We start from the raw sequence: 48,363 nt of genomic DNA, 5'->3' as shown, positions 1-48,363 counted from the left end.
TTTCTCCAACCAAGCGTAGTAGCCACTTCGACTGACGCCCGCTGTCTGGCATAGGGCCTCCACCAAATTCTTCAGTTGGCATTTCCGGACCACCGCATTGATCGCTTCGAACTTTTCCGCTGGGGTCAGCTGCGTTTCTTCGCCTGCCTCTCGAGTGCCTCGAGCTTTTTTAGCAACTCGTTTTCGGCTTCCAGGTATTTAATGCGCGCTTCCGCCTTCTCCAACTTTTTCTCGGCAGAGAGCTCTTGAGTAGAAGGGCGGCCGGTACTGCCTTTTCCACGACGTTCTTCCCAAAACCCTTCTTCGCCGTAAAGTCGGAACGTTTTCCGCCAACGTTTTAATGTCTCTTTCGGTTTGTCCGATCCAATTACCGTCAGGTCAAAACCGTTTTCGGCAAAAATTTGCGCCGGTCCTTTGCCTTGCAAGTTTTCGTTAACGGCTTTCACCTTAAATTCAGGTGTGTATTGAATCGTTCGATCCGAAACCGTTTTGACATTCGGATTCGCTTCCAATGTGCGCCGTTGATATTCGTTAAAGATGATTTTACTCATAATAACCTCTCCCGTTCCAATAGATATGTTCAGTATACCGGGGTCTGAAAACAGAAAAAACCCCAAATGGGGGGCACTTTTAAAGTGTCTACCATTTGGGGTTCAGTTCAAAATAGGTTTCCGGTGGGTTTTTTCGTGAAATTATGCGATGCTTCGGCAAGCTTCTGCGCATTTGCGACAAGCTTCCGCACAGCGTTTGCAGTGTTCATGGTGTTCAGCATGCTTCGCGCATTCATCTCCGCATGCTTCACAAATTTTTGCACAAACCGCAGCCAGCTCAGCAATAAAAGGAGAATTCCGTGTAATCGCATGTTCTAAAAATGCGCAAATCTCCGCGCATTCACGGTCTAGTCGGATGCAATCGACCATCATTTTTACGTCTTCTTCTTGAAGACAAGCGTCAAAACAATGATTACATTCTGCTGCGCAATCATGTAAAGCCTGAATTAACTCTGGGTACTGATTATGTGCCATGTGTAAAACCTCCATTTTTTAATGTAGTGGTTCAGTTCTTCTTCTTCCCGTTTGTTTTGTAATTAAACTTAATCTCCGAAACTCCACGAAAAATGCACAATTTAGTTTATTTGTATGTAAACAGATGGGTTTCCGATTTTCTAATGTATTTTTTTCGAAAGGAAATATAAAAAGGTTGACAAATAACGTTTACGTTTGTAATCTATTGTTATCTACAGTTGTAGACGATAATTTCAGGAGGTGACAAAGTATGATAAATAATTTTCAAATAGCTCAATTAGAAGAAATTAAAAATGAAGAGAAACCAGTGATATTGAAGTTCACGGCTGACTGGTGTCCAGGGTGCAAACAGCTTGCTCCAGTCATCGAACATTTGGCTGACGAAAATCGAGAGGTTATTTTTTACGATGTTGATGTAGATAGAAACCTGGATTTTGCTCAACAAACTTATGGAGTTATGAGTATACCCACTTTGATTTTATTAAAAAAAGGAAAAGAAGTGGATAGAGTGACAGCGCCGGAACCTTCTGAGAAGGCAATTTTGGAGTTCATCCATAAAAATCTGTAAGTAACGACAGCGAAAACATAATGGTTGACAAAATGTGTTTACAAATGTAAACTAAATTTAAGATTACATTTGTAAACATAATATATATGGCGGTATAGCCAAGGGGTAAGGCAGAGGTCTGCAACACCTCGATCATCGGTTCAAATCCGGTTACCGCCTTTCATCACAACTTTATGGTTTTGCAAATTAGAACTTAAGGAGGCGTATTGGAATGAACGAACAAATAGAAACAAATATCACAGATGCCGAGTGGGAAGTAATGCGGGTAGTCTGGGCACAGGACAATGCGACTAGTAAATATATTATTGACGTCCTTGAAAAGAAAAAAAGTTGGAAGCCCGCTACGACCAAGACCTTCATCGGAAGACTAGTAAAGAAAGGAATGCTAACTACTGAAGCCGAAGGTAAAAAATTTATCTATTCCGCTGCCGTCGAAGAAGGGGACATGATTAGAGAAACTTTTTACAATTTACTTGATCATATCTGCAATAGAGATGTTGGAAATACAATTGGTAATATGATTGCGCAGGCCACATTGAGTGTCCGCGACATTGAAAATCTTAAGGAAATCTTACTCCAGAAAGAATCTGAAGCAGTGGAAGATATTCCATGCAACTGTGTACCTGGACAATGTAAGTGTCAAGATCATTATTGTTCATCGCAACATTGTTCATAAATAAACTGGAAACGGGAGGTGTAAGTAATGAAAAAAACCATTTTAACTATTAAAGGGATGACCTGCGCTCACTGTGTTAATAAGATTGAGGGGGCACTTCAAAATCTTGAAGGGGTCAAGAGTGCAAAGGTCAATTTGCAAAAAGGTACTGCTAAAGTGAAATATGATGAAGCGATACGAAATTATGATGATTTTTCAAAAGCTGTGGAGGATGCTGGCTATGAGCTTGAATCAGCCAAATAGGATGGAGGTTTGTGGAAATGGAAAGTAAGACGTTTGCAGTGGAAGGCATGACTTGTGCATCGTGTGTACAGACGATCGAAAAGGCGACTAAGAAGTTGCCAGGAATTGTCGAGTCAACAGTTAATCTTGCAACCAACAAGTTGACAATCAGCTACGATGAAAACATGGTTTCGCCCCAAGATATTCAGAACACAGTTGAAAAAGTAGGTTACAAAGCTTCTACAGACACGGAACAGAAAACATTTGCAGTCACTGGTATGACTTGTGCATCGTGTGTACAGACGATAGAGAAAGCTACAAGGAAGCTAGCAGGTGTACTGGAGTCGAATGTGAATTTAGCGACAGAAAAGCTGGTGGTCAAATATGACCCCGTTCTTGTAACTGTCTCTGATATTACACAGGCAGTAGCCAACGCTGGGTATGAAGCAAAAGAAGACAGTGGACCGGCCGACAGCCAAGAATCCGAAAAAGAGAAGAAGTTAAAAAAAGTCCGATCGATGTGGAACCGTTTCATTGGATCGGCAATCTTCACAGTACCGTTGTTGTACATTTCAATGGGGCATATGATAAACCTGCCCTTGCCAATGTTTATAGACCCGATGATGAATCCGCTGACGTTTTCTCTGTTGCAATTGATTCTAACCATTCCAGTCATACTATTCGGATGGAAGTTCTACTCTGTCGGATTTAAAACATTATTTAGAGGACATCCGAACATGGATTCCTTAGTGGCTTTGGGAACTAGTGCTGCGTTCCTTTATAGTTTAGGTGCTACAGCCGCTATCTCGATGGGCTCTAGCGGATATGTGAATAATCTTTATTATGAGTCAGCTGCGGTCATATTGACGCTAATCACATTAGGTAAATATCTGGAAGTTAGCTCAATGGGGAAAACTTCAGAAGCTATTGAAAAGCTTATGGGCTTAGCCCCAAAAACGGCAAGAGTCATTCGAAGCGGACAAGAAGTTGAAATCTCTATAGATGAAGTAGTCGTTGGTGATACGATTATTGTAAAACCAGGAGAAAAGATTCCTGTAGATGGAGTTGTCGTTCAAGGTCTCACTTCTGTTGATGAATCGATGTTGACCGGGGAAAGTATTCCGGTTGAAAAAAATGTAGGGTCAAATATCATCGGAGCAAGTTTCAATAAGAATGGAACTATTCAATACCGCGCGACAAAAGTAGGGAAGGACACTGCATTATCCCAAATCATTAAATTAGTCGAGGATGCACAAGGTTCAAGGGCTCCTATTGCCAAATTAGCGGATATTATTTCCGGCTATTTCGTACCCATCGTCATCGTCATTGCCATACTTTCTGGATTGGCTTGGTACTTCGGTGGACAAACAGGACTATTCGCATTGACAATTACCATCTCGGTCCTTGTGATTGCGTGCCCATGTGCATTGGGGCTTGCTACGCCTACTGCAATCATGGTAGGAACAGGAAAAGGGGCTGAGAACGGTGTACTGATCAAGAGTGGAGGAGCACTGGAAACCACTCATAAAATTCAAACCATCGTTTTTGACAAGACAGGCACGATTACCGAAGGAAAGCCAAAAGTCACAGACATTATCACTGTCAATGGCAACAACGAAGAAACCCTTCTTCAGTTAACAGCATCTGCTGAAAAAGGTTCTGAGCATCCACTAGGCGAAGCGATTGTAAGGGCTGCGGAAGAGAAGAAAATGAAGATGATGAGCCTCGGTAATTTCGAAGCCATTCCTGGACACGGAATTGAAGTCATGGTTGATGGAAAGAGATTGCTTGCGGGGAACCGGAAACTGATGGTGAAACAGAACATCTCTCTAACTGCGCTGGAAGAAGTATCTGATAAACTGGCGCAACAAGGTAAGACACCTATGTATGTAGCAATCGATAATCAGATTGCTGGGATTATCGCTGTGGCAGATACAGTGAAAGAAAACAGCAGGAAAGCAATTGAAAAGCTTCAGAAAATGGGCATTGAGGTAGCTATGATAACGGGGGACAACAAAGGAACAGCCATGGCAATTGCAAAACAGGTTGGAATTGACCGTGTCCTCAGTGAAGTGTTGCCGGAAGATAAAGCGAATGAAGTGAAAAAACTACAAGCAGAAGGCAAGAAAGTGGCGATGGTTGGAGACGGAATCAACGATGCCCCTGCCTTAGCACAAGCGGATATTGGAATTGCAATCGGATCGGGAACAGACGTCGCTATCGAGTCAGCAGACATTGTTCTGATGAGAAGTGATTTGATGGATGTACCGACCGCAGTAGAATTGAGTAAATCGACAATCCGAAACATTAAACAAAATCTTTTCTGGGCTTTCGCTTATAACGTAATGGGGATTCCATTCGCAATGGGTGTTATCTACTTGGTGGGAGGACCGTTATTAAATCCAATGCTTGCGGGGGCTGCAATGAGTCTAAGCTCTGTTTCTGTCTTAGTAAATGCGCTGCGATTGAAACGTTTTAAACCTTCGTTAGCATAGTAAAGGAGAGCTTGACATGACAAACAATTTGGAACTTGTATTATATACACGTCCCACGTGTTCAGATTGCCAAGATGCTAAAACCTATTTAGCGTCCCACGCAATTTCCTATCACGGAAAAGATGTTGCAAAGGATTTGAGTCTTGAACAGGAGATGATTGAAATCTCCGGGAATAGAATTGTCCCTTTGTTCGCATTTTATAAAAAAGGGATATTAGGCAAAAAGAAACTAGTCGAATCTTTCATTGGATTTGAGGCCAATAAAAAAGTTATTCTTAAACTCTTGAATTCGATTGATAAAGCCTAGTACTGCCTAGTTAAAGAATTTTGTCCGTTAACAATTACCTCTGATTGCAGATCGATTAGTTAAGGAGGTGAAGATTTTAATTTTTGCACGAAATATACAATACTCGGGTATAGTAATGAAAATTAGGAGGAATAAGCGATGAAAGAAACAACATTAAATGTAGTCGGTATGTCATGTAGTTCATGTATAAATAAGATTGAAGGTCAAGTAGGAAAACTCACTGGTGTAGATACTGTAAAAGTTAAACTTTCTGACGGCCAAGTGGATGTATCTTTTCAAGAAGAACAAGTTACTTTGGACGAAATTAAAGCGGCTATTCAAGAAACTGGATATAAAGTTGCTGATACAAAGAACGAAATAGGTTGTTCCTGCTGCAAATAAGCAGGTTTAGCGTTTTTAGATCGAGACAAAATTTAATCGAGAATAAGATGAAAACACATTGAATGATAAGTCTAATTAACAAAAATCTAAAAAAAGGAATGTTGGAATTGAAAAATCATGAACACCATCACAACCATTCAAAATCGACCGAAAACGAAGTGTTTGTAAATGCTGCATATGAGAATGGAAAACTCTTTATAGAGTTACAAGATAAAAATCAAAAAGCACCCGAATTAGAAGTCAGTCATGAAAAAGACTTGCATCTGATTGTGGTAAGTGAGGACTTGAGTGAATACAAACACCTCCATCCTGTTCAAACAGACAAAGGTAAATTTGAATATGATATTCAATTAGCATCAGGCATGTATAAGCTTTTTGTGGACATCCAACCAAAAGGATTGGCATATCAAGCCACTCCTGTTCATCTTCATGTAGGTCATCATCAAGTCACATCTGAGCTGCCAGCCCTTGAAGTAGACACAGAATTCAGAAAAACCATTGATGGTCATACAGTAGAGCTATCTGTCGACTCACTGAAAGCTCACCATCCTACAGTATTCACGTACGATACGAAGGATAGTACACCTGAACCTTACTTAGGGCCCCTGGGACATGTTGTAATTTTAGATGAAAAAGGAGAGCAGTTTATACACGTTCACCCGTCATTCGATGACAATACTGTGTTTGAAACCATTTTTCACCAGCCTGGTCACTACAAAGTATGGAGTGAATTTAAGTTTGAAGGAAATGTATATGTCTATCCGTTTGTGATAAATGTAACAGAGTAAAAACAGCGGCCCATATATCATATATGGGCCGTTTTTAAATAATTGGATTCACTGAAAGGAGGGACCCCAAATGAACAAGGGGGAGGTGTTATTAAATACGGATGATAAACGAACTAAAATAAAACTAATTTTCATCCTGGCTTTACCAGCAGTTGCCGAGAACTTCTTTCAAACACTGCTTGGTTTTGTTGATACGCTATTTGTCTCAAGAATCGGCCTTGCTGAAGTTTCAGCTGTAGGGGTCACTAACGCGATTTTAGCTATTTACTTTGCAGTATTTATGGCAATCGGTGTGGCGGTAAACGTATACGTGGCAAATAATTTAGGGGCTGGAAAAATCGAAAGAGCAAGACATATTGCACAACAAGCAATTATCTTGTCTGTACTGATAGGCGTGCTCTTTGGTATAGTAACTTTGTTTTTTGCTAAGCCTCTTCTCTTATTGATGGGCATTGATAATGAAGTACTACAGGCAGGCAGTATCTATTTCAAAATAGTAGGTATCCCTTCGGTAGTTATGGCCCTTATGTTTACATTGAGCAGTATCTTACGCGGTACTGGCGATACCAAGTCTCCAATGAAAGTCAGTATTGTTGTCAATATTGTCAACATTGTGCTTGATTATCTAATGATTTTTGGTTTCTGGATGATCCCGGAGCTTGGAATCGTCGGAGCTGCACTTGCTACCGTTATTGCGCGCGTTGTTGGGACTATTTTATTGATGAATTACATCCGCAAAACGGATGTCATCGCGTTTAGAAAAGATTTTTGGAAACCTGATTTGGAACATCAAATAGAATTGATGAACTTAGGTAGCCCAGCGGCTATTGAAAGACTGGTAATGAGAGCTGGACAGATCGTTTATTTTGGGTTCATTGTCGTCCTCGGAACTAATACATTTGCCGCACACCAAATAGCAGGAAATCTTGAAATATTCTCATACATGCTTGCTTATGGGTTTGCAACTGCTGCCACGATTCTCGTTGGGCGAAACATGGGCGCTGGTGATTATGAAAGTGCAAAAGAATATGCAAAATTAAGTACTTACTTGGCAATGGGTTTCATGTCACTCTTCGGTATTTTGCTTTTCTTCTTCGGAGGATGGGCAGGGTCGCTCTTTACTGATGATCAACAGGTGATCAACGATATTGATATTGCACTAAAAATTGCGGCCATCTTCCAACCGTTTTTAGCTGTCGTCCTTGTCCTTACAGGAGGATTTCAAGGAGCGAACAATACGAAATTCCCAATGTATCTGACAACGGTGGGAATGTGGGTTATCCGAACAGGAGCCGTCTACTTGCTGGCTATCCAGCTTGAGATGGGCATAGCAGGTGTATGGATTGCAATCGGACTCGATATTGTTTTTAAGGCAATCGTTCTCTGGTTCCAGTTTAGTAAAGACCGTTGGATTGTTCTAAAATCAGAACCCCAAAGTCCCTGTCACCCACAGACCAAACATGAAAAATCCAGATGCGTAAATGACTATTAAAACAGGAGGTCAACAGAATATGAAGAAATATTTAGTTGTATTATTATTACTTCTCATGGTAATTGGAACGCTTATCGCTTGCTCCGACTCAAATACCATGAATCATTCAGATATGAACATGGAAGACCATAGCAATATGGACGAGATGGACAATGAAATAGATATGAATATGGAAGACCATAGCAATATGGATGAGATGGATAATGAAATGAAACATGGCGAATTAAAAAAATTGAAAGATTCAAAGGGAGAGAATGAAATTTCCATTCCAGTCGCCTTAAAGAGTGAAAGTGATAAAGAGACGGCTTATACAATTCGTGCCCAAAAGGGTAAAACGGAATTTTATAAAGGCATCAGCTCTGATACCTTAGGATACAATGGCTCATTATTGGGTCCTATGCTCAAGTTCAAATCCGGTGAAAAGGTAACAATCCGATTGATCAATGAACTCGGTGAAGACACGACTTTTCATTGGCATGGTCTTGAAATACCCGGGGATGTAGATGGAGGTCCCCATAATAAATTAAAACCCGGGGAAGAACGCATTATTTCCTTTGAAGTTAAGCAGGATGCAGCTACTTTATGGTTTCATCCGCATCCTGAAGGAAAGACGGCCGAGCAAGTCTATAACGGACTAGCAGGCTTGATTTATATTGAAGATGATAAATTGGGCGAAAGGCAGCTACCTGATCAATATGGCATTAATGATATTCCTTTAGTTATTCAAGATAGAATGTTTGAAGATAAGCGCCTAGATTACCAAGCTGCAAAAAATTCAGACGGTACAGTGGGCGATACAGTACTTATAAACGGCACTGTAGATCCGAAACTGACAGTAGCAAAAGAGAAAGTAAGGCTGCGACTGTTGAACGGATCAAACGCCCGCAATTTCACATTCAAACTGAGCAACGGAGATTCTTTCGTTCAGATTGGAACGGATGGTGGTTTATTAAATGCGCCTGTGAAAACGAATGAGCTGACTTTGACTCCTTCAGAAAGGGCGGAGATTATTGTTGATTTTTCGAAGATAGAGGAAAATGAAATCGCGCTGATTAATGAAGAAGGTATCAATATTCTCGATTTCCAAGTGTCAGAACCAACAACATCTTCGAGAGAAATTCCTGAAAAAATGAATGACTTTGAAATCACTGATGAAGAAATGGCACTACCCGTGACTAAAAAAATCGAGTTGTTCGGTATGATGGAGAATGTCACAATCAATGGAAAGAAATTTGATGCCGAGCGAATCGATTTAAAGCAAGAAAAGGGAGTGACAGAGGTTTGGGAGATTTACAACAAACCAGATGAAATGGGAGGTATGATTCATCCATTCCATGTTCACGGAACCCAATTTAAAATCATTTCAAGAGACGGGGAAAGTCCGTCCGAAAACGAACAAGGCTGGAAAGATACGCTTTCAATCGCGCCTGGTGAAAAGGTGGAAATTGCAATCAAGTTTAAATATGAAGGAGTTTATATGTTTCATTGTCATATTCTTGAACACGAAGACAATGGAATGATGGGACAAATTAAAGTCTATTGACCATGTAATTAAATATTATATAAACGCTTCTTTGCCAATCGAAGAGTTTAGGACACGATTGCGCGGCTTCAATTCCTGCCGACTTAGTAATCTTCTATATAAAATGCATGGATTTATTTAGCAAGAGTGCAGGAGTTCATAAAGTCGTAAGAATTCAGCACTTGATAGAAGAATCGACTTTGCTATAGTAGGGGGAAGAGGAGGGATAATATGAAAATTCCATTTTTAGTACTCATGTTAGCTTTACTTGGCTTACTAGGGGGCTGCAATGACGAACCTTCATCGGCCCAAATAGAAGTAAAGGAGTTGGTGGCTGACTTGAGTGGAAGTGACGAAGTTAGTGCAGCTTCAATTGATGACCAACAAGTAACAGTTGAAGAAAAGGGAGATAAATCGGTCTATCCGTTGCCGGAAGAAGAGTTCTTTGTCTCAATTGCCCCATATGAGACGTATACGCACCCTTGTGAAATCCATAGCTTAACAGGATGCCAAGGTGAATTAGCAGAAAAGGAAATGAAGGTAACCATTACCGACAACGAAGGGAAAGTTTATGTAGATAAGATGATGAAGACTCCAGCGAATGGGTTCATCGACCTGTGGCTGCCTCGGAATCGAACTTACGTGGTTGAAATTGAAGCAAAAGGAAAGACTGGAGAAATTAATTTTTCAACATTTGCCGGAGATCCAACCTGTTTAACCGACTTATTGCTGAGTTAAGTCGAATATTCCCTTTCAGATTGCCCATCTTAAAGATGAAGTGAATTGTTTATGGCTAACATTAGCATGCATTCAGGATACAATGAAGAAGAGGCAGAGATTAATCGATCTAGGTTAGTAAGACATAATAAAGCAAAAGCAGTCTATAACGAAGAAGAAAACAGTGCTTTATGCTAAAGGATGAAGAGGAAACATTGTAAGGGGGTATTGGGACATTCAGAACGATGATGTTTTTTCATCGATATAGTATGGAGTAGATTACTCCTTACTAAGAAGTTAAAAGCTTGATTGAGCCAAAAGAAGAGGAACTGTCAGATTAAATAGGACAGTTCCTCTTCCAATTATTTTTAGGAGCTTTCTTTTCCAAGATGATTTGTTTCAAAATTATCGGCATTTTTTCACTCTTAGAGATTAATGGTGATGATGATCATGGGACGGTTCGCTTTTCACTGTGCAGAGAATGGAATCATTGTGCTTGTGAGCATCTGTTTCCATCTGAATCGTCACGTGGTTGATGCCTTGATGCTCCAGGTCATGTTCGATGCTGTGCAACATGCTTTCACTATCGGCAAGCGTGAGATGGTTGCCGACTACTACGTGGCAGGACAAGGCATTCAGCCCGCTGGTAATGGACCAGACGTGTAAATCGTGGACGCCGTGAACGCCTTTGCTCTCTTTGATGGTTTGAATGATATCTTCAATCTTTACATTCTGTGGCGTGCCTTCCATCAGCACATGCAGAGAAGATTTAGTGACGAAATATCCGCTTCGCAGGACAAGGGCTGCGACGATGACGCTGGCCGCGGGGTCAGCCCAGCCCCAGCCGAAGAACATTATGAGCAGGGCCGCCGCAATGGCGCCGACAGAACCCAGCATGTCACTTAATACGTGCAGGTACGCCCCCCGCATATTCAAGTTATCATGTGTATCTCCGCCGCGCACCATGATCCAAGCGACCAGAATATTGACCAATAAGCCGAATACACTGATGATGAGCATACCGGTCGTGGCGACTTCCGGCGGGTTAGCGAACCGACCGATGGCTTCGTAAAAAATGTAGAGCGCTACACCAATCAGCGTCGCGCCATTGATGGTTGCGGCGAGGATTTCAAAACGTTTGTATCCAAAGGTTTTGCTGTGATTTGCAGCTTTTTCAGCCAGCTTGAACGCGATCAGGGCAATCGCGAGCGAAATGGAGTCACTCAGCATATGTCCGGCATCAGCCAGAAGTGCCAGGCTGTTCGTTAAGAAGCCCCCGGCGGCCTCGACAATCATGTAACTGGTGATGATAATAAATGAAATGAGCAGCACTTTTTTATTTGCTCCGTGTGTATGGTCATGGCTGTGATCATGTGACATTCCGATTCCTCCTTCAATTTCTCTTTATAAATCAGTGCATGCTTTAGCGTGGAAAAGCGTTTTTTAATGATGCGTTGCATGCTCAATCGCCTGTTTCAACAGGTTCATGATATGATCGTCGTCTTTCGAATAATACAAAGTCGTGCCGGCTCTTCTGTATTTCACCAGGCGCAGTTGCTTCAAGAAGCGCAATTGATGCGACACAGTGGATTGGCCCAAGTCCAATTGCTCTGCCAAGTCATTGACAGAATGTTCAGCTGAACAGAGTAGATTTAAGATGCGAATACGGGTCGGATCGCTCAATGCCTTGAATGTTTGGGACACAACAAAGAGTGTTTCCTCATCTAGCGGATGTTCACCCTCAGCGAAATCCTCTTCCTTTTCTACATCATGTTTCATTATTGCATGACACCTCCAAATTGGTTTAAAATATATTTATATATGATAATATATTAATATATAAATATATAGGTTGAGTTTAAGAAATGCAACCTTTTTCACACATAATCTTAAGCTTAATTATGTTTCATACTAATCCCAAATCTACTGAAATCTATTGAGAAAAAGAGTGAACGAAATTTAAAATTTCTGATTGAGGGATTCAAAAAAGAGACTGCTTTGTTTGTTTACATATGATACTTTATCGGAAGCACATTAGTTCAAGTAATGAAGACGAGTGAGACAAGAATTGGATAAATGAATTCTATTGTATTGATCGAGATAGAACCTGATTCGAGAAAAATTATCTCGGTTCAAAGGATAAACGAATGTATATCTTTAAAGGGACGATAAATTAGTGGGTTATTAGTCTTCGACATTCACATGAATCATATTACCAAAAGCTATCTTTACTTAGAAAAGAAGGATGAGAAGTACTGCACTATTAGCAGTACCTTTTCATTCTTTTTTTAATTTGCATCCTTACACCTTTTATTCTTTAAGAGCATACCCTATTTTCTTCATACGCATATTTCAGGGGGATTAGATTCTATAGTAGTGGTTACAAGGGCCTTCAATAAGGCATATTTTTCTAAAAATAAAGATAAAAGACTTATTAAAAATGATTTTTAAGTTTTAAAATTCAGATATAAGGTATATATTACTATTGTTCAAAATAATTAGCAGAATTTACTACGAAAAATTTTAGAAGTGATTTCTATTAAAATTCATATTTTCTGGCTTATGTGAGGTGAACTATGAAATATCAGCAGTACAAGAGAGTTATTGAAAGAGAACATAGAATGGGATTAAAAAAAGTGATGCACCACATTTGCGTAGAAGAAGGCTTAAATGCGATTGAAGGAGAAAAAAAACTTGGAATTGCAAAAGAAGTGTTTGTTTATTGGCAACATCATTATCGCTTCAGCAAAAGACAACTGCTTTTTGATGAAATTATAAATAATTTAAAACTCCCTGGAGATCTGAAGTAACCACCCACAAACTTTCTAGTAATGAGAAGCAAAGTACGGAGAGGAGCAGTAAATGAAACAGATAAAGGATAATGAGCCGCCAGTTATTACCTACTTTTTTACTCAGTCAAAAGATATCCATGAGGAAAATGGTAAACTTTTCATTACGCTGTTTATCCGATTGACTCGAGAATTTACTCAAACTGTCGGTTCGGAATTATACAAGAAAACCGAAACCGTTTGGGTTAATATCGAAGAACTAAAACTGGAAAAGGCGACAAAGAAGATGCGAGCCTTGCCAAACCGTATTAATGTCTATAAAACTTCAAAGGAAGTTTTTCTGACACTCTATAAACTAGCTGCAACCTGTCCAGAAGAACTTTATTATGTAACACCTTTTTCATCTTGTAAGAGGACCTGATTAAAAAGCGAGTTTGTGGCCCTCAATAGTTGGTTGAGGAGTTAGTAATGAAAGGATCCGAGGAGGAAAAGAAATGATGATTAACGCAAAGGAACTGGCAAAGATGGGAAACGTGTCTAAACGCCGTCTGCAAACTTATGAAGACTTTATCAAAAGTTATAAGCAATACAAGGCCGAGAAAGAGAAATTGCCTATCGAAGTTAAATAAATACAGTGATAGGTAGGCGACAGCTTCATAGAAGAAAAACTCTTATTCTATCTTTTTTTAAAGTTGATGAATATTTATATCGCGCAAATAAATTATTAACTGTTGTGACGAAATTGAATGATAAGCGAGGAAGATAAAAAACGAAGACGCATAAAGCAGGCAAAGTGGCGAAGTTTGTTTAAGGAAGAAGGGAGCTGCAAATCATCGTAAATAACAGCGATATAAAGAAATTAACAAACGAGGAAATCTACTTTATTCTCTACTTGAAAAGAATTGAAGAGGTGTCCCTGCATCAATTAGAAGAACAATTTTCTCTCTGCAGAGATTCTGTTGAAAAAATAGTGAAGGGCAAATCTCGAAAGAAATGCTACATGGGTTATATGGAAATAGAAAAATACCTTAGAAAAACAGCATGATGCGTAAACATCTGCTTAAAAGTTAGAGAAGAGAAGCAAGCATATTGCTTTTCAGGAAGATAAGAAATTTAATCTTCTTGGACTTAGTATTTGAGGCGTCTGTCTAGTCTATACCAACTCATTAAAAACCTCCTATCCATTAAAAACCCCATAGCAGCTAATTTTCAGTAGTTGAAAGAAGGACCGCTCTTAAAAAGAATTTTGCTTAATGACATGGAAGTCTATTCGTTAAAAGCTTGGCAAATTTGATTGAAGGAGCAAGGCTGGCATACTGTAAGCTAGGGGAATTATATTACTGTACATGAACTCCTAATTCCTTTAGTATGTAAATTGGTTGAAAACTCCTTAACTTAATATTTACTACCTATTTTGGTAAAATGCTGGAGACTTTAGTGCTCCTCGCAAAGCCGCAAAGAATCTACAGATTCTTTGCGGCTTTTTTTATAGCAAGCGATAACAGATATAGAAGCATTCCAAGAGAAATGGAGAAGTGAACAAAGTGAAACCAATCGAAACCGCAGCTCGGCAAGTAGGTCATCTTTTGGACATGGAACAGGAGTCGGGCGTGGAGAAATACAGGTTTAGCAAACAAAGAACTATTGAGATCGGAGAGGAAGATGTAGCATACCCTCGTCTTTTTGATCTGTCGGTTTCATTTGAACGGTATCAGAATAATGGGCTTGCGAGAAACCGGGCAGAACTTTATCTCCGGAAAGAAGAGTATGAGAAATTCCTGTTCTTGCTAATCCGGCATAAGCATTCGTTGCCGACCGATTATCGGCAGTGGCAGGAAGAGAAAGCAAGTGTTGTCTGTATGCACCTGGAAGCAATTGAACCGCCGGAATTTTTTGCGGCCCGGCTTGCAGAAACGTTCCAAGGTTTTACTGACTGACAATTAATTAACCGTATAAAGAGAGGGAAAGCTGCATGCAGAGAAAGTCGTCACCTCCACTACCTTTCTACTATTACTTTTCACGTGTCAAAAAGACCCACATTGAAAACGGGAAAGCCTTCATCACTTTTTTTGCCCGTTTGACCATCAAGACTCCCCGATATACCGAATACGTCTGGGCGGAGATCGAGGAAATAGTCTGGAACCAGGCTGGTCAACGGCTGCAAAAGGTGCCGAATGGCATGTACACCTATCAGATTCCCGAAAATGTGTTCCGCGAATTGGAACGGCTGTCCCAAAAGCAACAGAAATCACTCTATTCTTTGACTCCGCTGTATCAAACGGCTACGTTCAAACGCCTGGAATAATGGCGGTAATATCGGTCTGGCACTTGGATTTTGCCTATTCTTTCTTTACAGACAGGAGAATCGCATTGAAATTAGAAAGCATAAAAGATCTTCTCAAAACTATTTGCGAATACAATACCGTCAACATCAAACAAACCTTCACCAAAACAGAAACGGATTGGATTGAAGTCAGATGCCAACCCAATACCCGATTCCTGGAATTAACGTATGTTCAGACAAAGACAATTAAATGCTATGAATCAATCGACGAGGCAGCTACTATCATAGACGAATATATAAATGGTCACGCTGATGATAGGTAGAGGTCATCGCTAAATTTCAATACATCACCGCAAGAAACGACAAGAAGAAAGCAGGGAACTCGTTAGCGTACGAAAAGACTTTCCTGTGTTTCCTATCTATTCATCTCTCATTCCCGTATACTGAACCAAATTCAGGAAAACGAATTCGTTTAAAGGAGCTCATGATATGACAAACGATCAAACGATCCAACAGGAAGTGGAAAATTACATCTCTTCTTTTCTGGCCCAGCAATTTGGCGAAAGTCCCCATTCTGTGAATGTTGCCATGCGCGCTCCTTTTATCGCAATCCATCTTCTCGGGTTATCAATTCCGAGTGAAAAGCTCCTTTTAAAAAGAAACAAAGCAAAGCGAGTGACTGAAACAAGAGATATCATGATAAATGGTATCAAGTCTAAATTGATGGAAGCGCTGACAAACATAACGGGATTTGACGTTCTGGAAATTTATGCAGACTGGAATCTGGAAAAACAAAGTGGCATGCTGATCGCCGTACTGGACGCAGAAGTGGATCAAGTCTCACTGGAAAGTCCGACAGATGTGAACGTGGAGGCTTTGCAAGAGAAAATCATCGTTATGAGTAAAAAAACGCAGAAAGAACCCGACTTTATCGCCGTTTATTGGCTGAATGACGACACGATTCTGGTTGAACGAAGAGGCACCATGGTAGATATTGAAAAAGAATTGATCAAAAATGGCGTTACAGAAGAACTGCGGTTAGCCAAGCGGCCGCTTGAACACCGCGTAATGGAGTTCATGCAGCTGGAACCGATATTTAATCGGGACATCAACGGATTGTTCGTTGATTGGAATTTTGAAGAAGACAAGGCTTATATGGTTTTCATTTTAAATCCGCAGGTTGAATAAAAGAGAAGCGGTTTTTGAAGCAGAAGGGGGCGTAGAAATGGCCAAGGGGAAAACATACGAATCCGAAATCAGCGGCTATATCTCAACCACACTGCGAAAGCATTTTGGAAAAGGACCGACGTCGGTCTATGTTACCATCAAGCATCCATTTATCACCATCCATTTCCGGGGCTTCTTAGCGCCTATGGAGAAGTTGCAGATCAAGCAGGAAGAAAGTAAACGGGTACTGGCGACAAGGGACATAGTCATGCTTGATCTGAAACCAGAAATCCTTCAGGGGCTTCGAGAAGTGGCTGAGATTGAGTTGAAAGAGCTTTACGCCGATTGGAATCTCACCAAAGAAACCGGAATGATCATCGGCGTGATGAACGAAGAAACGACAGAAGACACGGAAAACTGGCCGGACAATGTCAACCCAGAAGTCGTTCGGAAGAAGATCGATGAAGCAAGCAGACATGCGGAGAAAACACCCGATCGAACGGACATCTACTGGTTGAATGAACGAACAATATTGGTTCGTCGTTCCGGCATCTTGGTACGGATTGAAAAAGAACTGATAAAGAACGGATTTATCGAAGCATTGAAGCTGTCCAAGCGGCCGTTGGAACACGAGCTGTTGGAAGAAGTCGGATTAGAGCAGGCTTTGAACCGGACCACCAGCGAAATTTTTCTGGATTGGGATTTTGAAAAAGATGTAAGTTATATTGTCTTGTTGTTGGAGCCGAAAGAGCGATAAACGAAAGAATGGTTATTTCGGTTAACATGCGATCCATTATCAGAAGTGAATTAAATATAAAAGGAGGGAGGACGGGCTTCGACCAGCGGCTGCTCTCCCTTTTCTCTTTAAACCGTCCTTCTCAAGGATACATTAAAAAGGATACACTGCTGTAGTTTTACTACATCTATACATAGAATAATTTAAGAATTTAAGTAGAGAAAAGAACGCGGTACTAAAGCTAAGAGAAGAATAATGCATGAACTTAATCTGTTAAATGAAAAGAGGGAGATGAATGAAGCTAAAATAAAAAGACATGCCATCTTTTGTGTCTCAAGACAGGTTAATTGTCAGCATGTTAGCTCTAGAACCAAAAGACCGTGTTTGTCAAAAGCCAGCAGGGAGGAAAACGATGGAGAAAACACCAAAGGAGAAAAGGGGATTTTATGCAGGGGTGAAAAACTCTTTTATTCTCGTGCTGCCTGTATCTGCAGTACTTTACGTATTTGTAAATTCGGAAAGCGATAGAATGCGCACGACCTTGATTATTCTTTCTCTATTTATTGCCATCGAACTCTTCTCAAATACGAACCAAAAGAGGGGCAAAGAATAAGCAATTCTTTTTCTGTCGGGACTTCTTGGCGGGGGTATCTTTCTCGCTTTCACGCTTTGGCTGGTGATTTCTTCTTCCTGAAGAAATAGAGACAATTGCTTTATTTAAGACCTAAAAAGATAAAATGTTTAGAAAGTTATGTCTTTCGAAGTGTTTTAGAAATAATTAGGCTATAATGAGTATATAATTCGCTTTCATTAATAGGAATATTTGGTGTGAAAAGCTTAAATTTTCATTTGATCTTCTATTCGAATATATACACAAGCAAAAAACAACGTTATTTTTACAAACGAAGATAAAGTGAATAAAGAAGGGAGAAATGAAAATGAGACACACCCATCTAACAATTCCTCTAAAGTCAACTAGCTATTTTTTTCTTAAATCCAAAGATGTACATATTGAAAACGGATTAGCCTTTATTACTTTATTTGCTCGTTTGACTCGGGAAAACACTTTAATTCACGAAGGAAAAAAACGAATCCATATAGAGACGGCGTGGGCGGAGATAGAAGAATTTCAGTTGGAACATGCATCTGAAAAAGTGAAAAGCTTGCCCAATTGTATGCAGCGGTATGAACTAACTGAACATGTCTTTCGCGGTTTGTATCATTTATCTAAAGAATCTCCAAAAGATCTTTTTTTTATCACACCTTATCATCATAAGTCTAGCCGACAAAACTTCTTGTCTTATCAAGAATTGAATCGGGTATCCCCATTCCATTAATGGATTCTAAGAATATAGAAATGGATCGTTACGACATATTATAAGATAAAGATGAAGCACGACTTTAAGCTACGTCTTTTCCTTGTTCCATTGGATTGATGAATATAATGGTAACAGTCAGAATTACTTTCTCTAAATAGCGTGTACTCAAAAAAGGAAGACAACCAGCTAGGGACTAGCTGGTTGTCTTCCTTTTTCGTTCCATCTTTCATCAGGCATCAACACTTAGAAGGTTGAAGAAAAATAAAAGAGGCTGCATATGGCTTCTACAGTTTTAAATGATTCAAGACATGTAGCAGTTCTGATCAATTCTTAATGAATTCCAGGTTCTGCAGTTTCATTGCTTGCACCAAGGTGCTGTAGACTTCAATTTTTCCAAAGTTGATGCCTAATTGAATGGCTGTCTGTGCAATATCCGGACTGACGCCGGCCAAGGCTGTTTTGACACCGATTAGTCGTAGCCCATCAATAAGTTGGAAGATTTGGTGAGCCACCATCGTGTCGATGATGGGGACTCCCGATAAGTCAATGAACAATCGTTCGAGACGGTAGCCGGCACTTTGTTCCAATGCTTTTTCAAAAAGAATTTGCGCCCGATACGTATTAATTTCCCCGACCAATGGCAGCAGACCGGTATCTTTAGTGAGTAGGATAATCGGAGCGCTCATTTCGACAATCAATTCTTGTTGGGCGTTCAATCTTTTTTCAGCTGCGATGGCCGTCTGGGTTGTGAATTCCAGAAGAAGGTCATTGATGGTCGCCGTAATTCCCTGACTCCAGGCAATGAGCTGTTCCTTGGAGACCCGTTCTCCTTGAATGGAAGCAAATTCCTCGATCAGCTGAAGGTACTGTTTCTGGGTTTGGAAAAAGTCTTGCAACATGGCAGTCGTCGGTGTGGACAAGCGGTCTTCATCTCTTGCGGTACGGACAATCCACCCTTGAAAATCTTCTAGGAATTCCTCGTACTCCTTGCTGAACATCGAACAGAAACGATCATGAAATTCAGCATTTTGCTGCTTCAGCTTTTCAATTACGTTTGGGTTCATGGAGCTGTAGATGCCCCCTTGCTTTTTATCCAATGCCTGATACCACTGCTCGGTCAGTCCCGTGTTTTTCTCGCAGAGAAAATCATGAAGTTCTTTATTGCGTAACATTGTGTTCTTTCCCTTCATTATTAAGTATCTTTTATATTTCTTAGCCAATGTAGATACAAGATAGAAACCATTGACAGATTGCCTCTGAAATGACTCATGTCTATACTATCTGATTTAGTAGATGTATGCACTCTTCTGTAATCTATGGAGAGAATTCTCTTGGATCAGAACGAAAAGAACCGCGTGTTGAAAACAAGGAATTTACTAATGTTAGAATTGGCAGGGGATCTTAAGAAGAATTTCTGGAAAGAAGCCGACCTGGATGTGCTGGAATTGTATGCAGATTGGAATTTGGAGGATGGTTCCGGCATGCTACTGGCTGTCTTGGAAGAACCAAAATCGCATAAATATAAATGGCCGGAGAAAGTGGATGAACCAGAGCTTCGGAAAGGAGTTATTCGTTTGAGCATTGTCGGGCAGAAAGAACCGGGAGAAACTAATTTTTATTGATTGAGTGATCGGATGCTGCTGATTGAACGGCTGGATATCTTCATTTTACTGGAGAAAGAACTGATCACGAGTGGTTTTTCTAAAACGTTGAAACTAGCGAAAAGGCAATTGGAATATATACTATTTATAGAATCGAACTTACCTGCTATCGTCAATCGCCCCTTGACCGGCGCTTACGTCGATTGGGATTTTGAAGATGACAAAGGCTCCGCTTTATTGACTTTTAAAAAATAGATATGCAGTTTTCTCCTGACCTGTGTATTCTCGCGAATTGTGTCAGGGGTTCTTTTATTATATCTATAATCAACAAGATTAATTTTACTCAAATATAATAGGATAGCTAAAGAACCAGTGTATTGTAGGGCGATATTGATTAGAATCAATTTATATGCAGCAAGTATGTAATTGGGGGGAGATAATTCGTAATTATTTCCTCTTTTGAAATAATAAATGTATGATAACAAGAGACCGCCAGTTTTTAGCCTCTTGTTTCATTCTCCTCGTTTGACGAATTGAACCAGAAGGCAGCCAATTTTAATCATACGATGGGAGAAATAAACAATATGCTAAAAAATCAAGAACTTCATGTCTTTTTTTGTGATAACGTCGAGCGCTTGACGGAAGAGTGGTACGCATCAGTAGATAAAACCCGGGAAGGGATGTATGCTTCAACCGATCCGGTGATGATTCAACGATTTAAAAGTCAGAACTTAGCCTTCCATAAACAGTTCTGTATGATATTCGATCCGGAAACTGAAGAATTATCCGAGGATTTTCAACAGTTTATTCGGAGTTTGGCGGTTGATGAAGGGCATCAGCGGACGCCCATTGAAGAAATCATTGAAGAGTTTTTCCGAACACAAAAACAGTATGCTGCATTGATTGAGGAGTTTGTCATTCATCATGCTACGGATGCTACGTTTCAGCAGTTGAGTGCTTGGAACCAAGGCGTAGTGGATGCAATCCATTCCATCATTCTGGAGTTCACAAAACAACATGCAAAAGCCTCCGTCAGTAGGTTAAATGCTCAACAAGAAATGATCGTGGAAATGAGTGCCCCAGTGATCACCTTAACGAATGAAATCGGCTTTTTGCCACTGGTAGGGGAAATCAGTACCTACCGGGCACAAGTCATTTTTGAAAAAACGCTGGACCAGTGCGCACAAAAACGATTGGAAAAGTTATTTATTGATTTGTCAGGAGTACCCATCATCGATACGATGGTGGCGCATCAAATCTTCCAGGTAATTAGCGGACTCAAACTTATTGGAGTCGAAACAGCTTTATCTGGAATCAGTCCCCAAATTGCACAGACCGCCATTCAATTGGGATTAAATTTCAATGATATTAACGTATATAACACATTAGAACAAGTCATAAAAATGGAAACTCAGAAGTCTTTTTAAGACCAACGGATTCTTTTTGAATTTCGTTTCATAAAACATACATAAGAACGGTTGCCATGCTTGAGACGTGGCAACCGTTCTTTTAATTTTATGAATCTGTCTTTCATCACGCAAATCAATTCATGCACGTCGCTCAATAAGAAAAGGAAGTTTAAAAGGTTGGCTAATAGACAAGACAAGTGATTTAGCCATGATTTGAAGTTAGCTGGCTTGAGTTTGCTCAAAAATTTCGGTCGACGCTTGTTCCACTGAAAGATACTGCTTTTTCTGTTGCGTTTTGCTAGACGTTATTTCTAAAACAAAGGTGTCTTTCAAACAGCGAACAGTTAAGCTCTCTCCTTGATTGACGACAAAGGAGTGCGTGATAGAAGAAGTGTTGAAATGACAGGAAATCTGTAAAAGGTTTTGAATGGTTTCTAATTGCATGATATTCCGTACTTCCGATTTTTGACTTGGTTGTTGATCACTAAAACTAAAGATAAGCTACTTCATTGTGTTACCCGTAACTAGTATGTTTAATCATATAATTGTCATTAGTTTCGATTTTCAGCACATATCTATTGATTATGTCAAGGCCGGTTTTTAATTTTCCCCATTATAGCCGGAATAAAATTCCCCACTTGAGCTAATTTGCAGGTGGGATAGCCGGATAAATTTCAGCCTTCTCTTTTCATACAGATAGCAGGAATTGCCTTTGATATAAAATGTCACTTAATGATGAAGTAAGAGATTAAGAATGGCCATGGCAAAGGCATTATCTTTTCGCTTCTAACCTATCCCAAAAAAAGAATCTCATCTCTCAGTTAATTATTCATAAGTTACGGATATACAAAAACTTGCTTTATTGAAACATAGATTGAAGTATATAAAAAATAGTAGAGCAAATATTAAGTAATGAAAGAAAGGTTAATTTAGACAGGAAAAATTAAATTCAGTGGGTAAAATATTATTTTAAATAAATAATTATTACGGTGGAGGAGTTTACCTTGTTTTCTAATGGGTATTTGGATTTAAGGAGGGCATCGCATGGCTACTGAAGAACAGATATTGAAAAGAATAAAATCTAAGGATAAGCAAGCCTTGGAATTAGTGGTGGAAAAGCATTACCTGTTGCTGTGGAAAATCTGCTAAAAGGTAAAAAATGACCCTCTAGTTTCTGAACGTCTAGTAACTGAAGTTTTCCAACAACTCTGGCATGAGCCCGAAAAATTTTCAGGAGACAAGAAGCTTTTGTTGCTGCTCATTTTATGTTGCAAAGAAAAAATAACAAAACTAGAAACTGAAAAGAGATTCTCTTTTTAAAAGATAAAAGTGATATGTAAAAGTAAATTTCGTACATAACTAACTGTTAACTTACTGATAAGTCTCTTGGATTAATATTAATTTTAGAAGAATAAACTGAAGAGAAAAATTATGAAGTGAAATTTTTCAAAGTTCGATAAAATTTATTCTCGAAAAAACCTCAAAGAGCGTAAAGTATCCTAGGGTAATGAGATATACTATGTATAGAACTTATTCATTCAAGAAATGGCAGCAAACATTGAGGGGGCATTTACTTGAGATTAGAAGAGGCCAAGAAAAAGTTGGCGGCTACATTGCCTGCTTTAAAAGGGATATCAAAAGAAGAAGAATTTGAGCATGATCGAGAAGATCCGGAACAACGCTTTGAAGAGCGAGAAATTCGAAAAGTGGCAGACCATTTGTATAGCTTAATTTATTCGGTTGAGTACCTTCAAAAACCGATTCAAGCTAGTGGAAGAATTATTAAACGATCGGATGGACGCTATGAAATCGAAGGCGCTGAAGATTACTTTACATCGGGCAGTCCCCTTGAAATCTGGGATGAATCAAAAGAAATATACGAACGAACACGAATTGAGCATGACGGTGAGGATTACTTTGCGGTAGGTATCAAACAACCTTTGGAGGGTCTACAAGCAAGATGTCGATAATATAAGCGACTCTTTCTGCAACAACAGCAATAAACTTAATGATTTAATCTGAAAAATAGCGAGAACCCATTTTCTTGGTCTTCAAGAGAATGGGTTTTTTGTGTGCTTATTTATAAAAGTAAGGATTCAGAACGATTATTGAGTGGTATTATAAGAACGTATGTTCTTTATTTTAAAAAGGAGGCGATAGCATGAAAACAACAAAACACACGAAACAAGTAGGGGCTGTCAGCGATCGAGGGTTAATTAAATGGCAAGGGATGCTGCTGACGGAGCATGTGAACTTATTAAAAGCCTGGTACGAAGAGGAAGAACACGTTCCAGAACCGAATTTGGACGAATTTGACTTACGGTTGCTTCAGGAAGACTTAGAGGTGGCAATGAAACGCAAAAGTATGGTGAAGCTTAAAACTTGGAAAGATAAAAGAGTCTACGAGCACATCGGAGTATTTGATTCCGTGGATAGTCATAGCCGTTGTGCATGTTACAGCGATAGCGATGGGAGGAAGCGTGTACCTATCGACGAAATTATCAGTGTAGAGCTATTAGATTAGAGAAAAGCGTTGAGCATCGCCGGGTGCTCCTATATAATAAATGTATAATCTTTTTTTACTTTATTTTAGCAAACCACTTTTGGTTTCGCTGGTGACGAATTCATTAAGCCTCTGGGCTGTTTGTGAAACATAGCTTTTTTAGCTATGACGATCAAACTTCCCAGGGGCTTTTTTGCGTTCAAAAAAAGGTTAAAACCATTAGGGAAGGGTGTGTTTTTAATGAATTATATCAAGGAAGCAAGAGAGGCAGTAACGACTTATGAGGCAACAGGAGGTATTCCATCAGTAGAATTGCAAAGCATTTTAGCTGTACTGATTGGACCCAAATCTACTCCAGAGTTAACAGGTAAACTAGCAGCATTCGGAATTAAAACGTTAGTTGATATGACTATTTCCGAATTGCAGGAGCTAGGACTTACCAAAGGTCAATCACAAACTGTTCACGCAGGTTGTCTAATGGCTCGTACATTAAAAAATACGAGCCGCAAAGAGAGCACTTTTTCTATTAGATCCCCTAAAGATGCAGCAATGTATATGATGGACGAGTTATCGGGTATCAATCAGGAGCATTTCGTAGCTTTGTACTTGAATACCAAAAACCAAGTGATTCATAAAGAGACCGTTTTTATTGGAGGGCTTAGTTCTGCAGTATGTGAACCACGCGATATTTTTCGCGCCGGCCTTAAACATTCTGCAGCCAATATAGTGCTCCTTCACACACATCCAAGCGGTAATTGCTATCCATCACCTCAAGATGTTGAAGTTACTAAGAGGTTAGTTGAATGCGGGGAGCTAATGGGAATATTGGTTCTCGATCATTGCATCATCGGCAATGGTAACTACACTAGCTTAAAAGAGAAAGGCTTCATGTGAATATAAGTATATTAAAGTACGAGACCAACCTTTAAACGAAGTGAGCAAACAGGGGAAATCCCATGCCGCTCCTTCCGTTTGAAGGTTTTTTATTTAAAAATCTACTATTGAGAGGAAGATTTATATGAGAAAAATTGCGAATGAGACACTACAAGTTAAAACGAATGAAATGATTTACCACCAAACGGAAGAACAATCATTTAAGGTCGTAGATTGGAGAATCGATAACCCTGATTTTATGGAGGCCGGAATCCTGAAGTTGCAAGATCTAAGAACCAATGAGGTATATGATTACGCTATTTGGCAAGGTGATGAAGATATGTCGAGTTACTATGTATGCCTAGACTCGGTGGATGATGATGAAGAGGACGAATACGATTCCATCCAGCTGGATGATTTCGGTATTCACGTCTTCACTTTTGAAGATTTGACACCATTTGCCCGATTATCAGCTGCTCAATTTTACGCAGAAGAGAAGCGGAGAGATGGACACCTTTATACTTTCCAGCGGGCATATCGCAAGCTATTGAAAGGTAAATCCGAACTCTTTGAATTTGATGGGAGACCAGCATGGTATGATTCTTGCTATATCCCATCCGGTGAGGAAATGTCTCAAGTATATTGAGTTATCGAGATTCATTAAGACGCAAGAATGATTCCCAAAATAATACAAAGGCTAGTGTTAATGTCTTGAGTAAGTAGTAAGAAAATGGTATATTGAAAATGAATTTAAAATACAAGGGAGCACCCCTCATTTCCTGCTGTTATGCAGATGTGAGGGGTGCTCCCTCTTTTTTTGGGGGCATATAAGCAAGGTGATACTAATGTCATCTTAAAATAATAATATTTAAGTCGATACTAATAAATGAGTCCATTAGGAGGAAAGACAATGCGCTATTACATAGAGACATACACAGAAAAAGGAACTGATTTTTTCTGCATCAAACCAACGACTAAAGATTTTGAGGAATATTTGTCTTATAAGCTAGAAAAATTTCCTCAATACATTGCTCCTATTACACATAAAAAATGGCTAGGTACAAAAATTTTACCAGAGCTAGTAACGACAAGATTTCCGGCATCCGAAAAACTACGGTTATTTGATCCGATTGAGGTCCCATACGGAAATATTACAAGCAAAAAAGAAAAGCAATTTTACCATAACACTTTAATGTCCCTATTGATGGAATGGCTTGCTGACTATGAAACCGAATTTCAAACGCATTGGAAAAACCTATCAATGTCTTATTAAAATATAAACAGTTGACGTTTAATAATATGATGTGATAACGTTATATTATTAATTTATAAGGAGGGGCGGCAATGGTTTCGCAGAAGTGGGAAAAGTCCGATGATTACTCTCAACTCGACAACCAGCAGATTGAAGAAATCACTCAATTATGGAAGTGCTATCTGAAGAACATTAAGAATGAGAAACCGCACAAGAAGTTTTCTTTGATTCTAAAAAGATTGCTACAGTTAGCCGATAGTCAGGGAGTAGTCTTTGGGACAATTAAAGAATTAGAACAAACAACCGATTCAACGCATTATATCCTATCGAAAAACTTTAATTTGTTGGCAAAGCATGGTCTATTATTTAGAAGGAATGGCATATTAGTTGTTAACGTTAAAGCCTTCGATAAAAATGGCCTAAAAAATGGAGCAAAGGACTTTTTTTCATGAAAAAACTCTCACTTTATTCGATGTTTCTTACAAATGCCTTAGAAAAAGAAGTTGCCGAGGCAAAGCAGCTGAAAAAAACTTACTTGTCAATTGATGTCGAGGAACTGGAACTTCTTTTAAGCGAAATGCGCTTTGCGGAGTTAACGCAGCGACTGGAGCAAACAGAAGAAGAGTATCCGTGCAATTCTTGTGGCTTGCTGACTCGCATAACACGATCAGAGCAATATGTAATTAAACCATATTCGGAAAATCTAGAAGTGAAATGCCTAAACTGTTTGATTGATACCTTAAAGAGTGATCAGCAAGAACTTGAACAACTAAAGGCAATTAACTGGTTCTTGAAAGAACATAACTTAGAGGAAGACTTCGATGTTTTCTTAAAAGAATTGAGTCATCGTGAAAATGATTAGCAGCTGCCAAACGGACTATTCAAGTCAAAGATTCCATACTAACCGGAATAACAGTGTACACTTTCCGAGATTCACTCAATCTTGCATCGAAGTTAACTCGGTCCCAAATGTTAATGAAGAACTATTATGAGTTCCATCCAGCAGAGAAGAGGGCAAAGGTTCTGTTGAAGGAACTCAAACATTTTAATATTTAAGTTTACGCTAAATACTAATTTAGCTAAAAATAAAAGTTGGAAAAGGAGTGATCAAATGAAGACTGTAACATTAAGGTTCAAACCAGTGCACATTCAGACAGTTGGAGACTCGCCGGACGAATTACTTCAGAACGCCAGAAACATTTTCAACGAACAAATGCATAGTGAACAGCTAGAAGTACATTCATATAGTGTAAGCGCTGCTGCACCGGCAAATATCGACACTGTTTATGCAGGCCAAGTTGTAGAAAGTCTTGATGGCGTGCCAGGAATCGTTTATGAAGTAAATAAACAGATGATTAATGTTTCCTTAGCAAATGGTCAGTTAGTAAGCGGTTCTCCCGTTTTGTTTAAACCTTCTGATTGTGCGTTTAAAAAAGTACGTAAAAGTCGTAATGCAGAAGACAAACAGCACGAGGTTTGGACGGCTGGTGTAGCTGGTTATATCATGACCGATTTTGGCCCCGCTCCTGTGATTATTGGAAAAGGTTTACGAGATAAAGTAATCGTTCATTTTGTTGGAGAAAAGAAGAGCAAGAAGCTCACAAGAGATGAAGCGGGGCGGTTTATTAGAGACGAACCTTATCATTTCACTTAATCACAAACTTAGCCCTGCCCCTACTTCTAAGCCACGATGTCTAATAGTGGGAGGAGAATTAAATGCCGATTTTTCGTGTTACTATGAATAACACTAAATCCAACGGAGATAAGTATGATCCGAATTCCAAGTATGGAATTAGTCATTATCATATCAGCAGCAAGACGATGATGGACGCCATTGCCCAAGCAGAAAAGGGCTTCGCAGGGAATTGCGAGGCGATTATAACCAAAGAATTAACTGATGGTGCATTCCTGATAGAAGATATGATTCCTCTGGAAAATTACGAATTGATGACTGCTGAAGACAGTCCTAGTGATACAATAATATATAGAAAAGATGGGAATATCCTTCATGTTCTGCTTCGAGGAAAAGACTTCAAAGAGCGAGGTTCAGCATTTTGGTATAACTTATCTGTAGTCGATTTAATACGCGGTGCGGGCCAACAGGAAGAACCTCCTGCCCTAAAGCTAATTGATCTTGAAAAGCTCAGTTTTGAAATATATAGAATCGTAAAAGAGCCCCGAATTCCCGCCATTTTCGAGGGTAAAATGGGACGCAAAAATTCGTAAGAGAGGGAGGAATGATTACTATGGAAGAACCGGAAAAGTATGCGGTGAATAGAGAAAAACTCAATGATTACGAAATAGCAAAGTTAAATGCAGCTTTTAAAAAAATTGATCGTGAAAAAATCGCCTTTATTACTGGTGATATTATTATCACCGAAGACAATAAGTCACATACATTTCAAGAATCTCTGTCTGAGACAGAAACTTTGGATATGATTCAAAAATGCCGTATTAAATCACTCTATCCAGTTGAAAGTTCTTTTGACTTTAAATGAAATGGACTTTCTACACGCTCCCCTACTTGTTTTGTAGAGGGAGTTTTTACTATATGTATGCGAATGGTAATATAAAGATGGATAGTTACTATAAGGTTTCTTGTTAGCCCTTTTACTATTTTGGAGGTAGTTAAATGTGATTTTACCTAATTTGAAATTATTACATTCAAATATGAAAAAACAACAAATTAAAAAAGCTAAATTTCAATCCAAGATCAACGGTATTATTTTTAATAATATTTTTTTTATTGATTCTATTCCTTATAAACTGGCAATCGGAGTAAGAGACAAAAACCTTTATTTCGAGATCCCAGTTAGTTCGGAGTTTACAATTCGTCCTTATCTTGGAGATAAATATGGAGAAATATGCAAAATACTTGGATTGAAATACGATAAGAATAACCCCTATAGTCCAAAAAAATTCTTTGAGAGTATTAATATAGGGATCCCTTCGAAAGTCTGCTTAAAGGATGTGCCATTGCCTCATGAAATAGCACCCTACCGCAGCCATGTTAACCAACCAGAAAAAATTTATTTTAAGGGATGGTGGGATAACGACCTAAGAGGTGAGAAAGTACAAGAGTCAAACTTAGAGAAAACACGTGCCTTATTAGATGAAGAAGCATATAAAATGTGTAAGAAACACAATATGAGTTCTCAATGGTCTGATAAGAGTACCGACGAAAAAATGGTTACATCATTCTGGAAAAATACTAAAAAGAAAACATAAGGAGGAAACCTTATTGGACAATTCTTTTCAAAAAAGACACTTTGCCTCCCGATATAACTACATGAGTACATGGCTTACCTATTCTCAATTATTTAACCGCAAGGCTTCTAAAGAAGAAATAATAGCTGATATACAGCGTTTCGAATTATCAGAAGCTTTAATTATTTTGGCTAAATTTTCCGTACTGGATGAAGAAGGAAAAAGAAAATTGATGGAGTATTTAGGTCCACAAATGAGGAATCAATTTTTTGTACGCAATACAGAACCAGTCGTCCTAATTACTGTGTTATATAGCTTCAAATGGTTTCTCGCTTATGGAACTGAAAATCCGAAGTATGCCTTCACTACTGGTCAATCAAAACTAGATAATTTGTTAACTACAATTTTAAAAATTGCTGATTTAATAGAGGCCGAAACCGATAATACTAATGATATCAATATTGAAGATCAAATTTTGAAAGCCTCTCTATTTAGTCTTCCTGGAGAAATGGATCAAGGAATAATTAGACAACATCTAATGTTCGAGGATATTGCTAGAAAAGCAGAAGACTCCAATAGCTACATCGACATCCACTCTATTTTTGAAAGAGAGTATGGTTATTCTATAAAACAATACGTCAGCACTGTCTTTTCATTAGAGCAACTTGTAGTACAGGGAGTAACATTAGAAAACCTTACGAGTTTTCGTCCATGGGGTATAAAGCCTTCGATGTACTTTAACGAATCTCAAATGAAGGATACTGCTTTAAAAATAACAGAAGAACTATCTACAAACATTGATTTACTAAGAAATTGGGCGAAAAAGACCCTCAATAATCCATATGATTATGAGCAATTACTGAAAACTCCTTTATTGAAGGTCAATGAATTTATAATTCCTATTTCGGATGCTTTTATCCAACAAGCCTTATTTGATGGGCTTTATTTTAAAATCGATACGGCTTGCAAAAATAATAAAAAGGATTTCCCCCAATTTTTCGGTGAAATTTTCGAGAAATATGTTCAAAGAGTTTTACAGTCATCTGTTGGAGAATCCGAAAAACTTAACTATCAGTATATAAATGAATTTTTACTCAAAGATAAAACAAATGATTGGTCGTCCGATGCTTTTGTTAAACTTGGAAAGTCCTTATTGATAGTAGAGTGCAAAAGCGGGAGAATACTAAAAGAAACAAAAGTATCTGCAGATCGAAAAAAAGGAAATGATAAATTCAAAATATACGCTTCAGAAGCAATAAGACAAGCCAATGATGCATATAAAGCTGCACTCCAGCATAAGTCAGGGAAGTTTGAGCAAGTAGAACAAGTCACAATTATTTCAGTTTCGATGCAGTCCTTTCCTAAATTACCATCGTACAATCAAATGCTCGAACAGTTAAAACTTGAATTACACTCTCATGTAAAAATTATAGATTATGTAGGTTTGTCGGACTTAGAAATTCTTGCTTCAGTAATAAGTCAGAATGATTCCTCTGTTTTTAGTTATATCGAGTCAAAAAAGGCTAATAACGAATACCTTTCCTATTACGAATTTCATAGCGAATTCCATACAAATGAACTAACAAAATTTTTTAACGAAGTTCTCAATACAGCGAACGCAGCTATTACAGAGACATTTTTTGGTCCTCCTTAATATGCGCTAAAATTCTATTTAGCGTAAAGTTTGACCATCTTTGACCATAATGAATTAGCAAGGAAGTGATTTAATGCCCGCTCCAACACGAAAAACCATCATTGCCGAACAGCATATTGAAAAAGCCATTCAAGATATGCCTTTTTACGTTGTCGAGTATGTCCGAGCAAAGAAACGGGCTTCCCTCTCCCCTCGCACATTGAGCGGCTATCTGCACGATTTTAAACGCTTCTTCGACTGGTTAAGACAAGAAGGCTTTACAGTTGCTGATAGCAATGCAGCTATCCCCTTTAGCGTCCTGGAGTCCCTTAAAAAGAAAGATATTGAAATGTTTATCGAAATGCTAATGGAAGAGAAGATTCAAAAACGCGAAAACGTATATGTGACTAGATCCAGAGAAAGCACGACACGCTTTATCCAATCATTAAAATCATTATTTAATTACCTCACCCAAGAAAGTGAAGACGATGAGGGCGAGTGTTACTTTTACCGTAACGTTATGTCCAAAATTAAGTCTCCCAAAAGCACGGAATCTGCCGCTACCCGCTCCAAACGAATCAGTGCCAATATGTTAAATGGTAACGAACGTGAGGAATTTTTAGAGTTTGTGCGGACCGATTACGTGAAATCACTTACCTCACGCCAAGCAGCAAGGTTTGAGCATAATCGACTTCGCGATATCGCCATCCTCTCTCTCCTGCTCGGGAGCGGCGCTCGTGTCGACGAAACAGCCGGGTTGCTGGTCACTGATCTGGACATGGTACATGGTGATATACGGGCCCTCCGTAAAGGGAACAAACTCGATACCATCAGCATTACCGAAAGTGCCATGACCGATATCAAAAACTATTTAGCGGAGCGGGAAACATTGTATAAACCGGAACCGAAGAATCACTTTTTGTTTTTGACTAAATATCGCGGCACAGCAAACCCCATTACCGTTGAAACGATTGAAAAAATCGTAAAGAAATACACGATGGCATTTACGAACGGGAGACAAATGAGTCCGCACAAAATGCGCCACTCTTTTGCAAAAGGGTTTTTAGACAGCGGCGGCTCACTTATCGCCCTTCGAGACCAATTAGGACATAATTCAATTGAAACTACAGCTTTGTATACTAACCTCTCTCAAGAGGAACAACGGGCTATTTTAAGACGAATGAATAGCACGAAATCTGAAAATATAGAATGAGGAGAAAGGGCAATCCGTATAGGTTGCCCTTTCTCCTCATTACTGATTAACATAATATCTTTCTTGTTACTATTCTAGACATAAGTAAATTATAGATATGCTATTTTTCAACTTGAGTATTATCCTAACGAACAAGCATACTCAATTCATCATTAACCCTTTCCTTCCGTAGAGGTTTTTTAATGTATTGATCGGGTCTAATATCATCTCTTTTTACCCATGTAGTCCCCCTCTTTTCAGCCTTATCACGAGGGTAATGTTTATCATACTTTGCTTGAAGAATAGGGTTACGCGTTGTTATCAATTCAGCTTCTTTCTTTTTTCTATCGGTTTCATTTAAGATGTTGTCTTCTATGATTTCTATTGATATTTTAATACCCTTTTCTTTCATTACAGATGGACTTATACCCCAAAGCAATTCTCCTTCTTCATTTAATTTTTTCATATGCTGTATAAATCGAACTCCCATTTGGCGACTCTCTCCAATAGCTACTGGTATACGGGCGCCACTAGCTATTATTTCATAACTTATCATATATACTCCTGAAACTTCTTTTGTGCCATTACCCTTTAAGTGCTTTCTAACGTAATCACTAACATTTGTATGTTCTCGGATAAAGAATTCCCCATTACCTTCTTCATACCATTTATAAGTTTCTTTCAGTTCAGACCTCATTGTAATAATCATCCCTTCTCTTCTTAATATGAAATTAGAAACACGTTTTCTTCTCTATCAACCACTAATTCGATTAGAGAAATTATCGAGTTAAGATGATTTCGGCAGCTTTTAACCGAATCGATTCCTCTTTACTCTCAAGCAATTCTTCGACTACTTGCAAAGCACGTTTCTCTATTTCAGGTATCTGCTGACTAGGACCACCTTGTAAGATTTGCTCTACAATTTCATAGTGTTTGGTTACATCAGCGACCGCACGTGGATACCTAAGTGAACCTTTAAGAGCTTCTGGTAAATCATTGCGTAAATATGGTTTTTTCTCAAAATACCAGGAAACGTTACGTTGGTGAGGATAACCTGAAACTTCAGGAATATCTTTATCTAATGCAGAAACATAAATATAATCGGAGGCGATTTCACCGATATAAATATCTTTTTTATTACTCGATGGAACAATTACAATATCGCCCACTGACATTTCGTTCACTAAAATGTTGACATTGCTGAGGCCTTCTTCCCAACCTTTTTCCTGTAACAAAGTACGTATTTCTTCGTAATCTGCATCAGCTAAGTCCATTCCTAATGGATAGCCTACTGCGACGATATTTTCTTTTAAAAACGTTTCCAAATGATCACCAAAATGTGGAAGGGGGCGAACTAGCCAGATTTTTTTCTTCATAACGATTCATCTCCTCATTTCATAATTTGTTGCTCATTGTTAACTATGATAATATTAGCATTAAAATTACTTACAATCAAATAATAAGCACTCATGAAAGAATGAGGGTTTTGTATTGAGTATTTTAGTAACGATAAAACGATTTATAACTATTATGGATACTTACTTTTTCCCTTCCCACAAAAAAAGACACGACAATAAAACTTTCGTGTCTTTGCATGTAGAGCTTCAAAAATAACTTCCTGTACCATATTTTACAATCACTACGAAAAAATAGAATCGCTCAAAGCTTTGATAAACTATTATTTTTTATAACAACCGTTGCGAATATTCAAAATTAGCTATAATATACGTAACTTAACTTAGAGGAGATAGAACATGGAAAGCACAGGAATTCTTAGAAAAGTAGACCACCTCGGACGCATCATAACCCCCATTGATATAAGGAGAACACTTGGCATGGCCGCTGGAGAACCAATTGAAATCTTTTTAGAGGATGACCGAATCATTATAAGGAAATATGAGATAGAAAAAGCGTGTGCGATTACCGGAGAAATTACGGAGGAGAACTTTGAATATGTGGACGGACTTTGCCTAAGCCCCAAAGGAGCAGCTATCCTTCTTGAAGAAATACAAAACGCACTGAAAAAGTAAAGCGCTCTTTACAAAAGCGTACCCGGCTAATTAAACAATGCCAGGTACGCTTTCATTCGTCACTCATATATTTTATTACGTGCTTTAAGCCTTCTCTACTAAACCACGCTTCACCAATTCGAATAGCTTCATTAGCCACTTCTCCAGTTATGGCACAGACATGTCTCTGTCGATGAGGCTCGAGTATAATCTGACGATCAGTGTATGTAATATCGACGAGGTTACCCTCTTTTAGCTCAAACATTTCTAATAGCTCTTTCGGAATCACGACACGTCCCAAGTTGTTGATTCTTTTTGTATGCATGTTGTTCCCCCCTTATTATTAATGAGCTGTCTTATACTCTTTTTACGATGATATCACAAGAAAAAAACTATTTAAAAGGAAGTTGGCCATAGTTAATCTGGAGAAAGCAGAACGCCTGTATTTAATTTTAAAGGCTTCGGTTATAAACCGAAGAGTAACGTTCCAATTACGAAGAATATGAGTATACTAAGCAATTGATTCCCTGAAATCAAAAGTAATCTTTTTCGCTTGCTGCATATCAGATTCGACCTTCTCGTAATCGCCACGTTTGGAATCAGTAAAGGAAAACTCAAAATAGCTACAAATAGAAAACTCATGCTTAGAACGGCTAATTGAGTATTATTCGTATTATATTCGATCGCCTGCCCCACAAAGAGCAATAAGATAACCAGGAACGGTGCAGCAACCAAAATAGCTAAGTAAATGAACCAATAGCTTAAATGTGTTCTCGATAGCGCTATTAAGTAACTAATAATTTTCATATGTATAGATCCTTTCTCTTTAAACAGTTAGTTTTTAAAACACACACCTAGCATTTGACATATTGACCGAAAAAAATAAAAGTGTTACAATATGAGTATATAACGTTATTAATTCGGAGGTGAGCGTCATGTTAAGTGATCTACTATGGTTTTTGGGAGCTAAACAGCAATATGATGGACAAAAGAGCGCAGGACTCGCTGGGCTACTTGCTCTAATTCTAACTTTTGTTGCGGTATGGAAATGGGAAGATTGGATATACCCTGTTTTAAATTGGAGCGGGTTGGTCGGTTTTGCTGATCGATTGGGTTTTATCTCTGAATCCTCACACGTTACTATGTTCAACATATCTTCAATGATTATTCTCTTAATCTTTGCGTATGCCATTCTGTGCTTTGCAACAGTTTTTATTGGCTTGCTAATTTCTTCTTTCATTTCTTCCAAAGTAGGCATGACCTTGATTGGTATTATTCTTTTTCCTATTATAATCGTACCTGTACTAATTTACGGCTACTTCTGGAAAAAGAAACAAGACGCTCCCAAGAAGCCAACAAAAAGCGAACAGCTTAGACAGGACCTAGAAATGAAGAAGAACGAGCACTATATGAGATGGCTGGAAATTTACAATAGAGCTCCTAACGTCGATGAACTCACTGAAACAACTAAAGAAATGAAAGGCTTTAGACGCTCCCTAGTTACGGGAACCCTATGTGGCCCTGATGCTACAGACGTTGAAGTAAGCCACTATTTTCAGTGGGGTAGCTATGCTCGAAACATTGAACCTCAATTAGATAAGCATCGTGATAGCATCATCGCTTTTAACCGTGAAACAGGCAAATTTTCTATGGTACTCCCTAACCCGCTCCCTGTCATGGTATCTCCTTTGTTTAGTGAACGCTTTGAAGACGAGGAAGTGTTACTCAATGCTTTGCATCTTTTTAAAACAGAGTTTCCGGATGCCGATCATCATGTCTTCCCTAGCTTAGAATTAGAAGTTATTAATACCCTAGAACGCTCTTATCTGTCGCCAGTCGAAAATGCGGTCATCACTCCTTTGACTTTAGTGGATGGCGATAAGACATATGAAAAGTTTCACATAAAGGACCAACTAAATTTTTATCGAACTATTCAAGCTGTAAACGAACGCAAAGACGTGCAAGAGCTTTTGAATCGTGTTAATTTGAATACGCTTTTGTTAAATGAAATTGTGAAATCACAGGGCATCGAACCAAAACCAACGCAAGACCCGTTTGCGAAAACGTGGGGAAATCTAGCAACATACAAAGACTTGTTCTCCGGTCAGCTGGCTACTGCATTTCAGCACTTGAACAACAATGGATATAAGTGGAGAGTGAGTAAATGAATACCGAAAGCGACAAAAATAAAGAACAGGGCAAAAGAAGTAATGCCCAACCAGAATTGACACATTATATTGAACTTCTTCAAGAACATAAAGAATTTTTAACATCCGCGCGCGAGTGGAACGAGTATCGAAAGGAAAATAACTTGCCTCACTCCCAAACGCTTATAAAGAAATTTGGATCCTGGAACGCCGTTAAAGAATCAATTGGAACAGAACGTGTAAATGAGCGGCATAGGCCGGTTAAATATAATAAAGAAACAGTTATCAGCATATTGAAGGAGCATGGCCACCGCCTAACCACAAAGTTAGAATGGGATAAATATGCGAAAGAGCACAAGCTGCCCAATTATACAGTTTTGTTCAAACGATTGTCGGACGAAGAAATACATGAACTTACGGGATATCGCAGAGTGTATTCGAAGGAATTGCTTATACAAATCATTAAAGACTACTATCCAACAACGCCTCCCACAATACGTGAATGGAGAGAGCTAGCTAAGAATGAAAAGTCTGCACCTTCTGCTAGTTTGATCATCGTCCATTTTGGTTCTTGGAAAGGTATGATTGAACACATTTATAGTTAAAAGTAAGACGCCCCCTTGAGGGCGTCTTTTTGTATTCCTATGAGCTGCTTCTAGATTCTAAAAAGTCGCTTAGATCTATTTGCGTAATCTTGTGATCCCCTTCGCCTATCGTTACAAAGGAAAATGGAACTTGCATAGTTGATTTATCCGCATACGTTAAAATAATTGTTCCGCTGTCCTTTGCATGATCGAACTTATCGACATTCAATGTGTACTCCATTGAAACTAAAGACCCCGCTCCGTTCATTTCTCTTAAAAAAGCTGTTATCACCTGCTCACGGACTTCAAAGTCCATTTCATCCTCCCATATACTCTGAAAACTTTCAGGCGTTAAAGCTGAAGTTAAATAGGTACTGCTTTCAGTAGTCACTGCTCCGTAAAACATTTCAAGAGCGGCTGTCTGGCGATCTTCCCTAGTCACTTTTTCGTGTTCGTGATTGAAGGAGTGCTCGAGCACGTCTTCATCGTGCTCCTCATGCTCTTCATGAACGTTTTCATTGCTGGATAAATGGAATTTTAAAAACACACTGGAATCGGGTACTTTACTTAACACAAAATCATTTGCCTTTTGAGTCGCTTCTACTGTACTTTCGATTTCTTCCAGCGACTCTTCTAACTTTACAGTTTTAACTTCTGTTTCTTTAGGTGCGGAAGAGTAGACAAACCAAATGATTAAAAGGAGAACTACGACTCCGCAGCCAAAGAGTATGAACCAACGTTTCATGGAGATGTTTGTCATGTGTCACCTTCTTCACTGACCGACTCCTTTATAGAGTCAGCCATATTATTGAATCGATGTCATTGCCAGCATAACTCCCATGCCCCCAAAGATTACAGGGAGAGAAACTAGCGCCCATTGGTTTAATGTAAGACTTCTCATGCGATCACCCCTTTTTTAAACAGATTTCAATATATTGATCAATTCATTGGAATGTAAAGAGCCGGATTTAGCGCATTGCTATTTCCCGTCCTTGCTGGTGAGTGTAATTCGAAATGTAAATGCATTCCGGTTGAACTTCCGCTGTTCCCCATGTTTCCGAGCATTTGTCCCTGTGTAACTGTTTGACCCTGGGATACGGCCACTCTGGACAAATGGGCATAAACCGCTTCGTAGGTTCTGCCACCAACATTGAATTTAACCCACAAGTGATTGCCCCATCCGCCACCGCACGTACTTCCTAACCGTCCGTTTTGCGGGCATCCTGTGACTGAACGAGTGACTACTCCATTTGCAACTGCTACTACCGGAGGAGCGGTTGTACTTGCAATATCCATCCCGTAATGGAAACTCCGTGACCCTAAAGAACGCGGACCATAAGGGGACGAATTTCTACCGATTGTCGGCCGCATAAAGGAGCCTGGTACCAGTTTTGGAATTTCACCATCAGCAGGTTTTAAAGTTGCTTCAGACTTAAACTTGTTCGCATATTCATTAATCTTGTCGACATAGGCGTGACTCCGGTTGTAATTGAAAATCGCCGCATCTTTACCCCGTTGCCATCCCATTGCGTTCATATAGCGAGCGGTTGCAAAGATGGCATCTTTTATCTCCCATGGACTTGCCTTGCCGTTTTTATCAGCGTCAATTCCGTAACCGCCGTATTTTTGAATAATGATGGGATCGTTCATGTCTTTCTCAGGTATTTGGAATGAACCGTTCCCGTTACATCCCGGGTATCCCCACCCAACCCATGTACAAGGAAGAAACTGCATATGACCTACTGCACCGGCCGATGAGATCATCGTGGGGTGTGTACTGAAAGCCGTCTCTACATAATGAAAAGCGGCCAGATAATACCATTCCACGCTATAAGCTTTTTCTGCAGCAAGATAGACTTCCATAAACTCTGTCGGTATGCTGCTGCCGGGTACGACCGTTCCATCGAATCCAATGAAGGAATTACCTGATGCCCATTCTGAATAGCGAATATCGCCCCCAGTGGCCATATAAATCGCTTCAACCATTTGGATGTCTGTTTGTCCATAATTGAAAGGTTCACCGCGCAGAACCGTATCAAAATAGGAATAATCCATTGTTTCAGCAGGAGTCGATACAAAGGTTTGTGAGCGGGATTTTGTAGTAATCGTATAAGGAATCGGCTTCCACCAATACTCGCCAGGGATGATGTTTCCATCTTCATCTTTGACTGGTGTTTTTTCGTAATCCGTCTTATGAAGCACCGATTCTTGCCAATCGTTATAGTGAGCTGTATTATCTATTTCCATCGTTCGGTCCCATGCTTGTACAGAAGTAAACAAATTCATTTCAAATGGTATTTTGTTTTTGACTGTATCGCATTCACCTTTTTTACACGTTGTTTGTTCAGATTCAACATAACCTTCTCTTACTGTATAGTTAAACGTTGGTTTTAAAGCTTCTACGAATAAATCGACCGCTTCTTTTGATGAAGCACTCTTTTCGCTGTTTGCTTCATAAATTTGCATTGCAGAAACAATTAATTCAGGTGGAACTTGATAAGGGCGTTGTTCGATTTTTGATTGATCAATCGAATTGTAAGATGCCTGCTCGATGTACTCTTTCAATTCGTAAGCATCCGATTCAAGATCTGTACTCTCTCCCCATGAAAATAGCATGGATGTAGCTACAAGGACCAAGACGATAAATAGCAACACGCCAATGATCGTAAGAATTACTGGAGCTCCCAAGCCAATTAGGAAAGAAATAACAGCCTTTATTCCTGCAAGGCCGGCCTTTGCCGCAGCTTTTGCTGCGACTTTGCCGTACTTTTTCAGCGCCTTTTTGCCAAGCTTTTTCGCTTGTTTCTTCGCAACGTTTTTGGCGCCTCGCTTCAGGGCGGATTCTTCTTGAGCTTTTTGTTCACCTGCTATTCTCATTCAGTCCTCACCCCAATATGCCTTGTTTTCTTCTTACAGAGTCTAAGTTCGAGCGTTTTTGCTGTGTCCGTCGTACTCGTTCCATTTGTTTGTTAGGTATCATATTCGAATAATCATTGTTCGGGAACATTCCTCCCAAACTGTTTGATGTGTAATAGTCTTCAGGAATATCACTTCCTGCTACATAGGAATCAACTGCCACATTCGAGCCTTTAGCAATGTTTGGCTTAATTTTGTTATTCGATATTTGCATCGGAATTGTACGAGATTCGTTTGTTCCTAATCGACTGTCACCGGCATATACTGGCGACACCCGAAAAGTCTTGCCCTCTTTTTGAGCAGTTACAAACTGACGATCCTTCTCTACAACTACTTGCACATTTTCCAATCCAGCTTGAGCCATATCTTCAACATAGAAGCTTCCTGAATCGACGTGTTGGTTAAAGAGCGGAACATTTTTCTTACTGATAGGTGTATGTCGTGAATTCGTCTGCCCTGTACCTAGTAAGCTATTCGGATTTTGTTGAACAGACACATTGGATGGGATTCTACCGCCACCACTATCTAAGCGATAACTGCTTGTCTGTGAGCCCTTAGGTTTGCTTACTACCAGCGAGTCATCTTGCATTTGGAGATCTTGATATACTGCTTCTCCTTTGCGCAGTCCTGGATGACCAGCCCCTTTACGAGAAACCACCCGATTTTCTCCGCTATTGGTTTTCACTTCGATGTAAGATTCTTCAGGAGTAATAACCTGTCTAACAGCTCCAGGAGCGATTTGCGTATTGCCTCGATCATCCGTGATAGTTTGAGCCATTTGCATGACTTCGCTTGGAGACGAAATTGATTCTTGGACAGCTGACTTGTATGGAGATAACTTATTCGCCATACGTTTGCCGGCTCGATATCCACCCGCTCCCGCAACGATTGCAGCGCCATATCCTAAGTTGTTGCTGACTGCCGCTTGTGCATTTACCGCTCCGCCGTTTGCATCGGCCAATGTTTGAATGGCTTCTGAATGTCCTGCTTTTATTGACGGACCAATTGCTTTAAAGCCATTAGCCAATTTGTTCCCTTCCTCGTTATAAACGCTGTTAACCATGTTTGTTCCTATTGCTGTTGTGCCTTTTACAGTCGCTTCTTTTAAGTCTGTGACACCTTTTGCAAAGCCACTTATTCCGGTTGCAGCCCCAGTAAATGCAGCCCCCTGTGAAATCTTACGCCCTACAGATTGTCCAATATTGCCCATCGGCCCTGAAGCCTGATTTAGTGACTTCATGTTACTAATGCCCGATAAGGAATCGTTATAGGTATCGACCGCTTTTTGATAGGCTGGCATAGCGTGATTGTTATCCCAATCAGAAACCGCAGACGATGGTGTAACTCCTTGTGCAACTTGATCAGCCACATAAGCGTTTTCCTGTTTTTTAACAGCTGCATTCGCCATTCCACTCGCTAGATACGGAATATTCGGTTGACCCTTTTGCGATGTCATTTGCATACCTGATAGGTTGTTTACTGCATTTGTCATTGCAGTTTGATATTCGTTTCCGACACCCTCAACCTTTTGAATATTGCCGCTTAGGTTCTTAGAGAATTCATCTGGAGATATAGCATTTTCTAGGTTAGCTTCATCACCTACAGATTGGACTGCTGCCCCGTAGAAAGCTTTCTGTATTGATGCCTTCTTAGTTGCGAATGCTTTTGCACCTCTTTGTTGAAAGGCAACGTTCGATTCACCTTCTGCTTGAGGATTCTGGGTTGCATAATCGTTCATGAAGGATTCTTTGTTTTGCTGTTCCCAATTCCCTGTGAGAGCGGCCGCAGAATTGTTCGCTAAATCTTTTGCAATCACTTTTCCACCGTTCGCGCGCCCAACAGGGATAGCTCCTTTGATCGCATCGTTGTAACTAGATTGTTGAGATACGCCTTCTACTTTTTGAATATTCGTGGCAAGACGTTCGCTAAATGCTTTTGGTTCAATGCTTGTCTCTAAAGCATTTTCACCGCCAACTGAAGTGACTGCCGCTCCGTAGAAAGCCTTTTGCATATCTGCCTTCTTCGAGTTAAAAGCGGTATTTTTACGTGTTTGGTAAGCTGAATCACTTTCATTTTCTAGTTGTGGATTCGCTTGTTCATAGTTGCTCATGAACGCACCTTTATTTTGCTTAGCCCAGTTATTCGTTAAAGCTTCAGAAGATGCATTTGCTAAATCTTTCGCAGGGGCTTTGCCATCATTCGCTTGCGTTGTTTTAATCGCGCCAGCAACTGCCTCCGAATATCCGCTCTGTTGGGAAACGCCTTCTACTTTTTGAACGTTGGCAGCTAAACGATCGCTAAACGCTTTTGGCTCAATTTTGGATTCAAGAGCACTTTCGCCCCCAGCAGATTCAACTGCCGCTCCATAAAATGCTTTTTGCATATCAGCTTTTTTGTTATTAAAGGCCGTATTCTTTCGTGATTGATAATCAGATTCAGATTCTGATGCCTGTCTAGGATTCTCTTTTTCGAAATCATTCATGAAATTATCTTTGTTTTGCTTTGCCCAATTATTTGTTAATGCTGTCGAAGAAGCATTTGCTAAATCTTTGGCAGCAAACTTGTTGCTATTGGCTTGCGTATCATCAATTGCACCTCTAATCGCATTTGAATAACCATCTTGATTAGTTACGCCGGCCAGTTTACTCGCAGCTGGTGCAAGATTTTTCAAAAACGTTTCTTTGGACATTGGCTCGTCTAGCCCTTTACCATTTAGCGCTTCAATTCCGGCATCATGGAACTTTCCGCGCATTTCAGCCTTTTTGTCATTAAATGCATTCATTCTTCGTGCCTGGTAGTTACCTCTCGATTCGCCAGCCTTTTGAGGTTGTTCCTGGTCATACTGATCGAAGAAATCTTGCTGGTTGTTTTCTCCCCATTTGTCAGCAAGTGCAAGAGCGGAAGAGTTTGCGAGATCTTTACCAAGTGCATCATTCTTCGCATTTGCATTGGCTTCTTTGAAGTTAGCCTGGGCCCCTTGATAGAAGCCGGCTCTTTTCTCTTTTTGTATGCCATCAAATTTCTTGTCCAAATCTGCTGGACTTGCGTTAGGGAATCGCTCTTTCAAATCCGCCATGATGGAGTCTTTATTTTCTTTTGCCCAGTTAGCTGTTTCTGTATCTGCTACAGCATCAGCAAACTCAGCCGAACCCTCTTTTGGAACTCCGGAAGCGGCTTCTTTCCCTTTCTCTAATCGAGAAGCGGCTCCTTGAGCTAATGCTGCTCCCGCTCTACCGGTAACCCCACCAAGCGCACCTCCAGCTGCAAAACCTGCCGTAGCACCGGCCATTGCGCCGACCGGACCTAATCCCATACCGGCAACAGAACCGGCCATTCCCATGACCGCTTTGCCGCCTTTCGAGAATATATCTCCGGTTTTCAACATTTTTTCTGCTTTAGTATCAGAGCCAACATCACTACCAGCGTTTGCACCGAGGGTATTTTTCAAGCTGTCCGCACCATTTTCGGTATCTTCTCCGGATTTACTTTTTCCTTTCATAGCACCGGAACCGCCTTTGTATGCTTCTTGAATAGCTCCCATGACGCTCTTATCATTCATTGCCCCTTTTATAGAGCCTGCCATACCCGCTAGTCCTGCCATGCCGAACATAGCACCTGTTTTCGCTAGTCCACCTTGCATATCTCCACCCACGCTTAGCAAACGGCGGATACTTTCAGTGATAGGAATGAATAGCACGTATACCATGACTGTTCCAATGAAACTAGAATCTGCTGAAGATACTGTGGCTATAGTGAAGAAAACAAAAGCATGTACTGCCTGAACAAAAATTGAGCCTATCAATTCGCGGAACCAAGCTCCTGTTAGATTCTTAAATTGTGGCAGTAACCACATCACCACCATGAGCGGTCCAAGAGCCATCAAAATGATTAACGTCACTTTTCTCATCAAGTAATAAAGATTCGCCCACAACGTTAACCCAGTGAGTATCAAAAATACGAAGATCAGCCCTAGTGTTCCTATGCTCGAACCTGCAGCACCTGACATATCCTCATATGAACTCGAAAAACGAGTTACTTCTTCTGTGTCGTAAACGGATGAAAACAAATCCACTATATTCATATTGATCGCAAAGAGCAGATCATATATAACAGGGAGATTCAGTAGAACGATTCCTACAAAAAGTAAATCTTTTAGAAAATCTGTTAGAACGTTTCGTGTCTGTGGGTTTCTTCCAGATGAACTAATCCTTGCGCCATTGACCGCAATTAGGGATAAAAGCACAATGCCCGCTAAGCCCATTACGGTGTAATACACCGGTCCTAATGCAAGAGCTAATTCGTCTGGCCGGAACGTTCCCCAAACCGAGCTTAAATCCTCATCTCTTCCGAAAATCAATGTAGTGATCAAGCGCAAATCAGCAAAAGGGGAAATAAAGCTTTCGAACATCCATAGTAAAGATTCTTCAAGAATCTGAATTAACTTTTCACTTACCATGTCAAACATCTACAAAGCCTCCCCTCAACTGTAATATGTCTCTTTACTAAACTCTTTTCGCTTTCGATGCATTTCGACATGGGCCGTGTTGCTCTCGATGAACACAATTTCATCTTTCGATGGATCGGTTTGAAGCCATACAGATGAGCGACCTGTTCTTAAAATCCCCTCACCCTTATCCGGATTCTGGAACAAGGTATCTAGCTCTCCTTGCGATAAATCAAAGTTTTCCGCAATCAATTTCAAGTCAATTCGATTCTGCTTTAAGAAAAGCGTTGTATGAGAGTTTTGAATAACAGCTCGTGCTTTTGGAGATTCTAGAATTCGTTGCACATCTTGTGAAGCGACTCTTAGGCCGGCATTACGTTTCCGCGCTCGGCGAGCAACTTTTTCTGCAAATGAAACTGTTTGTTCGTTATCAACCATCGTCCAGAATTCATCGGCATAGATGATTTTCTTTTTCTCTTCGTTATCGACGTTCTTCACGAAGTATTCCCAAATGTAGTTAAGAATGACGTGATAAGCGATTGGCCGCAGGAACCCTTCTTCCATCTGAGAAATGTTGAAACTAACTAGCCTTGCGCCGTGTAAGTCAACATCCTCTTCGCCTAAGTACGTTTGGCCATCGAAAATCGGCTTAGAGCCATCACGTAAAAATGGTCTGATAGCTGCTAGTAAACGCTCGCAGTTTCCTTTATCACCAAAGTGTTCAGTGAGATATTGATAAACATCACTGATGGTCGGTTCTGCCTTTCTAACCTTTGATTGAATGATCATGCCGTTTACTTCTTTCGGCACTTCTTCATATAAAGATGAAGGGTGTGTAGAATAACCCAGCTTGTCATAGATGGATTTCAAAGCTTCCTCAATGTAGTTTTGTTCAAATACTGTAAGCCCGTCTTTTTCTTGGTTTTTCCCTCGGCAAATGATGTCGAAGAAGTCTAGACCTTCATTAATTTTTTCGCGAATCGGAACAAATGAAATGTATTTCTTTCCATTCTTTTCGATGATTTCTCGTTGATCCGCATTTTCTAAAAGTTCCAGTTCCTCATCGTCCTGATTGTCCTCGATCGGAACGTTTGAAACATTCATTGCTAATGGATTAATTCGAGTGGTGCTTTCTTCTGACAGGTTGACCACCGCTCCACCTAATCGTTTGACGATTTTGTTAAACTCGCCTTCTACATCAATTAGTCTTGAATAGACAGCTGCTCCGGTCGTTTCTCTCGACAATAGCAATTTAAGTCCGAGTGATTTTCCGGACCCTGATATGCCGAAGATGCACATATTGTAGTTTTCTGGCCGGTTTTCTGGAGTACCGAACGCATTATAGAATTCTTTTTGTCCTGTGATTCGATTTTTTCCAAGTGGTACACCGCCATTAAATTTTCCGCTTCCGCTAATAAAAGGAGAAAAGGTTGCTAGCGCTCGACGATCTAAGTTTCGGTTTGCATCGTGGATTTCATTGAGAGCAATTGGAGATACACTTCGAAATCCTTTCTTCACTCTTCCCCACGTTGAAGCAAGCGTGAAAAACTTGGAGCTCATTTCATCCTCGATATATTCACTGTACTTATTAAGCTCTCGCTCACTATCTCCATATACCGTCCCTGTAATCGCTACATTGAAAGCGTCATTGTCACTGAACTGAATTTCCTCCATCAACATTTCCGTATCAGCAATTTTTGTGCGATTGTCCATAACCGAGTCTTGATTTCCCCGTTTCAGCTGAAACTGCAAGTTCGATTTGATGATGGTGTTTTGCTTTTGCAGCATTCGTATCGCTTCATTTTTAGCTACTTTATTAACATGAATCATTAAATCGATTTCTCCGCTTGAAGTAAGGGCGTATAGCCAATTAGTTTGCATCTTTCTCGGGAAGCCTTCTCGCGTCACATAGAAAGGACGGAAAAACGTTTGTGTTCCAAGTGATTGCTTTATAATTCCCATATCATCTGATGTACGTTTAATTGAAAGTCCTTCCGGTGACATCACATCCCAAATGTCCGGGACTTGATTGATTGGAAGTTTCTTTTCATCAATTGGTGTTTCTTCCAACACGTCCGCTTCATTTTGTTTGTTCTTTCTTCCGAATTTCTTCTTTTTCATCGTGTGATAACTCCCTTCTCCAAATAGGTTTAACTAGCTTTTTCCTTAGCTACTTTCGCTGCCTCTTCTGCTTGCTCTATTTCACCTTTTACCGCCATTATTTTCGAATCGCTTTGATCGGCTGTTACATATAGAGATAACTTTTCTTTCTCTTCAAAGTTTTTGTACCGATTTTTTAACGCCTTTCTTCTATTGAACTGGTAGTACATCACTTCTGAAATTCCGTCAGTCGTGAGCAGTTGCACTTCAATATTCGCTTTTCGTAATTGCATTTGAGCAGCAGTAACACGTCGATGAAGCTCACTAAAGGCTTTTTCAACAATCTTTTCTTCAAGTTCTTCCTGTGTCTCGGCTTTAATGTCTTTTTCATCAATCGTGTAATCAAAAATCATGAATCGCTTCGTTTCATATCTCGGAGTAGAAGTCTGCCAATCTTGCAAGTCGCGAATTAAGTTTTCTCCGTATTCGCGAGCCAGCGGATTTAAGTCGTCCTCTTCCTGCATGGTTCTTTGAATTTCTTCAATCGGATCCGTTAAATCTACGAAGCGGTTTTGCAAGTACCAGCGAACGCTATTCACTTGCGCCAACCAGGTTTCAAAAACAGCATCTACGCCTTCTTGCTCTTCCGGATTCATAAGGAAGTAGTTCACGGGTTGAACTTCGGCCATAATTGAAAATACATTTCCGTGTTGAACAATCATGTGGTTTTCTATTCCTACTAGATTTGGGAAAAAGTCTTTAAATGGATTGGCTTCGACTTCCTCCTCATCATCGTTTTTTTGCTTTTTCTTATTCACTTTACCTTTGTATTTTTGATTGCCTTTTTTAGATTCTTTCCAGGGTAGGATAGGTTCTTTCATCGCTATCTTTGCGATGATGTACATAACAAGCAGTAAAATTACTAAGAACAAAAGGTCTTTCATTCTTCTAAACGCCCCTTTCTCCAGCTTCCGTATTGAGTTTTTCTTTGAAGCACGATCCAATAGTAAGTATCGCGATTCATGTTATGCTTACCGACTTTTACAAAACCGAGAAATATTATAGAGAAGATTACCGGCGTGGCGCTGATCATTGCAGCTACCGCTCCGATAAACCATGAGATTTTTGCGAACAGTAAATATACAAATGGAACGTAGGTGTATAAAAGAATGCCTCCAACGACCAAATAGATCAGCTGTCGTTTTGAAATAACTCCCATGATTTCTTTCTGTTCACTGGACATATCGACCGGTACTTTAGCAACTCTCATTTATATTGACTCCCTCCGTATAAAGAATAAAAACACCCTCATCTATTCAAATGAAGGTGTTTTTGCTCAGGGTATAGGACTTGGTTAACTACCAATTCCTGTAGCCCAGCCAGCGATGTCGTATGCTTTGTAGATGACAAAGATACCAGCAATTGCAAAGCCTAGAGCCCCCATGCCCGTTGCACGTTTTTGAGGGTTACCTGCGCTACCTGAAAGTAAAATGGCTCCTACAACGATACAAGCAACTCCCCAAAGACCACCTAGCCCCATGATCAAGTAAACGACTTTCTGTAGATCTTCAAATAGACCGTCTGTGCTCCCTGTATCACTGATGCCTGCTTGGTTCAGTGCATTGGATACGTTGGCTGATGCTGACGTTGCCATAAAAGCGGTTGTGGCCAGTGCAGCCATTAATGAAACCTTGAGTTTTGAAGCACCTTTCTTCATGTTCCCACCTCCGAGTGATTTGCGGAATTTCTCCAGAAAAACGAAAAAACCCCACTCTAAACACGATAAACTTGCGCACAGCAGTGCGAAGTCGTGTTTACAGTGGGGTGCTCCCATTGACTTGTCATTTAATTACTCTTATCATACCCAATTCTAAAAATTACCGCAATGGCTTTTTAAAATATTTTCCATAATAAAATGTATAGATCCATTGTTGTTACTTTTTTAGCATTCTTCCTTTCTTCATTTTTAGAAACTAAAAAAGCAGTGCATAAGGCGATAATCACT

Annotated in this window: 53 protein-coding genes, 1 tRNA gene and 1 pseudogene; 39 read left to right on the top strand and 16 right to left on the bottom strand. The window is 39.7% G+C overall.

The window, feature by feature from the left end:
• Positions 1-551, bottom strand: a pseudogene (locus G3255_RS19625) (IS3-like element ISBsp3 family transposase); the annotation flags it as partial.
• A gap of 141 nt (positions 552-692) precedes the next feature.
• Positions 693-1,025: a four-helix bundle copper-binding protein gene (locus G3255_RS19620; RefSeq protein ID WP_094942615.1), complete on the bottom strand. Its 333-nt coding sequence runs from the start codon at positions 1,023-1,025 to the stop codon at positions 693-695.
• Positions 1,026-1,275: 250 nt separating this feature from the next.
• Here G3255_RS19620 and G3255_RS19615 point away from each other — a divergent pair, with 250 nt between their 5' ends.
• The 11 genes from G3255_RS19615 (at position 1,276) to G3255_RS19565 (ending at position 10,214) form a co-directional block, all read left to right on the top strand.
• Positions 1,276-1,593: a thioredoxin family protein gene (locus G3255_RS19615; protein ID WP_094942614.1), complete on the top strand. Its 318-nt coding sequence runs from the start codon at positions 1,276-1,278 to the stop codon at positions 1,591-1,593.
• Between the two features lie 88 nt (positions 1,594-1,681).
• A tRNA-Cys gene (locus tag G3255_RS19610) sits at positions 1,682-1,752 on the top strand.
• A gap of 52 nt (positions 1,753-1,804) precedes the next feature.
• Complete coding sequence (locus tag G3255_RS19605) at positions 1,805-2,269, top strand: CopY/TcrY family copper transport repressor (protein ID WP_094942612.1); 465 nt, start codon at positions 1,805-1,807, stop codon at positions 2,267-2,269.
• Positions 2,270-2,296: 27 nt separating this feature from the next.
• On the top strand, positions 2,297-2,512 hold the full coding sequence (locus G3255_RS19600; protein WP_094942611.1) for a heavy-metal-associated domain-containing protein: 216 nt from the start codon (positions 2,297-2,299) through the stop codon (positions 2,510-2,512).
• Between the two features lie 17 nt (positions 2,513-2,529).
• Positions 2,530-4,986, top strand: a complete 2,457-nt coding sequence (locus G3255_RS19595) for a heavy metal translocating P-type ATPase (RefSeq protein WP_094942609.1) — start codon at positions 2,530-2,532, stop codon at positions 4,984-4,986.
• 16 nt (positions 4,987-5,002) lie between these two features.
• Positions 5,003-5,293, top strand: coding sequence for a glutaredoxin family protein (locus G3255_RS19590; RefSeq protein ID WP_094942608.1), 291 nt, complete (start codon positions 5,003-5,005; stop codon positions 5,291-5,293).
• Between the two features lie 138 nt (positions 5,294-5,431).
• Positions 5,432-5,674: a heavy-metal-associated domain-containing protein gene (locus tag G3255_RS19585; RefSeq protein ID WP_211656279.1), complete on the top strand. Its 243-nt coding sequence runs from the start codon at positions 5,432-5,434 to the stop codon at positions 5,672-5,674.
• A gap of 98 nt (positions 5,675-5,772) precedes the next feature.
• Entirely contained in the window at positions 5,773-6,462 is a 690-nt protein-coding gene (locus G3255_RS19580; RefSeq protein WP_211656285.1) for a DUF8832 domain-containing protein, read from the top strand.
• 70 nt (positions 6,463-6,532) lie between these two features.
• A complete protein-coding gene (locus G3255_RS19575; protein ID WP_211656278.1) occupies positions 6,533-7,954 on the top strand; it encodes an MATE family efflux transporter in 1,422 nt (473 codons plus the stop codon).
• 19 nt (positions 7,955-7,973) lie between these two features.
• A complete protein-coding gene (locus G3255_RS19570) occupies positions 7,974-9,497 on the top strand; it encodes a multicopper oxidase family protein (RefSeq protein ID WP_211656277.1) in 1,524 nt (507 codons plus the stop codon).
• A gap of 210 nt (positions 9,498-9,707) precedes the next feature.
• A complete protein-coding gene (locus G3255_RS19565; RefSeq protein WP_211656276.1) occupies positions 9,708-10,214 on the top strand; it encodes a CueP family metal-binding protein in 507 nt (168 codons plus the stop codon).
• A 411-nt stretch (positions 10,215-10,625) separates the two neighbouring features.
• Here the strand turns inward: G3255_RS19565 and G3255_RS19560 are convergent, their stop codons facing one another.
• Both G3255_RS19560 and G3255_RS19555 read right to left on the bottom strand, forming a co-directional pair.
• Positions 10,626-11,573, bottom strand: a complete 948-nt coding sequence (locus G3255_RS19560; protein ID WP_211656275.1) for a cation diffusion facilitator family transporter — start codon at positions 11,571-11,573, stop codon at positions 10,626-10,628.
• A 63-nt stretch (positions 11,574-11,636) separates the two neighbouring features.
• A complete protein-coding gene (locus tag G3255_RS19555) occupies positions 11,637-11,972 on the bottom strand; it encodes an ArsR/SmtB family transcription factor (RefSeq protein WP_211656274.1) in 336 nt (111 codons plus the stop codon).
• Positions 11,973-12,769: 797 nt separating this feature from the next.
• Here G3255_RS19555 and G3255_RS19550 point away from each other — a divergent pair.
• The 9 genes from G3255_RS19550 (at position 12,770) to G3255_RS19515 (ending at position 18,506) form a co-directional block, all read left to right on the top strand.
• Positions 12,770-13,003 (top strand): hypothetical protein, encoded by a 234-nt coding sequence (locus G3255_RS19550; protein WP_211656273.1) that lies wholly within the window; start codon positions 12,770-12,772, stop codon positions 13,001-13,003.
• A 52-nt stretch (positions 13,004-13,055) separates the two neighbouring features.
• Complete coding sequence (locus tag G3255_RS19545) at positions 13,056-13,403, top strand: hypothetical protein (RefSeq protein WP_249222410.1); 348 nt, start codon at positions 13,056-13,058, stop codon at positions 13,401-13,403.
• Positions 13,404-13,476: 73 nt separating this feature from the next.
• Positions 13,477-13,611, top strand: a complete 135-nt coding sequence (locus tag G3255_RS20280; protein ID WP_283092954.1) for a hypothetical protein — start codon at positions 13,477-13,479, stop codon at positions 13,609-13,611.
• Between the two features lie 915 nt (positions 13,612-14,526).
• Positions 14,527-14,919 carry a hypothetical protein gene (locus G3255_RS19540; protein ID WP_211656272.1) on the top strand — a complete coding sequence of 131 codons (393 nt, stop codon included), beginning with the start codon at positions 14,527-14,529 and terminating at the stop codon, positions 14,917-14,919.
• 35 nt (positions 14,920-14,954) lie between these two features.
• Positions 14,955-15,287, top strand: coding sequence for a hypothetical protein (locus G3255_RS19535; RefSeq protein WP_211656271.1), 333 nt, complete (start codon positions 14,955-14,957; stop codon positions 15,285-15,287).
• Between the two features lie 468 nt (positions 15,288-15,755).
• Positions 15,756-16,454, top strand: coding sequence for a Na-translocating system protein MpsC family protein (locus tag G3255_RS19530; RefSeq protein ID WP_211656270.1), 699 nt, complete (start codon positions 15,756-15,758; stop codon positions 16,452-16,454).
• Between the two features lie 37 nt (positions 16,455-16,491).
• Positions 16,492-17,190: a Na-translocating system protein MpsC family protein gene (locus G3255_RS19525; RefSeq protein ID WP_211656269.1), complete on the top strand. Its 699-nt coding sequence runs from the start codon at positions 16,492-16,494 to the stop codon at positions 17,188-17,190.
• A 391-nt stretch (positions 17,191-17,581) separates the two neighbouring features.
• Positions 17,582-17,782: a hypothetical protein gene (locus G3255_RS19520; protein ID WP_211656268.1), complete on the top strand. Its 201-nt coding sequence runs from the start codon at positions 17,582-17,584 to the stop codon at positions 17,780-17,782.
• Positions 17,783-18,107: 325 nt separating this feature from the next.
• Entirely contained in the window at positions 18,108-18,506 is a 399-nt protein-coding gene (locus G3255_RS19515) for a hypothetical protein (protein ID WP_211656267.1), read from the top strand.
• A 305-nt stretch (positions 18,507-18,811) separates the two neighbouring features.
• Here the strand turns inward: G3255_RS19515 and G3255_RS19510 are convergent, their stop codons facing one another.
• The gene (locus G3255_RS19510) at positions 18,812-19,660 is read right to left on the bottom strand and encodes an STAS domain-containing protein (RefSeq protein ID WP_211656266.1); all 849 of its coding nucleotides are present in this window, start codon (positions 19,658-19,660) and stop codon (positions 18,812-18,814) included.
• Between the two features lie 144 nt (positions 19,661-19,804).
• Between G3255_RS19510 and G3255_RS19505 the strand changes: the two genes are divergently transcribed.
• The 3 genes from G3255_RS19505 (at position 19,805) to G3255_RS20275 (ending at position 21,516) form a co-directional block, all read left to right on the top strand.
• Positions 19,805-20,110 (top strand): Na-translocating system protein MpsC family protein, encoded by a 306-nt coding sequence (locus G3255_RS19505; protein ID WP_249222409.1) that lies wholly within the window; start codon positions 19,805-19,807, stop codon positions 20,108-20,110.
• A 12-nt stretch (positions 20,111-20,122) separates the two neighbouring features.
• Positions 20,123-20,344 (top strand): hypothetical protein, encoded by a 222-nt coding sequence (locus G3255_RS19500; protein ID WP_211656264.1) that lies wholly within the window; start codon positions 20,123-20,125, stop codon positions 20,342-20,344.
• A 329-nt stretch (positions 20,345-20,673) separates the two neighbouring features.
• Positions 20,674-21,516, top strand: coding sequence for an STAS domain-containing protein (locus G3255_RS20275; RefSeq protein ID WP_211656263.1), 843 nt, complete (start codon positions 20,674-20,676; stop codon positions 21,514-21,516).
• 201 nt (positions 21,517-21,717) lie between these two features.
• Here G3255_RS20275 and G3255_RS19490 read toward each other — a convergent pair whose 3' ends face one another.
• Positions 21,718-21,942, bottom strand: a complete 225-nt coding sequence (locus G3255_RS19490; RefSeq protein ID WP_211656262.1) for a hypothetical protein — start codon at positions 21,940-21,942, stop codon at positions 21,718-21,720.
• A gap of 1,130 nt (positions 21,943-23,072) precedes the next feature.
• On the opposite strand from G3255_RS19490, the gene G3255_RS19485 reads away from it, so the two are divergent.
• The 13 genes from G3255_RS19485 to xerS all read left to right on the top strand — a co-directional run bounded on the left by G3255_RS19485 (position 23,073) and on the right by xerS (position 32,179).
• A complete protein-coding gene (locus G3255_RS19485; RefSeq protein WP_211656261.1) occupies positions 23,073-23,468 on the top strand; it encodes a DUF5348 domain-containing protein in 396 nt (131 codons plus the stop codon).
• A gap of 191 nt (positions 23,469-23,659) precedes the next feature.
• Complete coding sequence (locus tag G3255_RS19480) at positions 23,660-24,022, top strand: YolD-like family protein (protein ID WP_211656260.1); 363 nt, start codon at positions 23,660-23,662, stop codon at positions 24,020-24,022.
• A 219-nt stretch (positions 24,023-24,241) separates the two neighbouring features.
• Positions 24,242-24,895, top strand: coding sequence for a RadC family protein (radC, locus tag G3255_RS19475; RefSeq protein ID WP_249222408.1), 654 nt, complete (start codon positions 24,242-24,244; stop codon positions 24,893-24,895).
• 124 nt (positions 24,896-25,019) lie between these two features.
• On the top strand, positions 25,020-25,520 hold the full coding sequence (locus G3255_RS19470) for a hypothetical protein (RefSeq protein ID WP_211656259.1): 501 nt from the start codon (positions 25,020-25,022) through the stop codon (positions 25,518-25,520).
• A gap of 264 nt (positions 25,521-25,784) precedes the next feature.
• Complete coding sequence (locus tag G3255_RS19465; protein WP_211656258.1) at positions 25,785-26,147, top strand: hypothetical protein; 363 nt, start codon at positions 25,785-25,787, stop codon at positions 26,145-26,147.
• A gap of 71 nt (positions 26,148-26,218) precedes the next feature.
• Positions 26,219-26,578, top strand: coding sequence for a hypothetical protein (locus G3255_RS19460; RefSeq protein WP_211656257.1), 360 nt, complete (start codon positions 26,219-26,221; stop codon positions 26,576-26,578).
• On the top strand, positions 26,575-26,988 hold the full coding sequence (locus G3255_RS19455) for a hypothetical protein (RefSeq protein ID WP_211656256.1): 414 nt from the start codon (positions 26,575-26,577) through the stop codon (positions 26,986-26,988). Before G3255_RS19460 ends, G3255_RS19455 begins: the two co-directional genes overlap by 4 nt.
• 249 nt (positions 26,989-27,237) lie before the next feature.
• Positions 27,238-27,780: a hypothetical protein gene (locus G3255_RS19450; protein WP_211656255.1), complete on the top strand. Its 543-nt coding sequence runs from the start codon at positions 27,238-27,240 to the stop codon at positions 27,778-27,780.
• Between the two features lie 62 nt (positions 27,781-27,842).
• Positions 27,843-28,352 (top strand): hypothetical protein, encoded by a 510-nt coding sequence (locus G3255_RS19445; protein ID WP_211656254.1) that lies wholly within the window; start codon positions 27,843-27,845, stop codon positions 28,350-28,352.
• A 20-nt stretch (positions 28,353-28,372) separates the two neighbouring features.
• Entirely contained in the window at positions 28,373-28,624 is a 252-nt protein-coding gene (locus tag G3255_RS19440) for a hypothetical protein (protein ID WP_211656253.1), read from the top strand.
• 136 nt (positions 28,625-28,760) lie between these two features.
• Positions 28,761-29,354: a DUF6037 family protein gene (locus tag G3255_RS19435; protein ID WP_211656252.1), complete on the top strand. Its 594-nt coding sequence runs from the start codon at positions 28,761-28,763 to the stop codon at positions 29,352-29,354.
• Positions 29,355-29,367: 13 nt separating this feature from the next.
• Positions 29,368-30,987, top strand: coding sequence for a hypothetical protein (locus G3255_RS19430; RefSeq protein ID WP_211656251.1), 1,620 nt, complete (start codon positions 29,368-29,370; stop codon positions 30,985-30,987).
• 73 nt (positions 30,988-31,060) lie between these two features.
• Positions 31,061-32,179 carry a tyrosine recombinase XerS gene (gene xerS, locus G3255_RS19425; protein ID WP_211656250.1) on the top strand — a complete coding sequence of 373 codons (1,119 nt, stop codon included), beginning with the start codon at positions 31,061-31,063 and terminating at the stop codon, positions 32,177-32,179.
• 124 nt (positions 32,180-32,303) lie between these two features.
• On the opposite strand, the gene G3255_RS19420 is transcribed toward xerS, so the two are convergent.
• Positions 32,304-32,867, bottom strand: coding sequence for a hypothetical protein (locus G3255_RS19420; protein WP_211656249.1), 564 nt, complete (start codon positions 32,865-32,867; stop codon positions 32,304-32,306).
• A gap of 70 nt (positions 32,868-32,937) precedes the next feature.
• A complete protein-coding gene (locus G3255_RS19415) occupies positions 32,938-33,534 on the bottom strand; it encodes a restriction endonuclease (RefSeq protein WP_211656248.1) in 597 nt (198 codons plus the stop codon).
• A 378-nt stretch (positions 33,535-33,912) separates the two neighbouring features.
• On the opposite strand from G3255_RS19415, the gene G3255_RS19410 reads away from it, so the two are divergent.
• The gene (locus tag G3255_RS19410) at positions 33,913-34,188 is read left to right on the top strand and encodes an AbrB/MazE/SpoVT family DNA-binding domain-containing protein (protein ID WP_211656247.1); all 276 of its coding nucleotides are present in this window, start codon (positions 33,913-33,915) and stop codon (positions 34,186-34,188) included.
• 52 nt (positions 34,189-34,240) lie between these two features.
• On the opposite strand, the gene G3255_RS19405 is transcribed toward G3255_RS19410, so the two are convergent.
• A complete protein-coding gene (locus tag G3255_RS19405) occupies positions 34,241-34,492 on the bottom strand; it encodes an AbrB/MazE/SpoVT family DNA-binding domain-containing protein (RefSeq protein ID WP_211656246.1) in 252 nt (83 codons plus the stop codon).
• Positions 34,493-35,102: 610 nt separating this feature from the next.
• On the opposite strand from G3255_RS19405, the gene G3255_RS19400 reads away from it, so the two are divergent.
• Positions 35,103-36,335: a hypothetical protein gene (locus tag G3255_RS19400; RefSeq protein ID WP_211656245.1), complete on the top strand. Its 1,233-nt coding sequence runs from the start codon at positions 35,103-35,105 to the stop codon at positions 36,333-36,335.
• Positions 36,332-36,919: a hypothetical protein gene (locus tag G3255_RS19395; RefSeq protein ID WP_211656244.1), complete on the top strand. Its 588-nt coding sequence runs from the start codon at positions 36,332-36,334 to the stop codon at positions 36,917-36,919. Before G3255_RS19400 ends, G3255_RS19395 begins: the two co-directional genes overlap by 4 nt.
• A gap of 37 nt (positions 36,920-36,956) precedes the next feature.
• On the opposite strand, the gene G3255_RS19390 is transcribed toward G3255_RS19395, so the two are convergent.
• The 7 genes from G3255_RS19390 to G3255_RS19360 form a co-directional block, all read right to left on the bottom strand.
• Positions 36,957-37,658, bottom strand: a complete 702-nt coding sequence (locus G3255_RS19390; RefSeq protein WP_211656243.1) for a hypothetical protein — start codon at positions 37,656-37,658, stop codon at positions 36,957-36,959.
• 179 nt (positions 37,659-37,837) lie between these two features.
• Complete coding sequence (locus G3255_RS19385; protein ID WP_211656242.1) at positions 37,838-39,775, bottom strand: peptidoglycan DD-metalloendopeptidase family protein; 1,938 nt, start codon at positions 39,773-39,775, stop codon at positions 37,838-37,840.
• A gap of 7 nt (positions 39,776-39,782) precedes the next feature.
• Positions 39,783-44,279 carry a TrbL/VirB6 family protein gene (locus tag G3255_RS19380; RefSeq protein WP_211656241.1) on the bottom strand — a complete coding sequence of 1,499 codons (4,497 nt, stop codon included), beginning with the start codon at positions 44,277-44,279 and terminating at the stop codon, positions 39,783-39,785.
• 15 nt (positions 44,280-44,294) lie between these two features.
• Entirely contained in the window at positions 44,295-46,379 is a 2,085-nt protein-coding gene (locus G3255_RS19375; protein WP_211656240.1) for a VirB4 family type IV secretion system protein, read from the bottom strand.
• A 29-nt stretch (positions 46,380-46,408) separates the two neighbouring features.
• Positions 46,409-47,302, bottom strand: a complete 894-nt coding sequence (locus G3255_RS19370; RefSeq protein ID WP_211656239.1) for a hypothetical protein — start codon at positions 47,300-47,302, stop codon at positions 46,409-46,411.
• Positions 47,299-47,628, bottom strand: coding sequence for a PrgI family protein (locus G3255_RS19365; RefSeq protein WP_211656238.1), 330 nt, complete (start codon positions 47,626-47,628; stop codon positions 47,299-47,301). Before G3255_RS19365 ends, G3255_RS19370 begins: the two co-directional genes overlap by 4 nt.
• Positions 47,629-47,712: 84 nt before the next feature.
• A complete protein-coding gene (locus G3255_RS19360) occupies positions 47,713-48,075 on the bottom strand; it encodes a pilin (protein ID WP_211656237.1) in 363 nt (120 codons plus the stop codon).
• Positions 48,076-48,363 lie beyond the last annotated feature (288 nt).

The organism is Planococcus sp. MSAK28401 (assembly GCF_018283455.1).
Taxonomy (GTDB): domain Bacteria; phylum Bacillota; class Bacilli; order Bacillales_A; family Planococcaceae; genus Planococcus; species Planococcus alpniumensis.
This window is presented reverse-complemented; position numbering and strand designations above follow the sequence as displayed.

Excerpts from the sequence above, each read along its gene's own strand:
- G3255_RS19405 (WP_211656246.1), bottom strand. The coding sequence starts at position 34,492 with ATGCATACAAAAAGAATCAACAACTTGGGACGTGTCGTGATTCCGAAA.
- G3255_RS19420 (WP_211656249.1), bottom strand. The coding sequence starts at position 32,867 with ATGATTATTACAATGAGGTCTGAACTGAAAGAAACTTATAAATGGTAT.
- G3255_RS19520 (WP_211656268.1), top strand. The coding sequence starts at position 17,582 with ATGGAGAAAACACCAAAGGAGAAAAGGGGATTTTATGCAGGGGTGAAA.
- G3255_RS19455 (WP_211656256.1), top strand. The coding sequence starts at position 26,575 with ATGAAAAAACTCTCACTTTATTCGATGTTTCTTACAAATGCCTTAGAA.
- G3255_RS19550 (WP_211656273.1), top strand. The coding sequence starts at position 12,770 with ATGAAATATCAGCAGTACAAGAGAGTTATTGAAAGAGAACATAGAATG.
- G3255_RS19565 (WP_211656276.1), top strand. The coding sequence starts at position 9,708 with ATGAAAATTCCATTTTTAGTACTCATGTTAGCTTTACTTGGCTTACTA.
- radC (WP_249222408.1), top strand. The coding sequence starts at position 24,242 with ATGAATTATATCAAGGAAGCAAGAGAGGCAGTAACGACTTATGAGGCA.
- G3255_RS19440 (WP_211656253.1), top strand. The coding sequence starts at position 28,373 with ATGGAAGAACCGGAAAAGTATGCGGTGAATAGAGAAAAACTCAATGAT.
- G3255_RS19480 (WP_211656260.1), top strand. The coding sequence starts at position 23,660 with ATGAAAACAACAAAACACACGAAACAAGTAGGGGCTGTCAGCGATCGA.
- G3255_RS19595 (WP_094942609.1), top strand. The coding sequence starts at position 2,530 with ATGGAAAGTAAGACGTTTGCAGTGGAAGGCATGACTTGTGCATCGTGT.
- G3255_RS19380 (WP_211656241.1), bottom strand. The coding sequence starts at position 44,279 with ATGTTTGACATGGTAAGTGAAAAGTTAATTCAGATTCTTGAAGAATCT.
- G3255_RS20275 (WP_211656263.1), top strand. The coding sequence starts at position 20,674 with ATGCTAAAAAATCAAGAACTTCATGTCTTTTTTTGTGATAACGTCGAG.
- G3255_RS19470 (WP_211656259.1), top strand. The coding sequence starts at position 25,020 with ATGAGAAAAATTGCGAATGAGACACTACAAGTTAAAACGAATGAAATG.
- G3255_RS19580 (WP_211656285.1), top strand. The coding sequence starts at position 5,773 with ATGTTGGAATTGAAAAATCATGAACACCATCACAACCATTCAAAATCG.
- G3255_RS19370 (WP_211656239.1), bottom strand. The coding sequence starts at position 47,302 with ATGAAAGACCTTTTGTTCTTAGTAATTTTACTGCTTGTTATGTACATC.
- G3255_RS19365 (WP_211656238.1), bottom strand. The coding sequence starts at position 47,628 with ATGAGAGTTGCTAAAGTACCGGTCGATATGTCCAGTGAACAGAAAGAA.
- G3255_RS19515 (WP_211656267.1), top strand. The coding sequence starts at position 18,108 with ATGAGACACACCCATCTAACAATTCCTCTAAAGTCAACTAGCTATTTT.
- G3255_RS19605 (WP_094942612.1), top strand. The coding sequence starts at position 1,805 with ATGAACGAACAAATAGAAACAAATATCACAGATGCCGAGTGGGAAGTA.
- G3255_RS19360 (WP_211656237.1), bottom strand. The coding sequence starts at position 48,075 with ATGAAGAAAGGTGCTTCAAAACTCAAGGTTTCATTAATGGCTGCACTG.
- G3255_RS19600 (WP_094942611.1), top strand. The coding sequence starts at position 2,297 with ATGAAAAAAACCATTTTAACTATTAAAGGGATGACCTGCGCTCACTGT.
- G3255_RS19525 (WP_211656269.1), top strand. The coding sequence starts at position 16,492 with ATGGCCAAGGGGAAAACATACGAATCCGAAATCAGCGGCTATATCTCA.
- xerS (WP_211656250.1), top strand. The coding sequence starts at position 31,061 with ATGCCCGCTCCAACACGAAAAACCATCATTGCCGAACAGCATATTGAA.
- G3255_RS19490 (WP_211656262.1), bottom strand. The coding sequence starts at position 21,942 with ATGCAATTAGAAACCATTCAAAACCTTTTACAGATTTCCTGTCATTTC.
- G3255_RS19545 (WP_249222410.1), top strand. The coding sequence starts at position 13,056 with ATGAAACAGATAAAGGATAATGAGCCGCCAGTTATTACCTACTTTTTT.
- G3255_RS19385 (WP_211656242.1), bottom strand. The coding sequence starts at position 39,775 with ATGAGAATAGCAGGTGAACAAAAAGCTCAAGAAGAATCCGCCCTGAAG.
- G3255_RS19510 (WP_211656266.1), bottom strand. The coding sequence starts at position 19,660 with ATGTTACGCAATAAAGAACTTCATGATTTTCTCTGCGAGAAAAACACG.
- G3255_RS19575 (WP_211656278.1), top strand. The coding sequence starts at position 6,533 with ATGAACAAGGGGGAGGTGTTATTAAATACGGATGATAAACGAACTAAA.
- G3255_RS19460 (WP_211656257.1), top strand. The coding sequence starts at position 26,219 with ATGGTTTCGCAGAAGTGGGAAAAGTCCGATGATTACTCTCAACTCGAC.
- G3255_RS19465 (WP_211656258.1), top strand. The coding sequence starts at position 25,785 with ATGCGCTATTACATAGAGACATACACAGAAAAAGGAACTGATTTTTTC.
- G3255_RS19570 (WP_211656277.1), top strand. The coding sequence starts at position 7,974 with ATGAAGAAATATTTAGTTGTATTATTATTACTTCTCATGGTAATTGGA.
- G3255_RS19505 (WP_249222409.1), top strand. The coding sequence starts at position 19,805 with ATGGAGAGAATTCTCTTGGATCAGAACGAAAAGAACCGCGTGTTGAAA.
- G3255_RS19400 (WP_211656245.1), top strand. The coding sequence starts at position 35,103 with ATGTTAAGTGATCTACTATGGTTTTTGGGAGCTAAACAGCAATATGAT.
- G3255_RS19450 (WP_211656255.1), top strand. The coding sequence starts at position 27,238 with ATGAAGACTGTAACATTAAGGTTCAAACCAGTGCACATTCAGACAGTT.
- G3255_RS19375 (WP_211656240.1), bottom strand. The coding sequence starts at position 46,379 with ATGAAAAAGAAGAAATTCGGAAGAAAGAACAAACAAAATGAAGCGGAC.
- G3255_RS19620 (WP_094942615.1), bottom strand. The coding sequence starts at position 1,025 with ATGGCACATAATCAGTACCCAGAGTTAATTCAGGCTTTACATGATTGC.
- G3255_RS19410 (WP_211656247.1), top strand. The coding sequence starts at position 33,913 with ATGGAAAGCACAGGAATTCTTAGAAAAGTAGACCACCTCGGACGCATC.
- G3255_RS19445 (WP_211656254.1), top strand. The coding sequence starts at position 27,843 with ATGCCGATTTTTCGTGTTACTATGAATAACACTAAATCCAACGGAGAT.
- G3255_RS19500 (WP_211656264.1), top strand. The coding sequence starts at position 20,123 with ATGCTGCTGATTGAACGGCTGGATATCTTCATTTTACTGGAGAAAGAA.
- G3255_RS20280 (WP_283092954.1), top strand. The coding sequence starts at position 13,477 with ATGATGATTAACGCAAAGGAACTGGCAAAGATGGGAAACGTGTCTAAA.
- G3255_RS19615 (WP_094942614.1), top strand. The coding sequence starts at position 1,276 with ATGATAAATAATTTTCAAATAGCTCAATTAGAAGAAATTAAAAATGAA.
- G3255_RS19560 (WP_211656275.1), bottom strand. The coding sequence starts at position 11,573 with ATGTCACATGATCACAGCCATGACCATACACACGGAGCAAATAAAAAA.
- G3255_RS19535 (WP_211656271.1), top strand. The coding sequence starts at position 14,955 with ATGCAGAGAAAGTCGTCACCTCCACTACCTTTCTACTATTACTTTTCA.
- G3255_RS19415 (WP_211656248.1), bottom strand. The coding sequence starts at position 33,534 with ATGAAGAAAAAAATCTGGCTAGTTCGCCCCCTTCCACATTTTGGTGAT.
- G3255_RS19555 (WP_211656274.1), bottom strand. The coding sequence starts at position 11,972 with ATGAAACATGATGTAGAAAAGGAAGAGGATTTCGCTGAGGGTGAACAT.
- G3255_RS19530 (WP_211656270.1), top strand. The coding sequence starts at position 15,756 with ATGACAAACGATCAAACGATCCAACAGGAAGTGGAAAATTACATCTCT.
- G3255_RS19390 (WP_211656243.1), bottom strand. The coding sequence starts at position 37,658 with ATGACAAACATCTCCATGAAACGTTGGTTCATACTCTTTGGCTGCGGA.
- G3255_RS19590 (WP_094942608.1), top strand. The coding sequence starts at position 5,003 with ATGACAAACAATTTGGAACTTGTATTATATACACGTCCCACGTGTTCA.
- G3255_RS19395 (WP_211656244.1), top strand. The coding sequence starts at position 36,332 with ATGAATACCGAAAGCGACAAAAATAAAGAACAGGGCAAAAGAAGTAAT.
- G3255_RS19585 (WP_211656279.1), top strand. The coding sequence starts at position 5,432 with ATGAAAGAAACAACATTAAATGTAGTCGGTATGTCATGTAGTTCATGT.